43 protein-coding genes, 1 tRNA gene and 1 pseudogene (2 of these 45 running past the window's edge) are annotated in these 57,671 nt (G+C 69.8%); 14 read left to right on the forward strand and 31 right to left on the reverse strand.

Annotated features, from left to right (window positions below):
• The 3 genes from RNB18_RS21520 to RNB18_RS21530 form a co-directional block, all read right to left on the reverse strand.
• A protein-coding gene (locus RNB18_RS21520; RefSeq protein ID WP_311715726.1) for a condensation domain-containing protein crosses the window boundary here: on the reverse strand, positions 1-744 show its start. The gene continues 3,852 nt to the left of window position 1, outside the view; the window shows 744 of its 4,596 coding nt (coding positions 1-744); the start codon lies at positions 742-744; its stop codon lies beyond the left edge, outside the window.
• 98 nt (positions 745-842) lie between these two features.
• Positions 843-1,637 carry a thioesterase II family protein gene (locus tag RNB18_RS21525; RefSeq protein ID WP_311715727.1) on the reverse strand — a complete coding sequence of 265 codons (795 nt, stop codon included), beginning with the start codon at positions 1,635-1,637 and terminating at the stop codon, positions 843-845.
• A 200-nt stretch (positions 1,638-1,837) separates the two neighbouring features.
• Complete coding sequence (locus tag RNB18_RS21530; protein WP_311715728.1) at positions 1,838-2,557, reverse strand: hypothetical protein; 720 nt, start codon at positions 2,555-2,557, stop codon at positions 1,838-1,840.
• 203 nt (positions 2,558-2,760) lie between these two features.
• On the opposite strand from RNB18_RS21530, the gene RNB18_RS21535 reads away from it, so the two are divergent.
• Positions 2,761-3,489 (forward strand): hypothetical protein, encoded by a 729-nt coding sequence (locus RNB18_RS21535; protein ID WP_311715729.1) that lies wholly within the window; start codon positions 2,761-2,763, stop codon positions 3,487-3,489.
• Between the two features lie 58 nt (positions 3,490-3,547).
• Here RNB18_RS21535 and RNB18_RS21540 read toward each other — a convergent pair whose 3' ends face one another.
• The 8 genes from RNB18_RS21540 to RNB18_RS21575 form a co-directional block, all read right to left on the reverse strand.
• On the reverse strand, positions 3,548-5,893 hold the full coding sequence (locus tag RNB18_RS21540) for a M20/M25/M40 family metallo-hydrolase (RefSeq protein WP_311715730.1): 2,346 nt from the start codon (positions 5,891-5,893) through the stop codon (positions 3,548-3,550).
• A 570-nt stretch (positions 5,894-6,463) separates the two neighbouring features.
• A complete protein-coding gene (locus RNB18_RS21545) occupies positions 6,464-7,924 on the reverse strand; it encodes a cation:proton antiporter domain-containing protein (protein ID WP_311715731.1) in 1,461 nt (486 codons plus the stop codon).
• A gap of 50 nt (positions 7,925-7,974) precedes the next feature.
• Positions 7,975-9,144, reverse strand: coding sequence for an acyl-CoA dehydrogenase family protein (locus tag RNB18_RS21550; protein ID WP_311715732.1), 1,170 nt, complete (start codon positions 9,142-9,144; stop codon positions 7,975-7,977).
• The gene (locus RNB18_RS21555; protein ID WP_311715733.1) at positions 9,141-9,614 is read right to left on the reverse strand and encodes a YbaK/EbsC family protein; all 474 of its coding nucleotides are present in this window, start codon (positions 9,612-9,614) and stop codon (positions 9,141-9,143) included. The genes RNB18_RS21550 and RNB18_RS21555 overlap by 4 nt, the downstream gene beginning before the upstream one ends.
• On the reverse strand, positions 9,611-11,197 hold the full coding sequence (locus tag RNB18_RS21560) for an amino acid adenylation domain-containing protein (protein ID WP_311715734.1): 1,587 nt from the start codon (positions 11,195-11,197) through the stop codon (positions 9,611-9,613). Before RNB18_RS21560 ends, RNB18_RS21555 begins: the two co-directional genes overlap by 4 nt.
• The gene (locus tag RNB18_RS21565; protein WP_311715735.1) at positions 11,172-11,921 is read right to left on the reverse strand and encodes a thioesterase II family protein; all 750 of its coding nucleotides are present in this window, start codon (positions 11,919-11,921) and stop codon (positions 11,172-11,174) included. Before RNB18_RS21565 ends, RNB18_RS21560 begins: the two co-directional genes overlap by 26 nt.
• Positions 11,922-11,959: 38 nt before the next feature.
• Positions 11,960-12,229, reverse strand: coding sequence for an acyl carrier protein (locus RNB18_RS21570; protein ID WP_311715736.1), 270 nt, complete (start codon positions 12,227-12,229; stop codon positions 11,960-11,962).
• A gap of 62 nt (positions 12,230-12,291) precedes the next feature.
• A complete protein-coding gene (locus RNB18_RS21575) occupies positions 12,292-13,233 on the reverse strand; it encodes a chlorinating enzyme (protein ID WP_311715737.1) in 942 nt (313 codons plus the stop codon).
• Between the two features lie 315 nt (positions 13,234-13,548).
• Here RNB18_RS21575 and RNB18_RS21580 point away from each other — a divergent pair, with 315 nt between their 5' ends.
• From RNB18_RS21580 to RNB18_RS21590, 3 genes are all read left to right on the forward strand, one after another.
• A complete protein-coding gene (locus RNB18_RS21580; protein WP_311715739.1) occupies positions 13,549-14,313 on the forward strand; it encodes a thioesterase II family protein in 765 nt (254 codons plus the stop codon).
• 44 nt (positions 14,314-14,357) lie between these two features.
• Positions 14,358-17,798 (forward strand): non-ribosomal peptide synthetase, encoded by a 3,441-nt coding sequence (locus RNB18_RS21585; protein ID WP_311715741.1) that lies wholly within the window; start codon positions 14,358-14,360, stop codon positions 17,796-17,798.
• A 671-nt stretch (positions 17,799-18,469) separates the two neighbouring features.
• Positions 18,470-23,593, forward strand: a complete 5,124-nt coding sequence (locus tag RNB18_RS21590; protein WP_311715742.1) for a non-ribosomal peptide synthetase — start codon at positions 18,470-18,472, stop codon at positions 23,591-23,593.
• Between the two features lie 123 nt (positions 23,594-23,716).
• On the opposite strand, the gene RNB18_RS21595 is transcribed toward RNB18_RS21590, so the two are convergent.
• Positions 23,717-23,804 (reverse strand) — tRNA-Leu (locus RNB18_RS21595).
• A 183-nt stretch (positions 23,805-23,987) separates the two neighbouring features.
• Here RNB18_RS21595 and RNB18_RS21600 point away from each other — a divergent pair.
• A complete protein-coding gene (locus RNB18_RS21600) occupies positions 23,988-24,416 on the forward strand; it encodes a PAS domain S-box protein (RefSeq protein WP_311715743.1) in 429 nt (142 codons plus the stop codon).
• A gap of 66 nt (positions 24,417-24,482) precedes the next feature.
• On the opposite strand, the gene frc (RNB18_RS21605) is transcribed toward RNB18_RS21600, so the two are convergent.
• Both frc (RNB18_RS21605) and oxc read right to left on the reverse strand, forming a co-directional pair.
• Complete coding sequence (gene frc, locus RNB18_RS21605) at positions 24,483-25,739, reverse strand: formyl-CoA transferase (RefSeq protein ID WP_311715744.1); 1,257 nt, start codon at positions 25,737-25,739, stop codon at positions 24,483-24,485.
• Positions 25,740-25,768: 29 nt separating this feature from the next.
• Complete coding sequence (gene oxc / locus RNB18_RS21610; protein WP_311715745.1) at positions 25,769-27,517, reverse strand: oxalyl-CoA decarboxylase; 1,749 nt, start codon at positions 27,515-27,517, stop codon at positions 25,769-25,771.
• A gap of 254 nt (positions 27,518-27,771) precedes the next feature.
• Here oxc and RNB18_RS21615 point away from each other — a divergent pair, with 254 nt between their 5' ends.
• The gene (locus RNB18_RS21615) at positions 27,772-29,355 is read left to right on the forward strand and encodes a FadD7 family fatty acid--CoA ligase (protein WP_311715746.1); all 1,584 of its coding nucleotides are present in this window, start codon (positions 27,772-27,774) and stop codon (positions 29,353-29,355) included.
• A 742-nt stretch (positions 29,356-30,097) separates the two neighbouring features.
• Here the strand turns inward: RNB18_RS21615 and RNB18_RS21620 are convergent.
• From RNB18_RS21620 to RNB18_RS21640, 5 genes are all read right to left on the reverse strand, one after another.
• Entirely contained in the window at positions 30,098-31,030 is a 933-nt protein-coding gene (locus RNB18_RS21620) for a LysR family transcriptional regulator (protein ID WP_266514695.1), read from the reverse strand.
• Positions 31,031-31,113: 83 nt separating this feature from the next.
• A complete protein-coding gene (locus RNB18_RS21625) occupies positions 31,114-31,326 on the reverse strand; it encodes a formate dehydrogenase subunit delta (RefSeq protein WP_311715747.1) in 213 nt (70 codons plus the stop codon).
• A 1-nt stretch (position 31,327) separates the two neighbouring features.
• A complete protein-coding gene (gene fdhF, locus RNB18_RS21630) occupies positions 31,328-34,144 on the reverse strand; it encodes a formate dehydrogenase subunit alpha (protein ID WP_311715748.1) in 2,817 nt (938 codons plus the stop codon).
• Positions 34,141-35,754: a formate dehydrogenase beta subunit gene (locus tag RNB18_RS21635; RefSeq protein ID WP_311715749.1), complete on the reverse strand. Its 1,614-nt coding sequence runs from the start codon at positions 35,752-35,754 to the stop codon at positions 34,141-34,143. Before RNB18_RS21635 ends, fdhF begins: the two co-directional genes overlap by 4 nt.
• A complete protein-coding gene (locus RNB18_RS21640) occupies positions 35,751-36,230 on the reverse strand; it encodes a formate dehydrogenase subunit gamma (RefSeq protein WP_311715750.1) in 480 nt (159 codons plus the stop codon). Before RNB18_RS21640 ends, RNB18_RS21635 begins: the two co-directional genes overlap by 4 nt.
• A 287-nt stretch (positions 36,231-36,517) precedes the next feature.
• Here RNB18_RS21640 and RNB18_RS21645 point away from each other — a divergent pair, with 287 nt between their 5' ends.
• Complete coding sequence (locus tag RNB18_RS21645; RefSeq protein WP_266392071.1) at positions 36,518-37,207, forward strand: GntR family transcriptional regulator; 690 nt, start codon at positions 36,518-36,520, stop codon at positions 37,205-37,207.
• Between the two features lie 18 nt (positions 37,208-37,225).
• Here RNB18_RS21645 and RNB18_RS21650 read toward each other — a convergent pair whose 3' ends face one another.
• Positions 37,226-38,032 (reverse strand): acyl-CoA dehydrogenase family protein, encoded by an 807-nt coding sequence (locus RNB18_RS21650; RefSeq protein ID WP_311715751.1) that lies wholly within the window; start codon positions 38,030-38,032, stop codon positions 37,226-37,228.
• A 139-nt stretch (positions 38,033-38,171) separates the two neighbouring features.
• Between RNB18_RS21650 and RNB18_RS21655 the strand changes: the two genes are divergently transcribed.
• The gene (locus tag RNB18_RS21655; RefSeq protein ID WP_311715752.1) at positions 38,172-38,864 is read left to right on the forward strand and encodes a GntR family transcriptional regulator; all 693 of its coding nucleotides are present in this window, start codon (positions 38,172-38,174) and stop codon (positions 38,862-38,864) included.
• Positions 38,865-38,901: 37 nt separating this feature from the next.
• Here the strand turns inward: RNB18_RS21655 and RNB18_RS21660 are convergent, their stop codons facing one another.
• From RNB18_RS21660 to sucC, 5 genes are all read right to left on the reverse strand, one after another.
• Positions 38,902-39,423 carry a beta-class carbonic anhydrase gene (locus RNB18_RS21660; RefSeq protein WP_311715753.1) on the reverse strand — a complete coding sequence of 174 codons (522 nt, stop codon included), beginning with the start codon at positions 39,421-39,423 and terminating at the stop codon, positions 38,902-38,904.
• Between the two features lie 49 nt (positions 39,424-39,472).
• Entirely contained in the window at positions 39,473-40,702 is a 1,230-nt protein-coding gene (gene frc / locus RNB18_RS21665; RefSeq protein WP_311715754.1) for a formyl-CoA transferase, read from the reverse strand.
• An 83-nt stretch (positions 40,703-40,785) separates the two neighbouring features.
• A complete protein-coding gene (locus RNB18_RS21670) occupies positions 40,786-42,342 on the reverse strand; it encodes an aldehyde dehydrogenase family protein (RefSeq protein WP_311715755.1) in 1,557 nt (518 codons plus the stop codon).
• 95 nt (positions 42,343-42,437) lie between these two features.
• Complete coding sequence (gene sucD, locus RNB18_RS21675; protein WP_311715756.1) at positions 42,438-43,337, reverse strand: succinate--CoA ligase subunit alpha; 900 nt, start codon at positions 43,335-43,337, stop codon at positions 42,438-42,440.
• Between the two features lie 10 nt (positions 43,338-43,347).
• Entirely contained in the window at positions 43,348-44,478 is a 1,131-nt protein-coding gene (gene sucC / locus RNB18_RS21680; protein ID WP_311715758.1) for an ADP-forming succinate--CoA ligase subunit beta, read from the reverse strand.
• Between the two features lie 183 nt (positions 44,479-44,661).
• Between sucC and frc (RNB18_RS21685) the strand changes: the two genes are divergently transcribed.
• The 3 genes from frc (RNB18_RS21685) to RNB18_RS21695 all read left to right on the forward strand — a co-directional run bounded on the left by frc (RNB18_RS21685) (position 44,662) and on the right by RNB18_RS21695 (position 48,883).
• Positions 44,662-45,894, forward strand: coding sequence for a formyl-CoA transferase (frc, locus tag RNB18_RS21685; protein WP_311715759.1), 1,233 nt, complete (start codon positions 44,662-44,664; stop codon positions 45,892-45,894).
• A gap of 174 nt (positions 45,895-46,068) precedes the next feature.
• The gene (locus RNB18_RS21690; protein ID WP_057616230.1) at positions 46,069-47,460 is read left to right on the forward strand and encodes an OFA family MFS transporter; all 1,392 of its coding nucleotides are present in this window, start codon (positions 46,069-46,071) and stop codon (positions 47,458-47,460) included.
• A gap of 1 nt (position 47,461) precedes the next feature.
• On the forward strand, positions 47,462-48,883 hold the full coding sequence (locus RNB18_RS21695) for an OFA family MFS transporter (protein WP_311715760.1): 1,422 nt from the start codon (positions 47,462-47,464) through the stop codon (positions 48,881-48,883).
• Positions 48,884-49,456: 573 nt separating this feature from the next.
• Here RNB18_RS21695 and RNB18_RS21700 read toward each other — a convergent pair.
• Positions 49,457-50,131 (reverse strand): GntR family transcriptional regulator, encoded by a 675-nt coding sequence (locus tag RNB18_RS21700; RefSeq protein ID WP_311716021.1) that lies wholly within the window; start codon positions 50,129-50,131, stop codon positions 49,457-49,459.
• 241 nt (positions 50,132-50,372) lie between these two features.
• Here RNB18_RS21700 and RNB18_RS21705 point away from each other — a divergent pair, with 241 nt between their 5' ends.
• From RNB18_RS21705 to fdhD, 3 genes and pseudogenes are all read left to right on the forward strand, one after another.
• On the forward strand, positions 50,373-51,344 hold the full coding sequence (locus tag RNB18_RS21705) for a 2-dehydropantoate 2-reductase (protein WP_311715761.1): 972 nt from the start codon (positions 50,373-50,375) through the stop codon (positions 51,342-51,344).
• 347 nt (positions 51,345-51,691) lie between these two features.
• Positions 51,692-52,123, forward strand: a pseudogene (locus tag RNB18_RS54095) (molybdopterin dinucleotide binding domain-containing protein); the annotation flags it as partial.
• Between the two features lie 8 nt (positions 52,124-52,131).
• Positions 52,132-52,983, forward strand: coding sequence for a formate dehydrogenase accessory sulfurtransferase FdhD (gene fdhD / locus RNB18_RS21715; RefSeq protein WP_311715762.1), 852 nt, complete (start codon positions 52,132-52,134; stop codon positions 52,981-52,983).
• Between the two features lie 87 nt (positions 52,984-53,070).
• Here the strand turns inward: fdhD and RNB18_RS21720 are convergent, their stop codons facing one another.
• The 5 genes from RNB18_RS21720 to RNB18_RS21740 form a co-directional block, all read right to left on the reverse strand.
• A complete protein-coding gene (locus tag RNB18_RS21720; protein WP_311715763.1) occupies positions 53,071-54,111 on the reverse strand; it encodes a sugar phosphate isomerase/epimerase family protein in 1,041 nt (346 codons plus the stop codon).
• 101 nt (positions 54,112-54,212) lie between these two features.
• A complete protein-coding gene (locus RNB18_RS21725) occupies positions 54,213-55,610 on the reverse strand; it encodes a nucleotide pyrophosphatase/phosphodiesterase family protein (RefSeq protein WP_311715764.1) in 1,398 nt (465 codons plus the stop codon).
• Complete coding sequence (gene eboE, locus RNB18_RS21730; RefSeq protein ID WP_311715765.1) at positions 55,607-56,776, reverse strand: metabolite traffic protein EboE; 1,170 nt, start codon at positions 56,774-56,776, stop codon at positions 55,607-55,609. Before eboE ends, RNB18_RS21725 begins: the two co-directional genes overlap by 4 nt.
• Before the next feature lie 3 nt (positions 56,777-56,779).
• Positions 56,780-57,628: a TatD family hydrolase gene (locus tag RNB18_RS21735; protein ID WP_311715766.1), complete on the reverse strand. Its 849-nt coding sequence runs from the start codon at positions 57,626-57,628 to the stop codon at positions 56,780-56,782.
• Positions 57,628-57,671, reverse strand: the 3' end of a protein-coding gene (locus tag RNB18_RS21740; protein WP_311715767.1) for an EboA domain-containing protein. Its footprint extends 691 nt past the window's final position; the window shows 44 of its 735 coding nt (coding positions 692-735); its start codon lies off the right edge, out of view; the stop codon is at positions 57,628-57,630. The genes RNB18_RS21735 and RNB18_RS21740 overlap by 1 nt, the downstream gene beginning before the upstream one ends.

The raw sequence follows: 57,671 nt of genomic DNA on the forward strand, positions 1-57,671 counted from the left end.
GCCGGTGGCGATGTCCACCAGGCGGGTCTCGGCGAGTTGCTCACGCCAGTAGTCGAGCTGGCGCCCCACCGCCGACTCGTTCATCCACTCGTGTTGCCAGGCGGCGAAGTCACCGTACTGGATCGGGAGTTCCGGAAGGTTTGGGGTGTCGCCGCGCAGGTGGGCGCTGTACCGCTCCCCCAGTTCACGGATCAGGACGTTGAGCGACCAGCCGTCGGTGGCGATGTGGTGCTGGCAGATCAGCAGCAGATGCTCGTCCGCAGCCAGTCGCAGCAGGACCGGCCGCAACATCAGATCGCGTTCGAGATCGAAGGGCCGGTCCGTCTCCGCCTGACAGCGCCGCCGAGCCTCGGTCTCCCGCGTCCCGGCGGGCAGGTCCGTCAGGTCGACCAGGGGCAGTTCGATGGCGGCGAAGGGGCGAACGGCCTGTACGGGCACGCCGTTGACCTGCCCGTAGGTGGTGCGCAGCACCTCGTGCCGGTCGACGATCTCGCCCAGGCAGCGATGCAGCAGCTCCGCGTCGAGCCGGCCGCGCAGCCGGGCGGCACCCGCGACGTTGTAGAGGGTCGCCTCGGGCTGCAGCTGGTTGAAGAACCAGATGCGTTGCTGTGCGGAGGACAACGGCATGGCACCACGGTCGCCGCTGTACGGGCTGATGCGGCTGTGCGCGGCGGCCGGTAGCCGGCGGTCCAACAGACGGTCGAGCAGTTCCCTTTGTTCGGCTGTCAGCGTTGCCGGTCGCATGAGGGCCTCACTCTTCGGTGACGGTACGGAGGAGATGGCTGGTTCGATGGCCGGGACGGCCGTGGACACAGCCGCGGGAGGGACGTGCCCGCGCCCCCTCACCGCTGTCGCGGGCGGTACTCGGGACGGTGGGCCGGTGTGGGAGTCGCGACGGCACCGAGCAGGTCCGCCACATCGGCGCTCAGCCGCGCCAGCACCTCAGTCACGTTGTCCTGGACGAAGAAGTGCCCGGAGGCGAAGGTGTACGTGGCGAAATCGCCGTTGCTCTCCGCACGCCAGTGCGCGGCGCGGTCGGGGCGCACACCCGAGTCCGAGCGGCCCAGGTAGACCCGCACCGGGCAGCCCAGTGGCCTGTCCTCGGCAGGCGGCCGGGTCGCCAGGACCGTCAGGTCCGCGCGCAGCGCCGGCACCAGCATCCGCATGTAGTCCTCATCGGCGAGGAGTTCGGGCGGGGTGCCGCCCATGTACCGCAGGAAGTCACGGACCCCCTCCTCGGTGAGCCACCGGGCGTAGTCCTTGCGCGGGGTCAGACGCGGCGCCTCGCAGGCCGCGGCGATCATGAGGTCGGGGGTGAAGCCCCGCTCACGGCCGAGTGCGCGGCACAGTTCCGCACCGACAGTGGCCCCCATGCTGTGGCCGAAGATCACCAGCGGGCGGTCGGTCAGCGCGGCCACCTCCTCACTCAGCGGCCGCAGGATCTCCTCCATCGAGTGCACCGCGGGCTCGCCCATCCGGCTCCCGCGACCGGGCAGTTCCACTGCGAGCACTCCGATGTCGGCCGACAGCAGTTGAGACCACCGCCGGAACGTGTGGGCCGCGGTGCCGGCACCCGGGAGGCAGAGCACACGCACTGCGACGTGCTCACTGTGCGACCAGTCGCGCAGCCATGTCATCGGAAGTCCCCTTCACATCACAGCGGGTCCGGACGTGCCGGACACCGAATTCCAGCTTCGCGACGGCGGCCGGGAGTTGCAGTCAGGGGAGTTCCTGACAGGTGATCGCACGAGGGCGAGGATGCGGCTCCGGGGTGCCGCGATGTCCCCGGCCGATCGCCGCGATGCCTGGACCGACACCGCGGTCCGCTCGTCGGTCGTCACTCACCCAGGCACGGCAGGTCCGCCGTCCCGGCACCGGTCGCCCTGCCCACGGCCTCCAGGAGGGTCCGGATCCGGGTGCCGTCCAGGTCCGGCGGATTGAGCGCGGCACCGGGGCCGGACTGCACGGTGGGCCGCCGGATCCGGCGCGGACGCGTTCCGCTGCGACGGCCGGGCTCGGGTGGCCCCGTCGTCACGGGTGCGCCGCCGGTCGGATGGCGAGTGGTCCGCAGGCTCGGCTCCAGCGCTTCGGTGTCGAGCCGGCGGCGGACCGCAACCGCCGCCGGCACATGGGCGCGCCCGCCGGGGGCGATCGACCGGGCGCCTCCTTGCACGCGTCGGCGGTGAGTGAACGGCGTGTCCGGCACGGGATCCCCGGCTGCCCGGGCTCCCTCGATCGGGGCGTCGGCAGGCGCCGGCACCAACAGGGGCTCGGCGAGCCTCGCGAGGGCACCGTTCGCCGCGTCCAGGGCCGGAGCCGTTCCGATCCCCCGATCCTGGACCGCGCCGGTGATCCGGCCCGCCGAACGGGCCTGGCAGGTCGGCGAGCAGGTGGGGGCCGCCATGGCTCCCGCGTACGGGCGGCCGGAGAAGTCCGTCATACGGTCCGGGCACGTGCCGCAGAGCAGCCCTGCCTCGCGGGCCGAGCGGCAGACGACGACCAAGTCCGGGGATCGCTGCACGGTATCGGTGAGCAGGTCGGTCCGAGTGGCCGCCATGGGGCGAATCCGGGTCATCAGCACCCCTGTTGTCCGAGGGCGCGGCGAAGTCACACCCATTGCCTCCGGTAGAGACTGGCAACCTCACGGACTGTGCTGACAGTCGGGAACACTCCTGACATCCGGACGGCCGACGAGCCCACCGGCCATCGGTACGTTCTAGGGTCGCTGACACGATTCGCCGCCCCGCCGAAGGAGACTCCTTGACCGCGATATCCACCTTCTCCATCGCCAGTGCCTTCAACGGGCCCCCCGCCAGCGCCAACGGAGGCTACGCGTGCGGCAGGCTGGCCGAACTGGCCACGGCCGGAGGGCAGCTGACCGCCTCCGTCGCCGTGTCACTGCACCTTCCGGTCCCCATGGACACCCCGCTCACCTACCGTCCGGCCGGGAAACGCGGGCACGCCTGGCACGGTGAGGACGTGATCGCCTCGGTCACGGGCGGCAACGGCCCGCCTCCCGTGCTGGAGCTGGTGTCGGCAGCGGAGGCGAAGGCTGCCCAGGGCTCCTTCACGAGTGTCGGACACCCCTTCCCCACATGCTTCGTCTGCGGCCCGGAGCGGGCCGAGGGCGGTCTCGCCCTGCGCCCGGGAGGGGTCGAAGGCAAGCCGGGTACGGTCGCCTGCCTGTGGACCCCCACACCCGAACTCGCCGATGAACGGGGCGTGGTGCTCCCCGAGATCGTATGGAGCGCCCTGGACTGCCCCGGCGGCTGGACGACTGATCCAGTTCAGCGCCCCCAGCTCCTGGGCCGGATGTCCGCCCAGATCACCGAACTTCCGCTGTCAGGGGTCGAGTACGTGGTGGTCGGCAGGCTGGAGCACAGGGAGGAGCGCACGACAACCAATCTCACCGCGCTCTACGACGCGGCCGGGGGCAGGCTGCTCGCCCACGCCTCGGCGCAGTGGATCGCCATCGACACGAACGTATGACGGGAGCCGCGCAGAGTCGGTGAGGCCCTTCCCTCACCGGTCGGCGGGTGTTGAGCTGTCAGACGGTGAACGCCTTGGAGACCAGGGTGAATCCGGAATCCAAGGCGGCCCAGGTGACAGTCGCGGGGCGCTCCCCCTTCAGCGTTCCGCCCGGAAACCCGAGGGACTTCGCGAGCAGCCGCAGGTTCAGCGGTCCGTCACCCTTGACTTTCAGTTTCAGCTCAACGCCCTGGGCCGGTGGCGCGGCGTAGGTGAAGTCCCACCCCCAACGCCCCTTCGTGTCAGGCTTGTTGTTCTCTTCAGGCAGTTCGTCGCCGTCCACCGTCAGATCCTGCACGGAGGAGCCGCCCGCCGTGTCGGCGTACAGCATCAGCTGGCTGACCGTCCCGCCGACGGCGTTGATGCGCACCACGACTTCCCTCGATCCGGCGCCGCGCCGGGTGGACAGCACCCTCAGCTCCGGCGCCGGAGCGTCGACCAGCGGCGCAGGACCCGTACGCCAGTCCTCTGGTTCCTTCAGACAGGGGAACTGTCCGGTCACCGGCGCCGTACCGTCACCGACGTACTGTTCGAGCCAGGGGTGGTCGCCGAGTCCGGAGCTCACCCAGCGGGCCTTGTTCCGGTCACCGTCGACCACGTACAGCAGGCTGACTTGGGCAGGGTGTCGGCCGTCCACGCCGTCCCGCGCCACCCCGGCCACACACACGGCCACCCCCACCAGTGCCGCCACGGACGTCCATGCGACGAGGGGCCGGCCATGGAGGCGGCCGGCGAACGGGGCGACAAGGGGTGCCACGAAGACGGCCACCACGATGAGCGGCACCATGGCCAGGGCCAGTCCCAGCGCGTCGAAGAACAGCGCCGCGATGGGGACCAGCAGCCCGGCCCCGGGCACCGCTGCGAGCGCCGACAGAGGGTCCCGCCATGCCGAGTCACGCGGCAGCCGTGCCGCGAGCGCCAGGCCCACCGAGCCGGCCAGCGCGGGCCACACGAAAAGGTAGGAGGCGCCCGGCACCAGGACGGCGGTGACTACGGCCAGTGCGGTCAGCCAGCAGCTGACCGCCGCACTCAGTTCCAGGGCCCCGTGCCCGCGCCGCAGCACCGAGGCCCAGACCCAGACCGCCACCGCGACGAGCACCGCCAGGCCGAACGCGGTGAGCGCCGGCCGATACGGGTCGCCGAACACGAAGCCCCTGTAGTCCGGCCGGAAGAACGTCATGAGCTGCCAGCCCGTCCATCCGACCACAGCCGCTGTGAGCAGTGGCACGGGAACGGTCGCGGCCACGACCGCCACCGAGCGGCCCCGGATGGCCCGACGGCGCACCGCGAACCACGCTGCGGCCGCGAGCGCCGCCGCCGAGAGACCGGCCAGAGGCAGGACCAGGCCGCCCGGATAGCGCAGCAGCAGGCCGTCGAGCGAGAAGTAGGTGGCGTCCGTGCCCTCCGCGACCGCCGGGATGTCGGCGGCGGCAAGTTGCCGGGTCGCGGCCAGCACCGTGGAGCCCATGTCCTGCAGGGAGGCGCTGCTGGAATTGGCGAGGTTGTCGTGGGCGGTGTGGTAGTTCGCCGACGTGCCGATGTTGGCGAAGTTCATCCCGGTCAGGCCCGCCTCACGGAAGACCGTGAAGTCGGTGGCGTTGGGCAACCGCCGGTAGACCTCGTACGCGAGCGAGGTGGTGACCGGGACATGGTCACCGAGTGCCGGTACCAGTGCCCCGTTGTGCGCCCCGGTCTCGAACATCACCGTACGTCCGGACGTCCCTCTGGCGTCCAGATTGAGCACGACGGTCCGGTCCGCGGCGCCCAGGCCGCCGGAGGCGGCGAATGCGCGGGCGCCCATCAGACCGGCCTCCTCTCCGTCGGAGAACAGGAAGGTGATGTCGTTGCGCGGCGCGGGTCCCGCGCGCAGGGCCCGGACGGTCTCCAGCAGGGCCGCCACGCCGTGGGCGTCGTCGGTGGCGCCGGGGCCGTTCTCCGCGGAGTCGTAGTGCGCCACGACCAGAACTCGGCCGGTCGGGTCCGTACCGCGCATGGTGGCCTGGATGTTCTGAACCCGTGCGGCCGCGGCGTAGTCGGGAGCACGGTCGACACCGACCGACTCGCCGGTCTTGGGCGCGAGTCCCAGCCGGGTGAGTTCACGCACCAACCGATCGTGGACCTGGTCGTGCTCGACCGAGCCGATGGGGTGCGGCGCGGAGGCGATGTCCTCGACGTAGGCGTGCGCCCGGGCGGCAGAGAACTCCTTCGCCGGCGCGTCGGCGCGCAGGGGGTCGGGCGGTGTCGTCGTGCCGACCACGGTCGCCACGGCGATCAGGGCCACGACGGCGAGCAGGAGCAGCCCCGGAAGGCGCCGCCGCAGCGCGGGGGGCGCAGCCGATGGCCGGTGGGGCGTGTCGGGGGTCATGATCTCGCGAAGTGTCACTGGTCAGCCATTCCTGTGCTGGTGGGCGAGGTGCCGGCGCGCGTTCCGTGACGGGTCGTACCGCTCCGGCGGTTGCCCGATGCCGCGGTTCGTCAGCGGGGGCGGCGAGATGTGCGGGGCAATGGTGAGCAGGGGACGGCGAGGAGGACGGGCGGACTGAGGTGGTCGGCGATCGTGCCGACGGTGAGGCCGCCGGGTGACGCCGGGGCCGCCGGCCTGTCCGGTGGGATGAGCGACCCGCCGGAAAGAGAGCCGGAACAGCGCGCTTGGCTTCTTCGCCGGGGTGAGCCGGGGCATGAGGGCCCAGCCCAGCGGTCCGTATCCGAGGTCACCGGTCGCAGAGCACGGCGATGGCCATCACGGCGAGGCGCGCGAAGTTGAGTTCCTCCTTCCTGAGGTCATGGAGCGCACCCCGATGGTGGCAACGAACCAGACCCGGCAGGAGTCGGGGGAATCCCTCATGCCACCGACCAGGTGTCGGACCGGTCGGTGAGCACCTGGCGCCCGTGCGAGCTCACCGGCCTGAGGCAGGATCCCGCCGACGCCCGGAAGTCAGCCCCTCTCGGTGGAGCCGGTACCCACCAGCTCCGCCTCCTCGGAGGATTCCGCCGCGTCCGACGGAGCGGAATCCGGCTTCAGGCCGAACAGGCTGAGCATCGGACTCGTCATCGCCGTGGTGATCAGCGCTACGAGCGTCAGGATCGCCAGAAGTCTCCGGTCGATGATCCCCGCCTGGTATCCGATCTGAATGACCACGAGTTCGGTCAGCCCCCGGGCGTTGAGGAGCACCCCCAGAGTGAAGGCGGGGCGCCAGGGCATCCCCGTCATACGGGCCACCAGACCGGGTCCGATCACCTTGCCGACGACTGCCAGAGTGAGCAGTCCTGCCAGGGCGAGCAGTGACGGGACACCCCATTGCAGCGCTCCGAGATCGAGGGTGAGCCCGAAACCGAAGAAGAAGAACGGCAGCAGCACGGACGCGGCCGTACTCACCAGATGCTCGGCCGCCACCACGGCCTTGCGGTTGCCCTTGGGCCAGGCCACGCCGACGAGGAGCGCGCCGATGAGTTGATGCAGTCCGATGCTCGCGGTCAGCGCGGCCGTGCCGGTGACGAGCACGACCAGCAGCACCATCGTGGTGGTGCCGTCCTTGTCCTTCCCTGTCATCGACCACTTGACGAGGAATCGGCGCAGCGGGCCGAGGTAGAACAGCGTGATCGCCAACGCGGCCAGTCCGTTGACCAGCAGTCCGACCGGGCTCGAACCACGGGCGCCGGCCAGGATCGCCGCGAGGATCAACCAGCTGCCGCCGTCGCCCACCGCCGACGCAAAGAGACTGAGCCGCCCTACCGGGGTGCGGATGATCCCGAGGTCCGTGAGGATGCGAGCCAGCACGGGAAAGGCCGTGATGCTCAGAGCACAGCCCACGAAGAGCACGAAGGCGAGGGAGTGCACGCCGTCCTGAGCGTAGTCGAGCAGCAGGACCGCAGCCGCCGTACCCAGGGCGAAGGGCACCAGCATCGATGCCTGACTGATCAGCAAGGCCTGCGTCGCCGCCCCGCGAAGACGCATCCCGGACAGTTCCCGCCCCACTCCGAACATGAAGAGCACAAGCCCCAGTTGAGCCAGACCGTTCAGCAACTGCTGTACCGACTGAGGGAACAGCCAGTCGGCCGCGTCCGGAGCCAACCTGCCGAACAGTGAGGGCCCCAGGGCCAGGCCCGCACATATCTCACCCACGACCCGAGGCTGGCGCACCCACTCGGCCAGGACACCCCCCAGACGGGCTGCCGACAGAATGAGCGCCGTGGCAAGCAGGAAGTGTCCGGAAGTGTCCAGGCCGTGGCTGCTCGTCTTCCCCGTGGCGCCTTTCGACCAGTCTCCCGAGACCGTGGCGGCGATCACCGCGATCACCGCGAGAGGTAGGACACCCCCCACCGCCAGCGCCCCCCATGGGCGCCGCTTCTTCTCGTCGTCCGCACCGGGCAACCGCGTCATCACTCCCCCGCTCACCGTCACTTCACCTGTGCAGACTCCGCCAATCCGAAGGCTCGGGCGGCATCTCAGAGTTCGTACGACATGTCCTCGAAGATCATGTCGCGCATCAGCTCGCTGGCACCGGCGGCGATCGTTCCCGCCATGGCGTCGCGATAGTGGCGGGCCACCGCCGAGCCCTCGGCATAGCCCCGCGCACCGTGGTATTGGACACAGACCTGGGCCGCCTCGACTGCCAGTTCCGTAGCCTTCAGCTTGAGAATGGAGGCGGTCCGGCTGTTCAGATCGCCTCGGCTGTGGCGCCATGCCGCCCGGTGGGCGAAGTGCCGTACCAGCTCGAACTCCGCCACCAGATCTGCCAGTCGGTGCTTGACCGCCTGTTTCGTGGCGAGCGGCGCATCTCCCACCCGGTGCTCCCGGACGTGTGCGCCGAGCAGCGCAAGACAGGAGTGGACGCCGCCCACGGCAAGGAGTCCGGCGACCAGGCGCTCGAATTCCAGGGCCTTCATCAGGTACATCAGCGCGCGATCCTGACGGCCGATCAACTGGTCCGCGGCTATCCGGACCTGATCGAACTCGATGCGGCATACGTCCGCACTGCGCATGCCGAGCATGGGCTCGGGCCGACGGATCACGCCGGGGCTGTCGCCCTCCACGAGGACCAGGCTGGCGCCCGTCAGACCTCTGCCCGCAGTGGCCTGACGGGTCCTGACCAGCGTGACGAACAGGTCGGCCTGCGTGCCGTTCACCACCGGCCACTTACAGCCGTTGACGTAGCGGCCCGCCTCATCGGCCGACAGAGCCTCAGTTCGCATTCCGCTCAGGTCGGTGCCGGCGCCGTCCTCGCTGATCGCCAATGCGACAACGAGCTCCCCGCTGCGGATCCGCGGCAGATATCTCCTCTTCTGCTCAGGGGTGCCGAACAGCTCCAGATAGGACGGGGCCATATAGGCGTGCACCCCGACGGCCGCCCGGACACCGGCGTACCCGGTGCGGCCCAGCTCCTCCAGGAAGACAGCACTGCGCAGAAAGTCCTCCCCCCCGTGCCCGAGCGCCAACAGCCCCTGCTCGCCCAGCGTCCGCCACCCTTCTGCCGGGATGCACGCACCCTGTTCCCACTTCTCCGCGTGGAGCAGCACAGACTGCGCGAGAAGACGCCGGACCCGCTCCCTGAACTCGTCCTGCCCGGCGAAGGCGTACGGGTCGCCTATGACTGGTTCGCCAGCGGGTTCGCTCACTTGACGGAGACCACCGTGTGGTCGTCCAGGATGTCCGTGATCTTTCCTGGGATCTTGAAGACCGCGTTGGGTGTGCCGGCGGCGGCCCAGGTCTCCTCGAAGGTCAACAGGTCCTCGTCGACCAGCACAGTCAGACGCTCACGGTGGGCCAGCGGCGGCACACCGCCGATGGTGTACCCGGTGACCTGCTTGACGAACTCCGCGTCCGCCTTGCCGATCTTCCCGCCGACGTGGGCCGCGATGGCCTTCTCGTTCACCCGGTTCGGGCCACTGGCGAGTACCATCACCGGCTCGCCCGTCGACTCCTTGCGAAACACGAGCGACTTCACGATCTGCGATTTCTGGCAGCCCAGGGCGTTGGCCGCGTCGTCCGCGGTGCGGGTCGAGTCGGGAAGTTCGACAACGGTCAGATCCAGGCCGCGCTGGTGAAGGGCGTCCTGGAACTGCTGTGCCCGCTTGCTGATGGTCATACTGGTGTAACTCCCGTTGGCTGTACGTGAGATGAGAGCAGTGCAAGGCGGTCGACCTTACCGGTCGCCGTCAGCGGCAACGCACGGCACGGATGTATGCCGGAGGGGATCATGTACCCCGGCAACCGTGTCCCGAGGTGCGCCCTCAGTACCTCGGGCGAGAAGTCCTCGCTCTGCGGCACGACAAAGGCGACGAGCGCCTTCTCGCCCGTCGGGCGCACGGTGACGGTGACATAGCTCTGCTGCACCATGGGATGGGACCTGATGTGGTGGGCCACCTCGTCCAGTTCGATACGGAACCCGTTGATCTTCACCTGGTCGTCCTGACGCCCCTGGAAGATCAGATCTCCGTCTGCGCGCAGATAGGCGCGGTCACCGGTGCGGTAGAGGCGCTCGGGCACCCCGGACACCTCGCGGTCGACGAACCGTTCCTTGGTGACGTCCGGCATGCCCAGATACCCCGGGGAAAGGCCGGCACCCGCCAGCAGTACCTCGCCGGTCTCACCTGGTGCGCACAGCTTGTCGCCGTTCACCACGTACAGGCGGGTGTTCTGGACAGGACGGCCGATGGGCAGCGCGGGATCCTCCGGACGCACTTCCCTGACAGGGTGAAACGTGGCGAAGGTCGTGCACTCGGTGGGGCCGTACACACTGACCAACCGCTCCCGGCCGTAGTGCTGCAGCGCCTTCTCGATGTGCTTGACGGAGTGCGCCTCGCCGCCCGTGAGGATGGTCTCGAGACCACCGAGAATCTCGGGCGCCTCGTCCACCACCGTGTTGAACAGGGCCGTGGTCAGGAACAGTACGGTGACACGGTGCTCGTCCAGAACCCGCTTCAGCTCGGACAGACGCACATGCTTCCCGGGGTACAGGACACAGGTCCCCCCGTTGAGCAGCGCACCCCAAATCTCGAACGTGGCCGCGTCGAAGGACACGGGTGCCAGGTTCAGCAGCGTGGTGTCCGCGTCAAGGCGCGCATACACAGCGCCGAAGACCAGGCGCGCGATGGCACGGTGCTGGATCGGGACGCCTTTGGGCCTGCCGGTGGAGCCCGAGGTGAAGTTGATGTAAGCGATGTCCTGAGGGCCGACTGCCACGACCGGGCCCTTTCGGCTGCGCGGCGGTTCCGCGTACCTGGCCGGGACTACCTCGCACTCGGGAAAGCGCTCGGCGAGCTGCATGGCCGGATCGGCGAGCACCCTGCGACAGCGGGCATCGGCGAACAGGGCCCTCAGCCGTGCATCGGGCCATGAGACATCGAAGGGCATATAGGCAGCTCCGCACTTGAGCACCGCGAGCAGGCCGACGATCAGTTCCGGGGACCGCTCGATGCAGACACCGACGGCGTCTCCCGGACGCACTCCCCGCTTCCACAGCTCGTCCGCGAGACCGTTGGCGAGTTCGTTGATTTCGCCGTACGTCAGTGTTCGGTCGCGGTGAACGACGGCCACGGCGTCGACGTGCCGGGCCGCGCAGTTCTCGAAGAGTTGCTTGACGCCGACCTCGTCGGGATAGGGGACGGCGGTGCGATTGATCTCCCGGTGGATCGACAACGCCTCAGCTGTGCAGGTCAGGCTCTTCACGCGCGCCCTCCAATCGGGCGTTGACGACATCCAGCAAGGGCTCTCGGTGTGTCTCCAGGAAGAAGTGCCCGCCGGCCACGCCGAGCAGCTCGCAGTCGTCCTCGGTGTAGTGCTTCCAGTCCCGCATGGACTCGGGCCCGTCGATCGGGTCATCCCGGCCGTACAGGGCGGTGACGGCCACGTTCACACCCCTGCCGTGCCGGTCACCCCACAGTTCCGCGAGCCGGATCTCAGCGCGTACGGTCGGCAGGAAGAGCCTCATCAGCGCTCTGTCGTCCAGGACTTCGGCCGGAGTGCCACCCATGGCACGCAGGGCGTCCAGGAAACCGACCTCGGACAACTCATGCATGTACGGCCGGTGTTGAGGACTGCTGGGGCTTCGCGACCCGGACAGGAAGAGCCGACGGGTGAGCTCACCGTGCTCGGCCACGGACAAGTGGCCCAGCTCATAGGCCAGTCGGGCCCCGAAGCTGTGACCGTAAAAAGCATGGGGCTCATCCAGGTACGGCGCCAGCGCGGCATAGGTATCCGTGATCAACGGCTCCCATTCGGTGTACAGGTCCTCGCTCAGCCTCGGCCCTCTGCCGGGCAGCCTGACAGCGAACAACTCCACATGGGCGCTCAGACCGTCCGCCCAGGCCCTGAAGAGATCGGGGCTTCCGCCCGCATAGGGCAGGCAGATCAACCGGACGATCGGCGTGGCGGACGCCTCCCTGAGTTTCATCACCCATCTGCCGCTGCCAGGCCGCCGCACCAGCATGCCTAGCGCTCGCCGCCCGCACTCGCCAGTGAGCCATTGCGCCGGATCGCTGCCGCGATGTCACGCAGACTGCTCTCCGCATACAGGTCGTCGGGCGGAAGAGCGTCCTCACCGTATGTCTCTTCCGCCTTGCCGATCAGCCTCATCGCGGTCAACGAGGTACCGCCGGCTTCGAAGAAGTCACTGTCGGCGTCCGTGACCGGCAGGCCGAGACCCTTGCAGATCTCGACCACCCAGTCTTCGATCTCATCTTGGTTGTCGGAAGCACGCATGGCGCTGCTCGTCTCCTCTCGCTGGGGTTCTGCGGCCTCAGGACGTGCCGGGGCGTGGGTGCCTAGCGGACCGGGAAGCGGTACCCGTTGACCGTGGTCTCGACGAATCGGTTGTGCTGGAATTCATCCTTGCCGGAGACGAGCACATTGCCGAACCTGTCGAGACTCGCAGCACCGCCGAATTCCTCAAGAGCGTCCGAGTGCGGATAAACCTTCACGGACGTCGGCAGATAACGACCGGCAAAGCCGAGTCGCATCTGGTCGTTGAGACCGCTGTGCGGGTGTGACGCATGCATCAGAGTCGACCAGAAGATGATGAACTGGCCCTGCCGCATCACCTGCGATTCGGCCTTCGACTCGTCCGGGCTCCAGTGGGGATCCTTTTGCAGCTGACGATAATCGTAGCCGAAGAAACCTCGCCGCACACCGCCCTTCTCCTTCTTGTTGATGGAGTCGGCGTCGTACGTCATCGTTTTCGACTCGTCGTAGTTCATCGTCTTGTGCGAACCCGGAATGAACTGCAGGCAGCCGTTTTCGATCGACGCCTCGGTGAAGGCGGACCACACGGTGATGGTGCCACCGAACTCGGCGTCCTCCGGCCAGACGATCTGCGGGTGCTTGGAGCCGGCCACGTTCGAGAAGTTGTCGGCCTGATGCCAGTCCGTGCCCTCGTCACCGGGGTACTTGGGGAAGAACTCGCTCCGCCAGCACAGGACATCCGGGCCCAGCAGGCTGGCGACCCGATGGACGATCTCGGGCTTGGAGATGTGCTCCGCCAGGAAGTCGACATCAAGATGCCGATCATAGTTGGCCAGATTCGTCACACCAGAAACAGCCTTGTCCTGGCTGTAGATCGCTTTCTTGGTGTTCAGCAGTTTGGGGCGCAATGCGCGGAGATTCTTCTCCATCTCCTCGGGCTCATACAGGTCAAACGGACCTATGAACCCGTTGCGGTGAAACTGCTCGATCTCCTCGGCCGTGAGCGAGAAGTCCAGATCCTGCATTTCACACCTTTCTCCGAACATACACTGAAACAGAGCTGGAAAACAGAGGCCCAAAGAGGATGAACTCGACCCCGGCTTCCTTTACTACCGCATTGCGCCTCCAGGGCGCCTCGAGCCGTGCGGACAACGCAACGAAGGACAGGGTCCGTCACCGTTCCGCTTCACAATCACTGCCAGCGCACTCCGCAGTCTGGCACAGCTACCGCCCTGAGCCGGGTAAGGGAATTCCCCGACTGGTCGATCCGCGAGCGGCCTGCGAGCCTCGGACCGACTTTGCAGAGATCGTTTGACTCGACGGGAACAGTGTGGTGTCGCATGAACGCACTACGGGTGTGGTCGGAGGTGGACGAAGTCCGGATGTGGCTGCTGTGTCTGCCGCCCGGAGGGGGCAGTGCGCGGCTGTTCAAGGGCTGGGCCGACCTGCTGCCCACGGGCCTCGGAGTGGCCACACTCGAACTGCCCGGCCGTGGCGGCCGGCAGGCCGAGCCGCCGGCCACGAGTCTCGAGGGCGCCGTCACGGAATTCGCCGACGCCGCGGCACCACTGCTGGAGCGGCCGGTGATGCTCTTCGGACACAGCATGGGGGCGGTCCTGGCGCTCGACCTGGCCTACGAGCTGCGTGCCCGACGCGGTTGGAAGCCGGTGGCGCTGGTGGCCGCCGCGAGTGAGCCGCCCGAGCAACGGACGGTGTCGAAGTCCTCGTCCGATGCCTCGGACGAGGAACTGATGACCTGGCTTCGCGGCCTCGGCGGCACATCCGAAGAACTGCTCGCCAGCCGAGAGTTTCTCGACGAGATGCTGCCGGCACTGCGCGCCGATCTCCAGCTCGTCGAACGCAGGAGGCAGCGTGCGGAACCACCGCTCGACTGTCCGCTCCACGTCTACCTCGGCGCGCGGGACCCGACGGTCGACGGGCCCGCGGCGGAGCGCTTGTGGGCCACGCACACGACACGCGAACAGCCACCTCGCACCTTTCCCGGTGGCCACTTCTTCGTTCAGGAATCCGTCGAGCTGGTCCTGGCCGCGCTGGCCGAAGACGCGAACGCCGCCGTCGGCGGCCGGCTCATGCGATCCGGCTGAGCGATGCAGGCGCACGAGGGCGAGGCCGAACAGGAGGAACAGGCATGGTGAAGGCGGATACATCCGAAGCGCACGAAGGTGACGCGGACAGCGGCACGGTCGGAGAAGCGGCCGAACGGACCGGTCAGCTCCCGCTGGAGGGGCTCTCAGAGGAACGCAGGGCGCTGCTCACCCTGGAGCTCGCCCGGCGGAAGGCAGTAGCGCTGAAGCCGCGCAAGCTGCCGCGCGAGGGCGCTGAGCCGAGGTTCCCGCTGTCCTACGCCCAGGAGCGGCTCTGGTTCCTCGCGCAGGCGGACCCTGAATCGACGGCCTACGTGATGTCCGGAGCCCTGCGCCTTCGGGGCGCACTGGACCGGCGGGCCCTCAGCGGTGCCCTGGACGAGATCGTGCGTCGGCACGAGGTGCTCCGCACCACCTTCCCCGACGAGGGCGGTCGCCCTGAGCAGCGTGTCGGGCGACCCCGGCCTGTGGCGCTTCCAGTGGTGAACGCGGCCGCCGAGGACGAGATCGCCGCCGCGCTCCGGGCCGAGACCACCACGCCCTTCGACCTCACGTCCGATCTCATGGTGCGCGCTCGGCTGTTGCGGCTCTCCGACACCGATCATGTGCTGGTGCTGGGGCTCCACCACATCGCAGCCGACGGCTGGACGCTCGGCGTCCTGCTGCGTGAGCTCGGCGCACTCTACGACGCCTTCCAGCGCGGTCTGCCCTCGCCTCTGGCAGAGCTCGAGACGCAGTACGCCGACTACGCCGTCTGGCAGCGGGACTGGCTCGCCACCGGCCCCCTGGACAACCAGATCGACTACTGGCGGAAGCGGCTCGACGGCGCCCCCGTGCTGGAGCTCCCCGCAGACGTCGCGCCGACGGCGGCACGCACCTGGAGGGGTGCGTCGAAGCCGTTCGACCTCCCGACGGAACTGTGGAAAGGAGTGGCCTCCTTCGCCGAGGAGCACCGGACGACCCCGTACATGGTCCTGGTCGCGGCGTTCGCGGTCGTGTTGGCACGGTGGAGCGGCGAACGGGACGTCGTGATCGGTTCGCCTCTGGCCGGGCGGACACACCCCGAACTGGAGCCGCTGGCCGGGTTCTTCGTCAACACCCTGCCACTGCGCGTGGACGTGCCCGGCGCAGCGTCGTTCGCGACGCTGCTCGCCGAGGTCAAGCGGACCTGCACCGACGCCTACGCCCACCAGGACGTCCCTTTCGGCAAGCTCGTCCAAGCGCTGCGACCGGATCGCTCGCTCGGCCCCGTGCCGCTGGTGCAGGTGATGCTCGCACTGCGCGACGTGCCGGGACAGGCGCCCGCATTGGCCGGGCTCGACGTCGAGGAGCTGGACCTGGCGACCAACCAGGATGCGAGCAAGTTCGACCTCGTCCTCGATCTGGTGCCGGAGCCCGACGGTCGGCTGCGCTGCCGGGTCGAGTTCAGCACGGACCTCTTCGAAGCTGCCACCGCGGGGAGGATCGCCGACGCGTTCGTCAGGGTGCTCGAAGCCGCCCTGGCCGAACCCGACCAGCTCGTCGACCGGCTGCCACTGCTGTCGGCCAAGGAGCGGGAACATCTCGTCGGCGAGCTGTCCGGGGTCGGCGACGCGAGCGCCGCCGAGGGCCGCCTGGACGCCCTCGTCGAAGCACAGGCAATGGCCCGGCCGGACGCCCCGGCGGTCGAGTGCGGCGACACCGTACTCACCTACCGTGAGTTGACCGCGCGCGCCGACCGGCTCGCGCACCGACTGCGCTCACTCGGTGCAGGACCGGAACACGTCATCGGTGTCTGTCTGGCCCGCTCGGCCGACATGGTGGTGGCCCTGCTCGGCATCCTCAAGGCGGGCGCCGCGTACATGCCGCTCGACCCAGGCTATCCGCAGGCCAGGATCGATCTGATGATCCGCGACTCGGGCGTCTCACTCGTCGTCACCGACCGCGCCGTGGCCGCCGACGGCCGACTGAACGCGGTAGAGGGGAACACCGGGCCCACGCACGTGCTCCTGGACGACATCGGCGTGGAGGAGGAGGCGGAACCACTGCCCGGGCCGGCGCATCCGCGCACGCTGGCCTACGTGATCTACACCTCGGGCTCCACCGGCCGGCCGAAGGGCTCGGCCAACGAACACGGCGGCGTGGTGAACACCCTCACCGGGCTGAACCGGACCCTCGGTCTCGGGCCGACGGACCGGATGCTGGCGATTTCCAGCCTCAACTACGACATGTCTGTCTACGAGATCCTCGGCAGCCTTCTCGCGGGTGCGTGCGTGGTCGTCCCGCCGGATGATCTCGAGATAACCGATCCGGTACAGCTGCGTCGGCTCGTCATCGACACCCGGGTCACCGCATGGAGCTCGGCGCCGGCACTGCTCGAGCTGCTGGTCAACCACGCTCACGGCGGCCCCGGCCTGGACGGCGCCGCACTGCGCACGGCCGTCCTCGGTGGCGACCGGCTGCCGCCGGCGCTCGCCGAGCGACTCGGCGAACTGCTTCCGGATCTGCGGCTCTACAACCTCGCCGGCATGACCGAGGTCTCGTACTGCTCGACCTACCACCTCGTGCGGCGCCCCGAACCGGTCCCCGGCGTCATCCCGTGGGGCCGCCCGCTGCCCAACCAGCGCCTGTACGTCCTCGACGCGCACGGTGAACCCGTGCCCGTCGGTGTGCGCGGTGAGCTCTTCATCGGCGGTGCGGGCGTGCGGCGTGGTTACTGGCGCCGTCCGGCCCTGTCGGCGCAGCGGTTCACGCCCGACCCGTTCAGCAGCGACCCCTCCGGGCGGCTCTACCGCACCGGCGACGCCGCGCGCTGGCGTTCCTCGGGCGAGCTGGAGTTCCTGGGACGGCTCGACCACCAGGTGAAGCTGCGCGGCTTGCGGATCGAACCGGGCGAGATCGAGGCTGCCCTGACCTCCCATCAGGACGTAAAGCGCAGCATTGTGCTCCTGCGGGGCGTGGGCACCGAGCAACGCCTGGTGGCCTATCTCACCACCCAGGGCCCGTTGCCACCGAGCGTCGGTGAGCTGCGCCGGTACCTGCTCGACCGGCTGCCCGACCACATGGTGCCCTCGGCCTTCATGCTCATGCAGGAGTTCCCTCTGCAGCCGAGCGGCAAGCTCGATCGGGCTGCACTGCCCGACCCTGCCGCGGACCGGCCCGAACTGTCCGGTGCCTACGTCGAGCCCACCACGCCGCTGGAGAAGGTGCTCGCCGGGATCTGGGGCGAGGTTCTCGAGCTGGACCGGGTGGGGGTGGCCGACGACTTCTTCGACCTCGGAGGTCACTCGTTGCTCGTGACCCAGGCGGTCTCCCGGATTCGCGACCTGTTTCGGGTGGATTTCTCGATCCGCGGCTTCCTGGCCGCGGGCACGGTGCTCGCCCTGGCCGACGGGCTCCGGTCAGCGGCAGCCGAGGCCGGAACGGACGCCGACCGCACGGCGGAGTTGATCCTCCACGTGAGCGGCATGGAGGCGGACCAGGTGGCCAGGGAACTCGCCGAATGAGCCGCTCCGGCGCTGCGGCACCCCGCCCCGGAAGCACGACGTCCGGCCGGGGCCGCTTTCCGGAGCGCCCACCGGGCGGGTTCCCGGCTGCCGCGCCGGGCCCGGAAACAGGCTCGTGCGCCGCGGACCGGACTCGACTCGAAAGCACGGCACACCACCGTGCCGCGCACCGGGGCGGATGGCCGGACCGCGGTGGCATGTCACGATCGCATCGGTCGGCTCCCGGTGGCGACGCCTCGGCCGCTGACCCCGTGGGCAGCCGAAACGGCGTCGGTGCTGCCGTCACCCTCGCTCGCCGCGGACGGCCGTACCCTCCGGCGCCGATCGGATTGCGGCCGCCGCCGGGGAACGGGGGTACGTGACTGTCGGGTTCGTCGCGGCGCGCGTAGCGCCGGGACCGGTGCCGGGGATGCGCGCCCCGGGAAGGCGAGGCCGGGACACCTGGTGGCCTGCCGCCTCATGGGGGCGCCGTGGACGTCGACGGGCGCGATTCTGCCGCGGGCTCGAACTCCTGCTGGAGGCCGGTCGCCGGTGGCCTTTCGATGACCGCCACTTCTCTTGATCACCCCGGCTTCCATCGCCGCCCGGCTCAACCGGGTTTCGCCGACGCCGCCCCCTTCCACGACCGCCTGCTCCGCTGCCGCTGACCGACCTTCGTTCGAGGAGTTCCCATGGGCCCCACCTTCATCGAGACGCTCCGCCGGCGGGCCGAGACCACTCCTCGTCGCCTGGCACTGGAATTCGAGGTCTCGGAGACAGATGTCCGCAGCCTGGACTACGCCGAACTCGACCGCGGCGCCAGGGCGGTCGCCGCGCTGATCCAGAAGCACGCCCGACCGGGTGACCGCGTCCTGCTCCTCCACCAGCCCGGCCCCGACTACGTGACGGCGTTCTTCGGCTGCCTGTACTCCGGCGCTGTCGCCGTCCCGGTCTACCCACCACTCGGCACACACGGCCTTGAGCGGGTACGTGCCATCGCCTCCGACTCCGGTGCCGTGCTCGCCCTGGTCGACACCGTCACGCTCGCCGCGATCGATGACCGCGGCAGCCGGCTTGATCTGGGTTCCTCCCTCCAGTGGGCGACCACCGACGATGCGACGACAGCGCCGGAGGACTGGCAGGAGCCGGAAGTGTCCCAGGACGACCTGGCGTTCCTCCAGTACACGTCGGGCTCCACCGGGACGCCGAAAGGCGTCATGCTCAGCCATGCCAACCTCGTGCACAACTCGGCGACGATCGGGCGGTCACTCGGGCTGGACGAGAACAGCCGCGGCGTCAGCTGGCTTCCCCCGTACCACGACATGGGGCTGATCGGCGGCATCCTGCAGCCCGTGCACACGGGCTTCCCCTGCACACTTCTCTCACCGCTGACCTTTCTCCACCAGCCGATGCGCTGGCTGCGGGCACTCAGCCGCACCCGGGCGACCATTACCGCCGCCCCCGACTTCGCCTACGCCGAGGTGCTGCGCCGCACCGAACCGGGGGACCGTGACGAGCTCGACCTGTCGGCACTGCGGCACGCGCTCGTGGGCGCGGAGCCGGTGCGCCGTGCCACGATGGACGCGTTCGCCGAGAGCTTTCGGGCAGCGGGTTTCTCCCGCTCGGCGTTCTACCCGTGCTACGGCCTCGCCGAGGCCACCCTGTTCGTCGCCGGCAGGGTCGACCCGGGGGCCGAGCCCGCTGTCCTGCGTGTGCAGCGGTCGGCGCTGGACTCCGGCCAGGCGGTCGTCGCCGCTTCCGGTGAGTCCGCCGCCGAGCTGACCGGCTGCGGCTGGGCACACTACGAGGACCTGACGCTGATCGTCGATCCCGCCACGGGCGAGCCGCTGCCCGAGGGCGTCGTGGGTGAGGTCTGGGTCAGCGGCCCGACCGTCGCCCGCGGCTACTGGAAACGGCCCGAGCAGACCGCCATCGACTTCGAGGCCACGGCCCAGGGCCACCCGGGACGCACCTTTCTGCGCACCGGGGACCTGGGCTTCCGACACGACGCGGAACTGTACGTGACCGGCCGGATCAAGGATCTGATCATCGTCCGCGGCCGCAACCTGTACCCGCCGGATCTCGAGATGACGGCCGAGCGGGCCCACCCGCTCCTGCACCCGGGGCGGAGCGCGGCCATCGCCGTCGACGACGGAGCCTCGGAGCGGGTTGTGCTCGTCCACGAAGTGGTCCGGAAATTCCGCGAAGAGGACGAGCCCCTCGTCGTCAAGGCCGTGCGCGAGGCCGTGGCGGCAGAACACGGGATCTCGCTCGCGGACGTCGTCCTCGTCCGGGTCGGCAAGATCCCGCGCACCAGCAGCGGCAAGGTCCGGCGCGCGGAGTGCCGCGCGCGCTGGCTCGCCGGAACCCTGGAACCGGTGGCGACGGCCGGGCGGACGGAACCGGCGACGACGATCCCCGCTGAGCTGGCCGAGCTCCTCGCAACCGCGCTGGACACCGATCCCACCGCCCTCGTCGCGGACGCACCGCTGGTTGGCCAGGGGCTCGACTCGCTGCGCGCCGTCCGCCTCAAGGCGGCGCTCTTCGACGCGCGCGGGGTGAACGTCCCCCTCACCCGGTTTCTGGACGGCCTCACACCGCTGGACCTCGCCGCGTTCCCGGCTCGTGAACCCGCGCGGCCGTCCGGCGCCCCTCTCCCGGGGCCGACCGTCGTCACCCCCCAGCAGGAACGGATGTGGCTGCTCGACCAGATGGGCGCCGGCGGTGCCTATCACATCGCCGGCGGGCTGCATCTGCACGGCCCGCTCGACCGGGCGCTGCTGGAGCGGTGTCTCACCGGACTCTTCGAGGAAGTCCCGCTCCTGCGCTCGGTGTTCCTGCGCGGACCGGACGATTCACTGAGCCTGTCCGTCCGGTCCACCGCCGATGTGTTCCGGCTGCCGTTTCGCGACCTGACGGCGCCGGGCGAGGATCGCGTGAGAGAAGAACTGCGCGCACTGGCCGCCGAGCCGTTCGATCTCGGCACCGGCCCGCTCGTACGTCTGCTGCTGTTGCGACGGAGCGCACAGGAATGGGTGCTCGGCGTCGCCGCGCACCACTCGGTGCTCGACGGCTGGTCGATGGGCCTGCTGCTGCAGCGGCTCGGCGACGCCTACCGGGAGGGCGGAACGGTCGGTCCCGTACCGGCGGCAGTCGCTTCCCGCGTGTCGTGGACCGAGGAGACCCTCGCCGCATGGCGCGACCGGCTCGACGGGGCACAGGCGCTGGAGCTGCCCACCGATCGTCCCGTTCCGGCCGCGCCGGCCTGGGACGGCGGCTCCCTGCCCGTCCGGATCCCCGCGGATCTGGTCGGCAGGCTGCAGACGGTCGCCGTGGCCCGGGGAGCCACCCCCTTCATGGTTCTGGTGGCGGCCTTCGGCATCCTTCTTGGTCGATGGAGCGGCCAGGACGACCTGGTGGTCGGCACCGTGACAGCGGGCCGGGACCAGCCCGGCACCGATGCCGCCATCGGCATGCTCGCCGACACCCTGCCGCTGCGTGTACGGACCCGTTCGGCCGGTTTCGGCGCCGTCATCGACGACGTACGGGACCAGTGTCTCGCGGCCTACGACCACGGACGGCCACCGTTCGACGAGATCGTCCGTGCGGCCGCGGAGCGGCCCGCCGACGGTCGTGCTCCGCTGGTACGCGCTCTCCTCGTGCTCCAGAACCTCCCGATCGACGCCTGGGAGGCCAGGGGCATGCGCGCTGAGCCCTTCGAACTGCCCGCGCCCGGCGCACAGTTCGAGCTGTCCGTACACCTCCGTCCGGAACTGGACGGCTCACTGACAGGCCACGCCGTCTACGCGACGGACCTCTTCGAGGAGCAGACCGTCGCCGCACTGCTGGCCGGGCTCCCCACCCTGCTCGACGCGGCGCTGACCGAGCCGGCCACCCCTGCCGCCGACCTGCCGACGCTGGCTCCCGCCGAGGCGGAGCGGATCGCGCGAACCGTCGCGGACGGAGGCCCGGCGGCACTCGGCGACGTACTGGTCCACCAGCTCGTCGAGCGCGTCGCACGCTCGGCCCCGGAGGCGACGGCTGTTGCGTGGGACGGCGGTTCGCTCTCCTACGGCGACCTCGACTCGCGGGCACGGGGGCTGGCGACCCGGCTACGCGCACTCGGTGTGACCGCGGACCAGCCCGTGGCCGTATGTCTGCCCCGCTCGCCCGAGCTGGTCATCGCGGTGTACGCCGTGCTCCTCGCCGGAGGCGCCTACCTGCCCCTCGACATCGCTCACCCGTCGGCCCGCCTCAGGCGACAGATCGGCGACGCGCGGGCCAGGGTACTCATCGGAGCCACGCCAGGGTTCGCCCTTCCCGAGGGCACCGTGCTGGTCGATCCCGAGGAGAGCGGCACCGGCCTGTTCACACCATCGGAGACGCTGCCCGGCCACCTCGCCAACGTGCTGTTCACCTCAGGCTCGACGGGCGAGCCCAAGGCCGTGATGACGACCCACGCCGCCTTGGCGAACCAACTCGTGTGGTTCCAGCACTCCTACGGACTGGAAGCCGGGGAGGCGGTGCTGCTGAAAACCCCGGTGAGCTTCGATGTGGCGGGCCTGGAGCTGCTGGCGCCGCTGGTGGCCGGGGCCAAGGTGGTCCTCGCCCGGCCGGAAGGACACCGTGACCCCTATTACCTCGCCCATCTGATCGCCCAGCACGCCGTCACCACCTGCCACTTCGTCCCGTCGATGCTCCAGATCTTCCTGGAGGAGCCCGCCGCCGCGCACGCCTCTCAGACCCTGCGTCAGGTCATCTGCGCAGGCGAGGAGCTGACCCCTGCGTTGGCCGAACACTTCGCAGCGGTACTGCCAGGCGTACGGCTGCACAATCTGTACGGGCCGACGGAGGCGGCGATCGATGTCGCGGCCCAGCACGTCGATCCCGCGGAGGCGCTCCAGATCCGCGTCCCCATCGGCCGTCCGATCGCGGGCACTCGTCTGTACGTTCTCGACCCATCGGGCAGACTCGCCCCGCCGCTGGCCCCGGGGGAGCTCCACATCGGCGGGATCGCTCCGGCCCGCGGCTATCTCGGCCGCCCCGGCATGACCGCCGAGCGGTTCGTGCCCGACCCCTACCATCCCGGCGAACGCCTGTACCGGACCGGTGACCGCGCCCGGATGCGCCCTGACGGGACATTCGAGTACCTGGGTCGGCTCGATCGCCAACTCAAGATCCGCGGCCAGCGCGTGGAGCCCGGCGAGATCGAGACGGTACTGAACCGGCATGCGCTCGTACGCGCCTCGGTCGTGGAGGCACGGCCCGACACATCGGGTCGGCTGCGGCTGCTGGCCTGGGTCGTACCCGCGGGTGCGGAGTTCCCCTCCCCCGCCATGCTGCGCGCCCATCTCGAAAAGGCACTGCCGGCGGGCCTGGTCCCGGACGCGGTGACCGTGCTGTCGGAATTCCCGGTGAGCCCGCACGGCAAGCTGGATCGCGGGGCACTGCCGGACCCCATCCCCCGGGTGACCGCGCCCGAGGAGACAGTCCCACCGCGCAACCCCGTGGAACGCAGGATCGCCGCCATCTGGAGCGAGGTGCTGGGGATTCCGGAGCCGTCAGTCACCGCCGACTTCTTCCAGCTGGGTGGTCACTCCCTCATGGCCACCCGGGTCGCGATGCGTGTGCGTTATGCGTTCGGAGTCAGCCTTTCCGCCGGTGAGCTGCTCAGCGGCTCGCTGACCATCGAGCGGTTGGCAGCCCTGGTGCAGAGCAGGCAGCTTGCCGAGGCAGGCGACGGCGAGGTGGACGACGTACTCGGCTGGCTGTCCGGGCTGTCGGACGAGGAGGTCACCGAGTTGCTCGCCGAGTAGCCAGGTGATGAGCCGGGTGGTCCCTTCCGGGCAGTCACCCGGCTCTGCTCACAGCCGACATACGACGATGAAGCAGAAGAAGTGCCGACCAAGTATGGCCGGCACTTCCTGTGTCTGAAGAGTTGGTGTCCGAGGGGGGACTTGAACCCCCACGCCCGATAAAGGGCACTAGCACCTCAAGCTAGCGCGTCTGCCATTCCGCCACCCGGACCAGGTGTCTGCCGCCTTGACGGAGGTGTTCCGCGCGGCGACATGGACAACAATACCAAGCTTTCGGAGTGCCCTTCACCTGCATATCCGTCCTCCCCGAGAACCCCTGGGAGCCGCGCCGGGGCATGTGACGACAGTATTCTGTATACTGTTGGCCACCAAACGGCCCCTGCTCGGAGGCGACATGGCAGATCTGGATCCCGCGGTGGTGCTCGGCATGGCAGACCAGGCACCCGACGGCATAGTGATCATCGACAGCGAAGGGCTGATCCGCTACTGGAACCGGGGCGCGGAGCGCATCTTCGGATTTCCGGCTGCCGACGTGGCCGGTCGGAGCCTGGACGTCATCATTCCCGAGAGGCATCGCAAGCGGCACCAGGACGGGTTCGAGGCGGCCATGGAGCGGGGGTACAGCAAGTACGGGGACGCGGATCTGCTGAACGTCCCGGCGCTGGCCGCGGACGGCCGGAAGCTGTCCATCGAGTTCAGCGTGGTGCTGCTGACGGGACCCGACGGCAGCTCCTACTGCGGCGCGGTCGTCCGGGACGTCACCGCGCGACGCGAGCGGGAGCGGGATCTGATGCGGCGCCGGGCCGAGACGACGACGGTCTGAGCCCCACCGGACAGCACGAAAGCGGCCGTGGCCTTCGGGCCACGGCCGCTTCGCGTCGGCTCTACGTCAGACGATGACCCCGCTCTCCTTCAGCCGGCCGATGGTCTCCTCGTCGTAGCCCAGCTCCACCAGGACCTCGGAGCTGTGCTCGCCCAGCAGCGGGGCGCCGACGACCTCCGGCTTGAAGGAGGAGAACTTCACCGGGCTGCCGACGGTCAGATAGGTGCCGCGGCCCTTCTGCTCGACTTCGACGACCGTGCCGCTGTTGCGCAGGTCCTCGTCGTAGGCGATCTCCTTCATGCTCATCACCGGAGCGCAGGGCACCTCCCACTCCCGCAGGATGTCCACCGCCTCGTACTTGGTCTTGTCCGCGAGCCACTTCTCGATCTCCTCGAAGATCTCGAAGATGTGCGACTGGCGGGCTCGCGCGGTGGCGTACTCCGGGTCCTCGGCCCACTCGGGGTGGCCGATCACCTCGGCGGTGCGCTTCCAGTTCTGTTCCTGGACCGTGAAGTAGATGTACGCGTTCGGGTCGGTCTCCCAGCCCTGGCACTTGAGGACCCAGCCGGGCTGGCCGCCGCCGCCCGCGTTGCCGCCGCGCGGCACCACGTCGGTGAACTCGCCGTTCGGGTACTGCGGGTACTCCTCCAGGTAGCCGACCCGCTCCAGGCGCTGCTGGTCGCGCAGCTTGACGCGGCACAGGTTGAGCACGGCGTCCTGCATGGAGACGGAGACCTTCTGGCCGCGGCCGGTCCGCCCGCGGTCGATGATCGCGGTGAGGATGCCGATCGCCAGGTGCATACCGGTGTTGGTGTCGCCGATGGCGGCGCCGGAGATGGTGGGAGGGCCGTCCCAGAAGCCGGTGGTGGAGGCGGCGCCGCCCGCGCACTGGGCGACGTTCTCGTAGACCTTGAGGTCGTTCCAGGACGACTGGTCGTTGAAGCCCTTCACCGAACCGAAGATCAGCCGCGGGTTGAGCTCCTGGATGCGGTCCCAGGTGAAGCCCATGCGGTCCAGGGCGCCCGGGGCGAAGTTCTCCACCAGGACGTCGGCGTCCTTGATGAGCTTCTCCAGGACCTCCTTGCCCTCGGCGGTCTTGGTGTTGATGGCCAGGGAGCGCTTGTTGCTGTTGAGCATCGTGAAGTAGAGCGCGTCCAGGTCCTCGATGTCCCTGAGCTGACGGCGCGTCACGTCGCCGCCGTTGGGGCGCTCCACCTTCAGGACGTCGGCGCCGAACCAGGCGAGCATCTGTGTGCAGGCGGGACCGGCCTGGACCCCGGTGAAGTCGATCACCTTGATTCCGGCGAGCGGCTTTTCACTCATGTGTGCTTCCTTTTCGTGAAGTTACGTGGTCACTTCTTGGCCGGCGTGATGTTGCCGACGGTGATGCCCTTGGGGTTGAGGTGCGAGATGTGGCCGCTCTCGGTGCCGGCCGAGGGGTCGATCACGCAGTCGATGAGCGCCGGGCCGCCGGAGGCGAGGGCCTCGGTGAGGGCGGCGGTGACCTCGGCGGGGGTGGTGGCCCGGTAGCCCTTGCCGCCGAACGCCTCGATGAGCAGGTCGTGGCGGGCCGCCGACATGAGGGTCGTGGGCGAGGGGGCGTCGTCGTACGGGTTGGTGTCGTCGCCTCGGTAGACACCGCCGTTGTTCATGATCACAGTGACGACGGGCAGCTGGTATCGGCAGATGGTCTCGATCTCGATGCCGCTGAAGCCGAAGGCACTGTCGCCCTCGATGGCCACGACCGGGGCGCCGCTCTCGACGGCGGCGGCGATCGCGTAGCCCATGCCGATGCCCATGACGCCCCAGGTGCCGCTGTCGAGGCGGTGGCGCGGCACGTGCATGTCGATGACGTTGCGCGCGATGTCCAGTGCGTTGGCGCCCTCGTTGACGATGTACGTCTCCGGGTGCGCGTGCACGACGTCGCGTACGGCCTTCAGGGCGCCCATGAACTGCATCGGGTGCGGGTCGGCCTCCAGGCGCTTGGCCATCTTGGCGACGTTCTGCGCCGAGCGCGCCCCGAGCTCCTCGCGCCAGGCCGAAGGGGCCGTGATCTGGCCGGGCTTGGTGCGTTCGGCGAGGGCGTCGAGCACCGACTCGATGTCACCGACGAGGGGCGCGGAGATGGGCTGGTTGCTGTCCATCTCCTTGGGGTCGATGTCGATCTGGACGAACTTGGCGTCGGGATTCCACCCCGCCTGGCCGTGGCCAAGGAGCCAGTTGAGGCGGGCGCCGATCAGCATCACGACGTCGGCCTTCTTCAGCGCCAGGGAACGGGCGGTGGCCGCCGACTGGGGGTGGTCGTCGGGCAGCAGTCCCTTCGCCATCGACATCGGTACGTAGGGAATGCCGGTCGACTCGATGAACTGCCGTACCTTGGCGTCCGCTTGGGCGTACGCGGCCCCCTTGCCCAGCACCACCAGCGGGCGCTCGGCGGAGGCGAGGAGCTCGATCGCCCGGTCCACGGCCTCCGGCGCCGGCAGCTGGCGCGGCGCGGGGTCGACGAGACGGCTCAGCGTCCGGTCGCCCTCCTCCTTGGGCATGATGGCGCCGAGCACCGCGGCGGGGATGTCGAGATAGACACCGCCGGGGCGCCCGGAGATCGCGGTGCGCAGGGCGCGCGCGATGCCGCGGCCGATGTCCTCCACCCGGCTGACCCGGTAGGCGGCCTTCACGAAGGGCTGCGCGGCGGCGAGTTGGTCCATCTCCTCGTAGTCGCCCTGTTTGAGGTCGACGAGGTGGCGCTCGCTGGAGCCGGAGATCTGGACCATCGGGAAGCAGTTGGTGGTCGCGTTGGCCAGGGCGACCAGGCCGTTGAGGAAGCCCGGGGCCGAGACCGTGAGGGCCACGCCGGGTTTCTTGTTGAGGTAGCCGGCGATGGCGGCCGCGTGTCCGGCGTTGCTCTCGTGGCGGAAGCCGATGTAGCGGATGCCCTGCGCCTGGGCGAGTCGGGCCAGGTCGGTGATCGGGATGCCGACCACCCCGTAGATGGTGTCGACGTCGTTCATCCTGAGCGCGTCGACGACCAGGTGGTACCCGTCGGTGAGCTCGGTCGGAACGTCGGCTGCTGCCGCGGTCTCCAGTGTCGAGGGGGCGGTCATGGTCCGAGGTCCTCCTTGGGCAGGTCCTGCCGGAGCGGCTACTTCTCTCACCATCCGCAGCGCGCTCGTCCGCGTCCAAGACCCATCGGCGACCAGCCGATAAACGGCGTCTATCGAGGGCTGGTCAGGGGCTTTGCAACTCCCTTGATAGACAGCTGCTATCGGCCGTTCGCCAGCGGGTATTGGACGCGCACCGGGTGCCACCGCACGCTCGCAGTGGATGTTTCGTCGGACCTGTGCGAGGGGGTGGGGTCATGGCCGTTCCGGCCGCGGCATCCGTGCGTGACGCGAACCGGTACCGGCCTTCGGAGGTCACGGGCCTCGTCGACCTCCTCGACCGGCAGGTACGTGAACGCCCCGACGCCCGGGCCCTCGTGGTGACCGGCGAGCGTGTGCACCTGTCGTACCGGGGGCTCAGGTCCCTGGCCGACGACGTGGCCGCCCGGCTCGCTGGTGCTGGGCTGCGCCCCGGTGACGCGGTCGGCCTGATCGGTGCCAATACCGCGGAGTTCGTCGTCGGGTTGCTGGGCGCGGCGCGGGCCGGGCTGGTGGTGGCTCCGCTGGATCCCGCGCTGCCCGAGATCCAACTGTCCGCTCGGCTACTGGCGTTGGGGGCCCGGGCGGTTCTCCTCGATCCGGCGGTGGCCGGTGTCGTCGCGCTTCCGGTGCCGGCCTGGCCGCTGCGGGTGGACGTCTCCCGGGCGGGGACGGCTGCGGTGGTTCTCGAACCCGGCTTCTGCGAAGTGTCGCAAGGCGGGGGCGCGGCCGGTGAGTTGTCGGACCGGGACGCCCTCGTGCTGTTCACCGCCGGCACCACCGACCGGGCGAAGATGGTCCCGCTGACGCACGCCAATGTGGCCGCCTCGCTTCGGAACATCTGCGCCACCTACGAGTTGGGTCCCGGGGACGCGACGGTCGCGGTGATGCCGTTCTTCCACGGCCACGGGCTGTTCGCCGCGCTGCTGGCGTCCCTGGCGAGCGGGGGCTGTGTGCTGCTGCCCGAGCGGGGGCGGTTCTCGGCGGGCACCTTCTGGGACGACATGCGGGCCGTGGGCGCCACGTGGTTCACGGCGGTGCCGGCGATCCACGAGATCCTTCTGGACCGGTCGGAGCGGGAGTACCCGGGTCCGCAGGCGCCGCCGCTGAAGTTCGTCCGCAGTTGCAGCGCGCCCCTCAACACGGCGACGCAGCGGGCCCTGGAGCGCACGTTCGGCGCGCCGCTGCTGTCCGCGTACGGGATGACCGAGTCCTCGCACCAGGCGACCAGCGAACCGCTGCCGCAGCGGGGGGCGCTCAGGCAGGGGTCGGTGGGCCGGCCGACCGGGGTCGAGGTACGGGTCGTGGACCGGGGCGGGCGTTCCTGTCCGGCGGGCGTCGAGGGCGAGGTGTGGGTGCAGGGGCCCACGGTCGCCCGGGGTTATCTCGCCGACGGCGACGAGTCGGCGCGGACCTTCGTCGACGGGTGGCTGCGCACCGGTGATCTGGGCGCGCTGGACGAGGACGGGTACCTGTCGCTGACCGGGCGGATCAAGAACCTCATCAACCGGGGCGGGGAGAAGATCTCGCCCGAGCATGTCGAGGACATCCTGGCCGGCTGCCCGGGGGTCGCGGAGGCGGCCGTGTTCGCCGTCCCCGACGGGGTCTACGGGCAGCGGGTCGGTGCCGCCGTGGTGGTGCGCGAGGGTGACGGCGTCGGGCGCGAGGAAATCCTGAGGTACTGCCGTGACCGGCTGGCCGCGTTCGAAGTACCGGACCGTCTCGAGCTGGTCGCCGCGCTGCCATACACCGCGAAGGGAGGCCTGGACCGGAAGGCGGTGCAGGCCCGGTACGCACCCTGACAGGGGCTGACGGAGGCGGCGCCTGGGCGGGGCAGTCTTGAGGGCGGCGCCCCGACGGGGCAGTCGGGGCAGCGTCGGCCGCGCCCGGCGGGGAGCGGGTTGTCGGGCGGAGCGCCCCGACGGGCAGTCTTGGGGGCAGCGCCCCGACAGGGCAGTCGGGGCAGCGTCGGCCGCGCCCGGCGGGGAGCCGCCTGTCGGGGGGGGGAGCGCCCCGACCAGGCAGTCTTGGGGGCGGCGCCCCGACAGGGCAGTCACGACAAGGCCCGCCACGCCCGGCGGGGAGCCGCCTACCGGAGGCAGCACCCCGACCAGGCAGGCCTGAGGGCAGCACCCCGACAGGGCAGTCGCGACAAGGCCCGCCACGCCCGGCGGCGAGCGGCCTGCCGGAGGCAGTGTGTCTCCACGGGCAGTCTTGAGGGCCGCTCCGCGACAGGGCCCGGGGTGCTCGGCGGGAGCGGCCTGTCGGAGGCAACGCCCTGACCAGGCAGGCTTGGGGCAGCATCCCGACGGGGCAGCGGCAGCGCCCGCCATGCCCGCCAGGGAGCGGCCTGTCGAACGCAACGCCCCGGCTAGGCAGGCTTGGGCGCAGCGCCTCGTCAGGGCAGTCGCGGCAGCGCCCGGCAGGGGGCGGCCGGGCAAGGGAGTCGTCGCGGACGCGCCCGGCGCCGCACCGCCGTGCACCGCAAAACGACAACCGGACCGGAGAAAGCAGCGCCGGCCGGGCACCCGCCCCTGGCGGAGCTCAGCGCACCCGGTGTTCGGGGGGCAGGGGGCGGGCGAAGAAGTCGTCCAGGGAGAGGCCGGTCGCCGCGTTGACGAACGCGCGGGCGGCGACCGAGCCGGGGGTCGCCGCATGGATCGCCACAGAGACCTGGGCTCCGGCCTCCGGGTCGACCAGCGGCAGGGCTCTCGTCCGGCCGACCACCGGCATCGCGCGCAGCCAGGTGTGGGGCACGATGCTCGCCCAGCCACCGCCGCCCACGTGTGCGTAGAGGGAGGCGATCGAGTCCGTCTCGACCTGCGGGGTCACCACGTACCCCTTCTCCGCGAACACGGTGTCGACGATCTGGCGGATCCGCATGTCCGGCGTCAGCAGCGCGAGCGGCAACTGGGCCGCGTCCGCCCAGGACACGGTGGCGGACTGGGCCACCAACTGGTCGTCGGAGACCAGGAGCATGTACCTCTCCTGGTAGAGGGGGACGACCTGGAGGCCCTCCTGGTCGTCCGGGTCGAAGTGGGCGATGGCCACGTCGAGTTCGTAGTCGCGCAGCTGGCGATGGAGTTCCTTCGTCGACAGCCGGGAGCGGACCTGGACCTTGGCCAGCGGGTGCGCCGCGCAGAAGGCGGCCACAGGAAGGGCGAGGGTCGTGGACGCGGTGGGGTCTGTGCCGAGCCGCAGGGTCCCCGTGATGCCGGACTGCACGGCGGCCACCTCGGCCTTGAAGGCGTCCTGTTCGGCGAGGATCCGCTTGGCCCACACCACGAGCCGCTCGCCCTCCGGGGTCAGGCCCTGGTAGTTGTGGCCGCGGTTGATCAGCGTGACGTTCAGCTCCCGCTCCAGCTTGGCGATCGCCGCCGAGAGCGCGGGCTGGGAGACGTAGCAGGATTCCGCCGCCCGGGCGAAGTGCCGTTCCCTCGCCACCGCCACGAAGTACTCGAGCTGCCGGAACAGCATGAGCGGCTCCTCCCTGCCCATGGGATCACTGGCTCCATACTGTATGCAGTGTGGAGTGATGTACAGGGAGGAGACCGCACAGGTCAGCGCAGAAGCTTCACCGCGGCCACCACCAACGGGTCCAGGCCGTCCACCCCGGCATCGACGAACTCGTGGAGCCGGGTGCGCATGCGCGGGTCCCAGAACCTGCCGATGTGCCCCGCGATCGCCTCCGCGGCGTCCTCCCCCGGCAGATGTCCGAGGTTCCTGGCGATGTCGTTGGCCATCCTGCACTCCGACGGCACGGTCGCTGCCATCTCAGTCCACCACCGTCACGAGGTCGTTCCCGGCGGCTTCGGTGTCGCTCTGCCGGTCCGGGCGGGCGAGCGCCACCTGTACGGCGGTCACCTTGTACTCCGGGCAGTTGGTCGCCCAGTCGGAGTTCTCCGTGGTCACCACGTTGGCGCCGGTGACGGGGTGGTGGAACGTGGTGTACACGACCCCGGTCGGCATGCGGTCGGAGAGCTCCGCGCGCAGAGTCGTCTGCCCGACGCGGCTGGCCAGGGTGACCATGTCGCCGTCGTTGATGCCGCGGACCTCGGCGTCGTGCGGATGCAGCTCCAGTACGTCCTCGGGGTGCCAGGCGACATTGCCGGTACGGCGGGTCTGCGCGCCGACGTTGTACTGGCTGAGGATGCGGCCCGTGGTGAGGACCAGCGGGAAGCGCCGGGTGCTGCGTTCGTTGGTCGGCACGTAGGAGGTGACCACGAACTTGCCCTTGCCGCGGACGAATTCGTCCACGTGCATGACGGGCGTGCCCTCGGGTGCCTCCTCGTTGCACGGCCACTGGACGCTGCCGAGCTTGTCGAGGAGGTCGAAGGAGACTCCGGTGAACGTCGGCGTTACCGACGCGATCTCGTCCATGATCTGGCCAGGATGGTCGTAGGACATCTCGTAGCCCATGGCGGTGGCGATCTCGCTGACGATCTGCCACTCGTGCTTGCCCGTCTTCGGCTTCATCACCGCGCGTACCCGGTTGATGCGGCGTTCGGCGTTGGTGAAGGTGCCGTCCTTCTCCAGGAAGGACGCCCCGGGCAGGAAGACGTGCGCGAACTTGGCCGTCTCGTTGAGGAACAGGTCCTGGACGACGACGAGTTCCATCGCTTCGAGGGCCGCGGTGACGTGCCCCAGGTTGGGGTCGGACTGGGCGATGTCCTCGCCGTGGACGAACAGGCCGCGGAAGGTGCCGTCGATGGCCGCGTCGAACATGTTGGGGATGCGAAGTCCCGGCTCGGCGAGGAGGGTTCCGCCCCAGAGGTTCTCGAAGACGGTCCGGACGGCGTCGTCGGAGACGTGCCGGTAGCCGGGGAGTTCATGGGGGAAGGAGCCCATGTCGCAGGAGCCCTGCACGTTGTTCTGGCCGCGCAGCGGGTTCACTCCGACGCCGTCGCGGCCGATGTTCCCGCACGCCATCGCGAGGTTGGCCATTCCCATGACCATGGTCGAGCCCTGGCTGTGCTCGGTGACGCCGAGGCCGTAGTAGATGGCCCCGTTGGGCGCTTCGGCGTACAGCCGTGCGGCGGCCCGGAGTTCGGCGGCCGGTACGCCGGTGATCTCCTCGACGGCCTCCGGGCTGTTCTCCGGGCGGGCGATGAACTCGGTCCATTCGTCGAAGCCTTCGCACCGCGCGTCGACGAAGGAGCGGTCGACCAGGCCCTCGGTGACGACGACGTGGGCCATGGCGTTGACGACGGCCACGTTGGTGCTGGGCCGGAGCTGGAGGTGGTGCCGCGCCTCGATGTGCGGGGAGCGCACGAGGTCGATGCGGCGCGGGTCCACGACGATCAACTCGGCGCCCTCGCGCAGCCTTCGCTTCATCCGGGAGGCGAACACCGGGTGGCCGTCGGTGGGGTTGGCGCCGATCACCATGATGACGTCGGCCTCGGCGACCGAGCGGAAGTCCTGGGTGCCGGCCGACTCGCCGAAGGTCTGCTTGAGGCCGTATCCCGTCGGGGAGTGGCAGACGCGGGCGCAGGTGTCGACGTTGTTGTTGCCGAAGGCCGCGCGGACCATCTTCTGTACGACGTAGACCTCTTCGTTGGTGCACCGCGAGGAGGTGATCCCGCCGATCGCGCTCGATCCGTGCCGGTCCTGGATCTCGCGCATCCGCCGGGCGACCGTGCCGATCGCCTCGTCCCACTCGACCTCGCGCCAGGGGTCGGTGATCCGGTCCCGGACCATGGGCTTGAGCCGGCGGTCGGGGTGGGTGGCGTAGCCGAAGGCGAAGCGGCCCTTCACGCAGGAGTGGCCCTCGTTGGCGCCGCCGTCCTTGTACGGCACCATGCGCACGAGTTCGTCGCCGCGCAGCTCGGCCTTGAAGGAGCAGCCGACCCCGCAGTACGCGCAGGTGGTGACCACCGACCTGGTGGGCATGCCCAGTTCGACGACCGAACGCTCCTGGAGCGTGGACGTCGGGCAGGCCTGGACGCAGGCCCCGCAGGAGACGCACTCGGAGTCCATGAAGGTCTCGCCGGCGCCCGGCGAGACCTTGGAGTCGAAGCCGCGTCCCTCGATGGTGAGGGCGAAGGTGCCCTGGACCTCGCCGCAGGCGCGGACGCAGCGGGAGCAGGCGATGCACTTGGCGGGGTCGAAGTCGAAGTACGGGTTGGAGGTGTCCTTCTCGGCGTCGAGGTGGTTCTCGCCCTCGTAGCCGTAGCGGACCTGCCTGAGGCCCACCACCCCTGCCATGTCCTGGAGTTCGCAGTCCCCGTTGGCCGGGCAGGTGAGGCAGTCGAGGGGGTGGTCGGAGATGTAGAGCTCCATGACGCCCTGGCGGAGCTTCTCCACCTTCGGCGTCTGGGTGCTCACCTTCATGCCGTCGGCGCACGGGGTGGTGCAGGACGCCGGGGTGCCGCGCCGGCCGTCGATCTCCACCACGCACAGCCGGCAGGAGCCGAACGCCTCCAGGCTGTCGGTGGCGCAGAGTTTGGGTATCTCGACGCCGGCCTGCGCGGCGGCGCGCATGACCGAGGTGCCCTCGGGGACGGTCACCGCCAGGCCGTCCACCTCCACGGACACCGTCGCCGGGCCGGGCCTCTCGGGGGTTCCGAAATCGGGTTCCTTGAGGAGTGTCATGCCGTGCCCTCCGTCCTCGGGCCCGTCGCCTGTACGGGCTGGATGTCCAGGAGTCGACGGCCGCCGAGGAAGTCGTCGGGGAAGTGGGTGAGGGCGCTGCGCACGGGAAGCGGCGTGAGCCCGCCCATCGCGCACAGCGAGCCCTCGGTCATGAGGTCGCAGAGGTCTTCGAGCAGGGCGAGGTTCTCGTCCCGGTGGGTGCCGGCGACGATCTTGTCGATCACCTCGACGCCGCGCACCGCGCCGACCCGGCACGGTGTGCACTTGCCGCAGGACTCCTCGGCGCAGAACTCCATCGCGAAGCGGGCCTGCGCGGCCATGTCGACGCTGTCGTCGAAGACGACCACTCCGCCGTGGCCGACCATCGCCCCGGCCGCCGCGAACGCCTCGTAGTCCATGGGCAGATCGAACATCGACTCCGGCAGGTACGCCCCCAGCGGGCCGCCGACCTGCGCGGTGCGCACCGGGCGTCCGGAGTGGGTCCCGCCGCCGTACTCCTCGATGAGCTCGCGCAGGGTGATGCCGAAGGCGGTCTCCACGATGCCGCCGTGGGCGATGTTGCCGCCGAGCTGGAACACCTGGGTGCCGCGGGAGCGTTCGACGCCGAGTCGCTCGTACGCCTTCGCGCCCTCGGCCATGACCACGGGCACGGTGGCGAGGGTGAGGACGTTGTTCACCACGGTCGGTTTGCCGAACAGGCCCTCGATCGCCGGGATCGGCGGTTTCGCGCGGACCATTCCGCGCTTGCCCTCCAGGCTCTCCAGCATGGAGGTCTCCTCGCCGCAGATGTACGCGCCGGCGCCGACCCGGACGTGCAGGTCGAAGTCGAGGGCGGAGCCCAGGATGTTCCTGCCGAGCCAGCCGTGCTCGCGGGCGATCCCGATCGCCCGGCGCATCGTGGCCACCGCGTCCGGGTATTCCGAGCGGATGTACAGGTAGCCCTCGCTCGCTCCGACCGCGTGTGCGGCGATCGTCATGCCCTCGATGAGCATGAACGGGTCGCCCTCCATGACCATCCGGTCGGCGAAGGTCCCGCTGTCGCCCTCGTCGGCGTTGCAGCAGACGAACTTCAGCTCGTCGGCGCAGTCCAGCACGGTCTTCCACTTGATGCCGGCCGGGAATCCGGCGCCTCCGCGGCCCCGCAGTCCGGACGCGGTGACCTCGGCGACCACGTCCGCGGGGGCCAGCTCCAGGGCGGCGCGCAGTCCCGCGAGGCCGCCGTGGGCTTCGTAGTCCTCGGTCGACAGCGGGTCGGTCACTCCGACTCTGGCGAAGGTGACGCGGTTCTGGCGTGCCAGCCAGGGCAGTTCGTCGACGAGACCGAGCCGCAGGGGGTGATCGGCGCCGTCGAGCATGCCCGCGGCCAGGAGATCCTCGACGTCCTCCGAGGTCACCGGGCCGTAGCCGACACGCCCTCGGGGAGTCACCACTTCGACCAGGGGCTCCAGCCACAGCATGCCGCGCGATCCATTGCGTACGACGTCCAGGGCGAAGTCCCCGCGGTCGGCAGCGTGTTGAAGTGCCTGCGCGACCTCGTCCGCGCCGACCGACCTGGCCGCGGAGTCGCGGGGGACGTACACGGTGGCCGTGGAGTGCGAGGGGTTGTTCATGAGGAGACCGTCCCGTTGAGGATCGAGCCCAGCTTGGCCGGGCCAACTCGTCCGTAGAGCCGTCCGTCGGCTTCCACCGACGGCCCGAGCGCGCAGTTGCCGAGGCAGAAGACCTGCTCGACGGTGACCGAGCCGTCCGCCGTCGTCTCCCCCAGGGGAAGTCCGGACTGGCGTGTGTAGCTCACCAGTTGGTCGGCGCCCAGCGCCTGGCAGGCCTCGGCGCGGCAGATGCGCACGGTGGTGCGGCCCGCGGGCTCGCGACGGAAGTCGTGGTAGAAGGTCACCACTCCGTGGACGTCCGCCCTGGAGAGGTTGAGCTCCTCGGCGAGCACCGGCACGGCCTCCTGCGGCACATGGCCCAACTCGGCCTGGACGGCGTGCAGTACGGGCAGCAGCGCCCCGCGCTCACCCCGGTGACGGGCCACCACCCTCCGGACCACGCTCTCGACCGTCACGTCACTCCCGCTGGTCGTCATGATCGCTTCGCCTTCCGTCACGCGGGTCCCCGGCGAGGGATGCAGGAGACTCCGACCATACTCCATACAGATTTCTGTATACACAACCCTGCCGACACGGCAGGTAAACGGAGAAGTGCGCACACCGGACTGCGCGTCAGGTGCGCCCACCAGGGCGGATCCCGCGGCGACACCCGCCATGTTGCATACCAAAACCTGTATGCTGACGCGGCTGTTCGGCGACCCTCCGGACGGCCCCACTCGGCAAGGCCGCCATTCCGCGACACCGGCGGCAGAACGGGACAACCATGCGCGAGGCACTCACGGCCGCAGCGTCCCGGCGCGTCACCCGCCCGGCACCGCTGCGTCAGGCCGTGTACGACGCCCTGACCGAGCTGATCGTCAACGGCTCCCTCAAGCCGGGCCAGCATCTGGTCGAGGCCGAGCTCGCCGAACACCTCGGTGTCAGCCGCCAGCCGGTCCGCGAGGCTCTCCAGCGGCTCCAGACCGCCGGCTGGGTCGATCTGCGGCCCGCCCAGGGTGCCTTCGTGCACTCCCCCACGGAGGAGGAGGCCGCCCAGCTCCTCGGCGTCCGCTCGGTCCTGGAGACCTACTCGGCCCAGCTCGCCGCGAAGAACGCGAAGCCCGAGGACATCGCACGTCTCGACGAACTCCAGCTGGACGGGGTCGCCGCTCTCGCCGACGGCGACGTCGAGCGCCTGGTCGCGGCCAACACCGCGCTGCACGACTTCATCACCGCCGTCGCCGACAACGCCGTGCTGGCCGAACTGATCGCCCAGGTCGGCCAGAAGGTCCGCTGGTACTACACGCCCATCGCCAAACCCCGCGGCAAGGAGGCCTGGAACGAGCACACCCAGCTCATCAGGGCCATCGCCAAGGGCGACGCGGACCAGGCGGGCGAGGTCATGCGCAAGCACACCGAGCGGACGACCGACTTCTACCGCAGGCAGATCGCGGCCAGGGCGAACCAGGACTGACGTTTGACCGGGCACGGCTCAGGACGCGGCGAGGGAGCCGGCGGGGCGGCGAACGTCCCCGAGGTCGAGGGCCGGCGGGCGGCGGGTTTCGGCGGCGGCCCGTAGTTCGAGCAGCCACGGCAGGACGGTGCGCAGCACGATGTCGAGTCCGCCGCCGTCCGCTCCGAGCATCGCCTCCGCGGGCACCCGCACCGGGTCGGCGAACACCGTGGAGGTCGCGCTGCCGCGGGGTCCCGCGGCGCCGGGCCGCGCCGGGACGAAAAGGTCCGGGGCGTGTGCCGGGACCGCCCAGAGCGTCAGCCCGTCGGGGGCGGCGAGGGGCCGGGAGGACCAGACGTACAGATCGGCCTCCCCCGCCGCGACCACCCGCTGCTTGCGGGCCCGCAGGGCTACCACCTCACCGGAACGGGCGGCCGCGGAGCGCGGCACGAGGAGCTGGGTCTCGGCCGTCGGTCCGTCACCCCCGGCCTCCGGCTCCCCCTCCGACTCGGCGAGCGCAAGACTGGCGAGATGGCGTCCGGCGGCGATCTCGCCCCGAGTCCAGGGGCCGCCGTATGCCTCGATGACGGCGACCGCCGTGTAGTGGGACCGGAGGACGGCCGCCGTCGCCGGGCAGACGCGTGCGGTCCGCGCGACCACGTCGACGGCCTCCGGCAACCCCCCTCCCCCGCCGCCGAATCCGGTGGAGACGGTGAGTCCCAGCAGTCCGGCGCGGCCGAGGGCCGTCACGGCGCCGCGCGGGAACCGGCCCTGGACGGCGGTTGCTTCGGCGACGGGTCCGACGACACTGGTCAGGACTTCGGAGAGAGCGGTGCGGTACGACACGGGGCGACCCCCTCGGGCGTGGCTGCTGGTCCACTGTCGAATGATGATTGCATACAGTATTCTGCATGGGAAGGTCACCGCGCCAGGGTCCAGCCGGCAATTTCCGGGACCCATCAGCCGAACGAGGGAGACAGGGCCCATGCCCGACACACCCACCGTGAGCGCCCATGGCCCGATCAGCAGGCCCACCCCGCTCCGCCAGGCCGTCTACGAGGCCCTCACCGAACTGATCATCAACGGCTCGCTCACACCCGGCCGGCACCTCGTCGAGGCCGAGCTGGCGGAGAGCCTCGGGGTGAGCCGGCAGCCGATCCGTGAGGCGTTGCAGCGGCTCCAGACCGCCGGCTGGGTCGACCTGCGCCCTTCGCAGGGGGCGTTCGTCCACTCCCCCACCGCGCAGGAGTGCGCCCAGCTCCTCAGCGTCCGGGCCCTACTGGAGACCCACTCCGCGCGCGGCGCGGCCCGGCACGCCACTGCCCGTGATGTCGCCCGGCTGTGGGAACTCCAGCAGACCGGTCTGACCGCCCTCGCGACGGGGGACGCCCGGGCCATCGTGGAGGCGAACGCCGCCCTCCACGGCCACATCACCCTGCTGTCCCGCAACGCGGTCCTCGCCGAACTCATCCCCCAGGTCGACCGGCGGGTGCGCTGGTACTACATGCCCATCGCCAAGCCCCGCGGCAGGGACGCCTGGAACGAGCACGCGAGGATCATCGAGGCCATCGGCGAGGGTGCCGCCGACCGCGCCGAGGAGCTCATGCGCCGGCACACCCGGAACACCACCGACTTCTACTGCGAGCAGATCGCCGCGGTGGTCGGCCGGGACGACTGACCCCGGCCGACCACCACCGCCAACGGTCAAGTTCGGCTCAGGAGTTCGGGGCGATCTCCCGCAGCAGCCCCGTCGTCACGTCGAAGACGAACCCCCGCACATCGTCGGTGTGCGGGAGGAACGGCGAGGTGCGCACGCGTTGCATGGACTGCCGTACGTCCTGGTCGACGTCCCGGAAGGCCTCCACCGCCCACGCGGGACGCTGGCCGACCTCCAGTTCCAGTTCGTGCCGGAAGTCCTCGGTCAGGGTCTGGAGACCGCAGCCGGTGTGGTGGATGAGCGCCACACTGCAAGTGCCGAGGGCACGCTGACTGATCGTCAGAGAACGGATCGTGTCGTCGGTGACGACTCCTCCGGCGTTGCGGATGGTGTGGCAGTCGCCGAGCTCCAGTCCGAGCGCGGCGTGCAGGTCGAGGCGGGCGTCCATGCACGCCACGACGGCCACACCCAGCACGGGGCGGGCGCCCATGCCGGGGTCGGTGAATCGGGCGGCGTAGGTGCGGTTGGCTTCCACGAGCCGGTCGGTGACCGTCGCGGTTCGGGGTGCTGAAGTCGACATGTGGGGCTACCTCACTCCGGTCGGGTCGGGTCGGGTCGGGTCGGGTCGGTCAGATGACGCCCTGCTCCTTGAGCTGCGGCAACTCGGCCCGTGAGAGTCCGAGTTCGCCGATGTAGATCTCTTCGTTGTGCTGGCCGAGGAGGGGTGGGGTGGTGATGGTGGTGGGGGAGTCGGAGAGTTTGAGGGGGTTGCCGACGGTGGTGAAGGTGCCGCGTTCGGGATGCCCGACCTCGACGATCATGTCGTTCGCGGCGAGTGAAGCGTCCTCGATGATCTCCTTCGGGGACAGGATCGGACCGCACGGGATGTTGTGGCTGTTGAGCTGTTGAAGGACCTGCCACTTGGGCAGCGTCGAGGTCCATTCCTCGATCAGCTGGAACATCTTCGCCAGCTTCGGCAGCCGGGCCTCGGGGGTGGCCCACTCGGGGTCGGCGGCCAGTTCCGGCCGGCCGATCAGAGCCGCCAGAGGTGTCCAGCCGACGGGCTGGACGATGACGTAGACGTAGTCGTTGGGGCCGCCGGGCGCGCACCTGACCGCCCAGCCGGGCTGCCCCCCGCCGGAGGCGTTGCCCGAACGCGGCACCTCCTCGCCGAAGGTGTCGTTGGGGTACTCGGCGAGCGGGCCGTGTGCCAGGCGCTGCTGGTCACGGAGCTTGACCCGGCACAGGTTCAGCACCGCGTGCTGCATGGCCACGTTCACCCGCTGCCCGCGCCCGGTCCTCTCCCGCTGCAGCAGCGCGGCCAGGATCGCGGCCACCGCGTGGATCCCGGTCCCGGAGTCACCGATCTGCGCACCCGTCGCCAGCGGCGGCCCGTCCTCGAAACCGGTGGTGGCCATCGACCCGCCCATCGCCTGCGCGACCACCTCATAGGCTTTGAAAGCGGTATACGGGCCGTCACCGAAACCCTTGATCGAGGCATACACGATCCGCGGGTTGATCTCCCGGATCCGCTCCCAGGTGAACCCCATCCGCTCCACCGCACCCGGCGCGAAGTTCTCCACCATCACATCCGCACCCCGGACCAGCGCGGCCAGGATCTCCTGCCCCCGCTCGGTCTTGGTGTTCAGCGTGATGCTGCGCTTGTTGCAGTTGAGCATCGTGAAATACAGCGAGTCCGCATCCGGGACATCCCGCAGCTGCCGGCGCGTGATGTCCCCGCCCGGCGCCTCCACCTTCACCACATCCGCCCCCAGCCACGCCAGCAACTGCGTCGCCGACGGACCCGACTGCACATGCGTCATATCCAGCACCCGCACACCCTCAAGAGCCAACGTCATGCTCGCCACCCCATCTCTGCGTCGTCGTGTGTTCGCCGGTGGCCGGGCGGCCGCCCCTTCACGGAGCGCCGCCCGGACTCGCCTCACGGCATCAGCTGGTACTCGGGGAAGTTCCCGGGCAGCCGCTCGCCGGCCGGGCCCCGGGTGACCGCGCGCACCAGCAGCTCGCCGCCGACGAAGGCGCCGCGCCAGGAGGCGCCGAACCCGCCGAACAGCTCGTCCCGGTCACCGCGGGAACGCGGCTTGCCGTGACCGACCTTGAACGCGCGGATCTGCGGGGCGAGCCGGTCGAAGGTGGCCCTGTCGTCGGTGGACAGGGTGGCCACCAGGGCGCCGTTGGAGGCGTTCATCGCGGCGAGCAGTTCCGCCTCGGTGTCGACCAGGACGATGGTGTCGACCGGGCCGAAGGGTTCCGCGTGGTGCAGGGGCGAGGAGGGGGGCGGGTTGAGAAGGGTGACGGGCTGGACGTACGCGGAGGTGTCCTGGCCGGCCAGGAAGCGGGCGTCCGCCTCGCTGCCGCGGTGGACCGGGACGGCTCCGCGGTCGATGGCCTCGGCGACCTGGTCGCGCAGTTCCTTCGCCTTGGCCGCGTTGATGACCGGTCCGAAGTCCAGTGCCGGGTAGGGGTCGTCCGGGTGCTCGACGGCGAGCGGGTGCCCCAGGCGCAGGGTGCGGACCGCGGGAAGGTAGGCCGCCAGGAACTCGTCGAACAGCTCGCGCTGGACGACGAACCGCGGGTAGGCGGTGCAGCGCTGTTTGCCGTAGTCGAAGAGCTTGGGGATGACGGCGGTCAGCGCGTCCCAGTCGGTGTGGTTCCAGATGCCCCAGGTGTTGAGTCCCTCCTGTTCGAGTACATGACGCTTGCCGAGGTCGGCGACGGCCGTGGCGACGGCGGCGCCGGTGTCGCGGCCGCCGACGAAGGAGACACAGCCGATCTCGGGCGCCCGCACCAGCGCCTCCGACAGCTCTCCCCCGCTGCCGCTGACGAGGGTGACGGGGATGCCCTCGCGGGCGGCCAGCGCGCAGGCCAGGGTGAGACAGGCGACGCCGCCGTCGGTCGGGGTCTTGGCGATGACCGCGTTGCCCGCCAGGGCCTGCACCAGCATGGCGTGAACGAGCACGCTCATCGGGTAGTTCCAGCTCGCGATGTTGGACACCGGGCCGTCCAGCGGGACCCGGCCCTCGACCATCGGCTCGATGCCGTCGACGTACCAGCGCACGCCGTCGATGGCCCGGTCGACGTCCGCCTGCGCGAGGCGCCAGGGCTTGCCGATCTCCCAGACCAGCAGGAGTGCGAGGAGTTCGCGGTGCTGGGTGAGGGCGTCGAGGGTGGCCGCGACGCGGGCCCGGCGCTCTTCGAGCCGTATGTGCCGCCAGGCACGGTGCTGGTCGAGGGAGGCGCGGACGGCCTGGTGGGCGGCTTCCCGGTCCAGGCGCGGCGGGCCGGCGATCGGGCTGCCGTCGACGGGGCTGGTGGCGGGCAGGGCCCGGCCGTCGGCCCGCCAGGCGGAGGCCCAGAGGTTGAGGACGCGGTCGTCCCGGAAGGCCTCGGGGGCGACGGCCAGGCAGCGCTGCCAGGCGTCGTTCCAGGAGGTACCGGACTTCACCACGAGGTGGGTGGAGTTGAGGGTGGTTGTCATGCGATGTCTCCGCTCTCGGTGCACAGTCGGGGGCGGGGTATGGGGGTACGCGGCGGGGCCGGAGGAGACTCCGTCCGCCGGTGTGTGGTTCCGGGTCAGGCCTGAGGGGCCTCGCGGACCGTGTCCAGTTGGGTGAGCACGAGGCGGGCCGTCTCGGTGGGGGTGTTCCCGACCTTGACGCCGACCGCCTCCAGCGCCGCTTTCTTGGCCTGCGCGGTGCCCGCCGACCCGGACACGATGGCGCCCGCGTGGCCCATGGTCCTGCCCTCGGGCGCGGTGAATCCGGCGATGTAGCCGACGACGGGTTTGGTGACGTGCTCACGGATGTACGCGGCCGCCCGCTCCTCGGCGTCCCCGCCGATCTCCCCGATGAGGACGATCAGTTCGGTGTCGGGGTCGTCCTGGAAGGCCGCGAGGCAGTCGATGTGGGTGGTGCCGACGACGGGGTCTCCGCCGATGCCGACACAGGTGGAGAAGCCGATGTCGCGCAGCTCGTACATGAGTTGGTAGGTGAGCGTGCCCGACTTGGACACCAGTCCGACCCGGCCGGAGCGGGTGATGTCCGCGGGGATGATGCCCGCGTTGGACTGGCCGGGGGTGATCAGGCCGGGGCAGTTGGGGCCGACGATCCGTGTCCCCTTCTTCTTCGCGTACGACGTGAAGGCGACGGAGTCGTGGACGGGGATGCCTTCCGTGATGACGACAGCCAGTCCGATGCCCGCGTCGGCGGCCTCGACAACCGCCGCTTTGGCGAAGGCCGGTGGCACGAAGACGACGGTGACGTCGGCTCCGGTCGCCCGCATGCCGTCGGCGACCGAGCCGAAGACGGGGACGACACGGTCGTCGAAGTCGACCGTCTGCCCGGCCTTGCGCGGATTGACACCGCCGACCACGTTGGTGCCCGCGGCGAGCATGCGCCGGGTGTGTTTCATGCCCTCGCCGCCGGTCATGCCCTGGACGAGGACCCTGGACTCCTTGGTCAGGAAGATGGCCATGTCCCGCTCCTCAACTGGCTTTGGCGAGTTCGGCGGCACGGCGGGCGGCGCCGTCCATGGTGGTGGCCTGCTGGACCAGGGGGTGGGCGTGCTCGTCGAGGACGGCCCGGCCGCGGGCGGCGTTGTTGCCGTCGAGGCGCACGACGAGCGGCTTGGTGAGCCGGACCTCGTCCAGGGCCCGGACGATGCCGGCGGCGACCGCGTCGCAGGCGGTGATGCCGCCGAAGACGTTGACGAACACGGACTTCACCGCCGGGTCCGACAGGATGACCCCCAGTCCGTCGGCCATGACCTGGGCCGAGGCACCGCCGCCGATGTCGAGGAAGTTGGCGGGCCGGGCTCCGCAGCCGGCGACCACGTCGAGGGTCGACATGACCAGGCCGGCGCCGTTGCCGATGACGCCGACCTCGCCGTCGAGCTTGACGTAGTTGAGGCCCTTCGCGGCGGCGGCCGACTCCAGCGGATCGTCGTACGCGATGCTCTCGGTACTCCAACGGGCCTGCCGGAAGCGGGCGTTGTCGTCGAGGGTGACCTTGCCGTCGAGGGCGAGGATGTGCCCCTGCCGGGTGCGGACGAGCGGGTTGACCTCGACGAGGACCGCGTCCTGGCGGACCAGTACCTCCCACAGCCGTACGAGAAGGTCGACGGTCCGCGGCGGCAGTCCGGCGGCCTCGGCGATCTCGCCCGCCTTCGCCGAGGTGACACCTTCGGCGGGGTCGATGTGTATACGGGCGACCGCCTCCGGGCGGGCCGCGGCGACCTCCTCTATGTCCATGCCGCCCTCCGCCGAGGCGATGGCCAGGAACCGGCCCGCGGCCCGGTCGAGAACATAGGCGACGTAGAACTCGGTCTCGATGTCGACGGGTTGGGCCAGCATGACCTTGCCGACCGTGTGCCCCTTGATGTCCATGCCGAGGATCCGGCGGGCGGCCCGCTCGGCCTCGGCCGGGTCGGCGGCGAGCCGGACACCGCCTGCCTTGCCCCGGCCTCCGGTCTTGACCTGCGCCTTGACGACGACGCTGCCGCCGAGCCTGCGGGCGATCGCACGGGCCTCCTGGGGGGAGTCGGTGACCTCCGCCCTCGGCACCGGGATTCCGTGTTCCTCGAAGAGGGCCCGGGCCTGATGCTCGTACAGGTCCATGATGAGGCTCCCGTCTGAAAGTGATGCACGACTGAAAAGTGCTGCACGCCCCCTGGACATCACCCACCGGATGCGGGATAACAATCTTCATACAGTATTCGTCGACTGTATGCAATGTGCCGAACAGGGGTCAGCCCAGCGCATCGCCAGGACGCTCAAGGCAACGGACAAGTGAGGTGGCTTGTGTCGAGGACGGCTCTTGAGGGTGTGCGGGTGCTGGATATGACGCATGTGCAGTCGGGTCCGTCGGCGACGCAGTTGCTGGCGTGGCTGGGGGCGGATGTGGTGAAGGTGGAGGCGCCGGGCGGGGACATCACGCGCCGGCAGCTGCGGGATGTCCCGGATGCGGACTCGCTGTATTTCACGATGCTCAACTGCAACAAGCGCAGCATCACGCTGAACACCAAGACCGAGCGGGGGCAGGAGATCCTGGCCGCGCTGGTCCGGGGTGCGGATGTGATGGTGGAGAACTTCGCGCCGGGTGCGGTGGAGCGGATGGGGTTCACCTGGGAGCGGATCCGGGAGATCAACCCGCGGATCGTGTATGCCTCGATCAAGGGTTTCGGTGACGGCCCGTACACCGCTTTCAAAGCCTATGAGGTGGTCGCGCAGGCGATGGGCGGGTCGATGGCCACCACCGGTTTCGAGGACGGGCCGCCGCTGGCGACCGGTGCGCAGATCGGTGACTCCGGGACCGGGATCCACGCGGTGGCCGCGATCCTGGCCGCGCTGCTGCAGCGGGAGAGGACCGGGCGCGGACAGCGGGTGAACGTGGCCATGCAGCACGCGGTGCTCAACCTGTGCCGGGTCAAGCTCCGTGACCAGCAGCGCCTGGCACACGGCCCGCTCGCCGAGTACCCCAACGACACCTTCGGCGAGGAGGTGCCGCGTTCGGGCAACGCCTCCGGCGGGGGGCAGCCCGGCTGGGCGGTCAGGTGCGCGCCCGGCGGCCCCAACGACTACGTCTACGTCATCGTCCAGCCCGTCGGCTGGCAGCCGCTGTCCGCATTGATCGGCCGGCCGGAACTGGCCGCCGACCCCGAGTGGGCCACCCCCGAGGCCCGGCTGCCGAAGCTGGCGAAGATGTTCCAGCTGATCGAGGAATGGACCTCGACGCTGCCCAAGTGGCAGGTCCTTCAACAGCTCAACAGCCACAACATCCCGTGCGGGCCGATCCTGTCCCCGAAGGAGATCATCGAGGACGCTTCACTCGCCGCGAACGACATGATCGTCGAGGTCGGGCATCCCGAACGCGGCACCTTCACCACCGTCGGCAACCCCCTCAAACTCTCCGACTCCCCCACCACCATCACCACCCCACCCCTCCTCGGCCAGCACAACGAAGAGATCTACATCGGCGAACTCGGACTCGGTGACGAGGAGTTGCGTCTGCTCAGGTCGGGCGGGGTGATCTGACGTGGTGAACCGGAGCCATATCCCGGGGCCCTTGGGCGGTGGTCCATGACGTGAATGAGCACGGGGTCCGGCGGCGGTGCGCGTCGTCGGACCCCGGGGATCCGTGCGCGCACGAAAGGAATTTGGACAGGGGGCGCTGGCCAGATCTTTCGACGCAAGGAGTGCTTGAAGACTATGACAACCATCGACTATTCGTCGTCCGCCACCTTCAGGGAGGTGACGGACCGCAACGGCCGCGTGTACCGGATCGGCGAGACCGACCGGCACATCATGGGACGGCCACGATGGACCATGGTGCTCTTCCCGTGGATGGGCATGCTGGGCATCAGTTCCTCGGAGTACGCCTTCACGTCGGCCGAGGACACACTGCACGAGGCGCATCTGTGGAGCAGTGGGCACATCTTCTGGCTGATGGGCGTCTGGGTGTTCTTCCAGGCGGCCGTGGCCTTCCCGGCCGGGCAGTTGCGGGAGAGCGGAAAGCTCCCGGCCCGCTACGCGATGATGGTCGGCGCGCTGGGCACGATCCTGGGCTATCTCTCGCTCGCGTTCGCACCGAACGTGATCGTCGCCTATCTCGGATTCGGTGTGTGCAGCGGCATCGGCGCCGGCTTCGTCTACGCGACCTGCGTGAACATGGTCGGCAAGTGGTACCCGGAGCGCAAGGGCGGCAAGACCGGCATGGTCAACGGCGGTTTCGCCTACGGCTCGGTGCCCTTCGTCTTCCTGTTCACCTCGTACATGGACCTGAGCAACTACCGGGGTGTCCTGGTGGCGGTGGGCCTCGTCTGCTGCTCGGTGGTGGCGTTCGCGGGCTGGTTCTTCAAGGACCCGCCGAAGAACTGGTGGCCCCCGCACGTCGACCCGCTGAAGATGACCGACGACCCGAAGATCCGGCGGGCGCTGGAGAAGAACCCGCCGGCGGTCAAGCAGTACACCCCGAAGGAAGCGGCGCGTACGCCCGTCCTGTGGATGATGTGGTTCTGCCTGCTGTGCACGGCCGGGATCAACATCTTCGGCATCGCCTTCCAGGTGCCGTTCGGCAAGGACATGGGCTTCGCGGGCGGGATCGTGGCCACGGCGATGTCGCTGAAGGCGATCGTCAACGGCACCGGGCGCGGTGTGATCGGCTGGATCTCCGACAAGTTCGGCCGTCGCAACACGCTGATCATCGTGTGTCTGGTGCTGGGCACCGCGCAGTTCGGTGTGCTGGTCTCCGGCCAGATGGGCAGCATGCCGTTCTTCCTCTTCTGCTCCATGGTCTCCGGCTTCGGCGGCGGCGCGATCTTCCCGCTGTTCGCCGCGATGACGGCCGACTACTTCGGTGAGAACAACAACGCCTCCAACTACGGCATGGTCTACAGCTCGAAGCTCATCTCGGGCCTCGTGGGCTCCGGTGTCGGCTCGATCGTGGTCGGCGTGTGGGACTACGAGGGCGCGTTCGTCCTGGCCGGCTGTATCGGCCTGGGCTCCGCGGTGCTGGCGCTGTTCCTGAAGGCGCCCGGCCGGCCCAAGACCAGTCGCAGGACCGTACCCAACCCGCAACCGCTCGGCGAGGAAATGGCCTGACATGACGGCAGATCCGTACGCAGCACGCAGCGACACCGACACCGACAAGACCGCACACTCCACCGCCGCACCACGTCCCTACCGCGAACTGACCGACGCCAACGGCCGCGTCTACCGCATCGGCGAGACCGACCGGGACATCCTCGGCCACTCGCGCAAACTCATGGTGTACCTGCCCTGGATCACCATGATGGCCATCAGCGTCTTCGAGTACGCGTACGGCTCGGCCGAGGACACCCTGTCCCACGCCCACGGCTGGACGCAGAGCAACACCTTCTGGATCCTCAGCGTCTGGGTCTTCTTCCAGGCCGGCATCGCCTTCCCGGCGGGCTGGCTGCGGGAGAAGGGCGTCCTGACCGCCCGCAAGGCCATGTACATCGGCTCGGGCATGTGTCTGGTCGGATTCCTCGCCCTGTCGCACCTCGACAACGTGCTGCTGGCGATCCTGGGATTCGGCGTCATCGGAGGTATCGGCGCCGGACTGGTCTACGCGACCTGCATCAACATGGTCGGCAAATGGTTCCCCGAACGCCGGGGAGCGAAGACCGGGTTCGTCAACGGCGGCTTCGCGTACGGATCACTGCCCTTCATCTTCATCTTCAACTACGGCTTCGACACCGCGAACTACCACCGCGTGCTGGACCTCATCGGCTGCTACATCCTGGTCGTGGTCGTCGGGTGCGCGTTCTTCTTCAAGGACCCGCCGAAGAACTGGTGGCCCGCGGACATCGACCCGCTCACCCACGGCGGCGGCGAGAAGGGGACCGGTGCTCTCGCCAAGAACCCTCCGGCGGTACGGCAGTACACGCCGAAGGAAGCCATCAGGACCGGCATGCTTCCCCTCATGTGGGTCGCCCTCGTCATGACCGCGGGGGTGTCGATCTTCGGGATCTCCTTCCAGGTCGACTATGCCAAGGAGGTGGGTTTCGGCCCGCTGGTGGCGGCCTCCTCGATGGGGGTCATGGCGGTCATCAACGGCGTCGGACGCGGGGTGGTGGGCTGGCTGTCCGACAAGTGGGGCCGTAAGTCCACGCTGGTGTTCGTGATCGTCGTGCTGGGTCTCGCCCAGTTCGGGGTGATCTGGGCGGGCGACATCAGGAGCGAGTCGCTGTTCCTGGTCTTCGCCTTCCTCTCCGGGTTCGGCGGCGGCGCGTTCTACCCGCTGTTCGCGGCGCTGACGCCCGACTACTTCGGGGAGAACTTCAACGCCTCCAACTACGGGCTGGTGTACAGCGGCAAGCTGATCAGCGGCCTGTTCGGCGGCGGCCTCGGCTCCATGGTCGTCGCGGCCTGGGGCTACGACGGGGCGTACGCCCTGGCCGGCGCCACCTCGATGGTCGCGGCGGCGATCGCCCTGCTGCTACGGCAGCCGGGACGCCCCCGGGGCGGCACCTCGGCACCGCAGCCACAAGCCGCGGCCTGAGCGGGGCACTTCGCACGGATGAGGCGGCCCTCCGCCTCGGCGCTCGCCGGGGTAGGGGCCGCCTCATCCGATGGTTCGGTGCCCGTGGCCGACCTGCGGCCCAGAGGCTCAGGGGTCCGGAGGCGAGGCAGTGACCGCAACCGTGAATACAGCGGGCCGGGGCCGAGGTCGGCTGCCTGGCTGCTCGGCGGCCCGGCTGCCCGGGGCCTGGCGGCTCGGCGGCTCGGTGCCCGACGGCTCGGCTACCCGGGGCCCGGCAGCTCGACTGCCTGGATGCTCGGTGCCCGGCGGCTCGGCTGCTCCGGCTCGGCTGCTCGGTGGCTCGGCTACCCAGGTACTCGGCGCTCGGCGGCTCGGAGCTCGGCGCTCGCCGGGCTAGGGCCGCCTGATCCGATGGCTCGGTGCCCGTGGCCCGCCCGCGGCCCAGAGGTTCAGGGGTCCGGACGCGAGGCGGCGACAGCAACCGCGAAAACAGCCGACCGGGTTGAGCTCGGCTGTCTGGATGCTCGGCGGTCGGGCGGCCCGGCGGCCCGGCAGCAGCCTCGCGGCCGCGGCCACTGACAGGATCGGAGGCTACTTCTCGCGGTCGTGGTACATCTTCCGCGTCTGTTCCGTGTGTTGGCGCATGACCGCGGTGGCCCGCTGCTCGTCGCGGTCGGCGATCGCCGCGATCAGCTCACGGTGCTCGATCCAGGACTGGCGGCCGCGCCGGCGGGCGATCGGCGTGTAATACCAGCGCACCCGGCGATCCACCTGCCCCGCCAACTCCGCCAGAACCGCATTGCCCGCCAACTCCATGATCGTGGCGTGCAGTCGGGCATTCAGAGCCACCGCAGCGTCCACATCGTCCGCGGCCACCGCACTCTCCCCCTGCGCACACAACTCCTCCAGCACCGCGATACCCGCACTGCCCGCATTCGCCGCGGCCAGCCGCGCCGCCTCCGCCTCCAACAACGTCCGCACCGTCAGAAGCTGATCGGCCTCCTCATCCGTCGGCTCATGCACAAACGCACCCTGAGCAGGCCGCAGATCCACCCAACCCTCGGTGTTCAACCGCTGCAAAGCCTCACGCACCGGCTGCCGCGACACACCCAGATGCCCGGCCAGCTCACTCTCCACCAGATGCTGACCCGGCTGCAGCGCACGCGTCGTGATCAGTTCGAGAAGCGCTCCGTAGACACGGTCGCGCAGCGGACCGGGACGCTCGAGCCTGGGCACCGTCCCGTACGGCAGTCCTGTCGTCGGCAACATCGCGGTCCCTCCTGTACAGCGTCGTCGCTGCAGCTGAGAGCCAAGTATGAATTGGTTTTCGCCTACAGTCTACGGCGCACAACCGCCGTGAGCTCAGGCCGTACCAGGTCGTAGCAGCAGCTCAACGGGCTTGGTGACGTCACGACCCTTGCTGAGCACTCCTTCCATCCTGTAGACAATATCCAGTCGACAAAGTCGGCAGTTCCTCGGTCACCCTCACCGAACGGAGCTTCCACCCATGAAAGTCGCCATCCTCGGCGCCGGAGCCATCGGTGCCTACGTCGGCGCGGCACTCCACCGCGCCGGCGCCGACGTCCACCTCATCGCCCGCGGTCCGCATCTGGCGGCCATGCGGCAGCACGGTGTCCAAGTCCTCAGCCCCCGCGGTGACTTCACCGCTCACGCCCATGCCACCGACGACCCGGCCGAGATCGGCCCGGTCGACTACGTCTTCCTCGGTCTGAAGGCCAATTCGTACGCGGCGTGCGGGCCGCTCATCGAGCCCCTTCTCACCGACACCACCGCGGTCATCGCGGCTCAGAACGGCATCCCCTGGTGGTACTTCCACCGGCACGGCGGCCCGCATGACGGCCACCGCATCGAGAGTGTCGACCCGGGCGGTGCGGTCAGTGCGGTGCTCGCGCCCTCCCGGGCCATCGGGTGTGTCGTCTACGCGGCGACCGAACTCGAAGGGCCGGGTGTCGTACGGCACTTGGAAGGCACCCGGTTCTCCATCGGAGAGCCCGACCGCAGCCTCTCACCCCGGTGTCGGGCCTTCAGCGAGGCCATGCAGGCGGGCGGGCTGAAGTGCCCGGTCGAGCCGAACCTGCGGGACGACATCTGGCTCAAGCTGCTGGGCAACATCTCCTTCAACCCCATCAGCGCGCTGGCCCGTGCCACCATGCGCCAGATGTGCCTGCACGGCGGTACCCGCAAGGTCATCGAGACCATGATGGCCGAGACTCTCGCGGTCGCCGAGGCCCTCGGCTGTACCGTCGGTGTCTCCATCGAACGCCGCCTCGCCGGCGCCGAACGGGTCGGTGACCATCGCACCTCCACGCTCCAGGACCTGGAGCGCGGCAAGCCCCTGGAACTCGACGTCCTCCTCACCGCCGTCATCGAGCTGGCGGAGATCACCGGAGTGGACGTGCCCACGCTCCGTACCGTCCACGCGCTCTCCGACCTCCTCGCGATCCGGTCCGCCGCATGACGGAACTGGGCACCCACGCCATCGGGTCGGGACCTCGGATCCGGCCGAACGCCGGATCCGAGGTCCCGATGGCCCATGCGATCGGCCGGGAGATCATCCGGGCGGGTCTGGCCGACCGGGAGTTCATCGATCGTGCGACCCAGGGCTTCGAGGAGTACAGAACACTCGTCGAGCCGTGGACGGTGTCGCTCGCGGTGAAGGTGACGGGCGTACCGGCCGCTGTCCTAAGGGAGTTGGCGCAGGCTTACGCGCGGGGCGAGCCGTTCCTGGAGTTCGACGGCACCGAGCACGAGGAGGACCGCGCGCTGATCAACCTGTCACTGCTCACCGGCCGGGGTTGCACCGATCGAGAGCGGCGTACACCTTTCCACCTGATCCGGCACCTCCCTCCCGTCGACCTTACGGACGAGGAGTATCCGGTCAGGCTCACCAAGGGCCGCCGTCTTGACTCGTACAACACCAGCCTGCAGAAGGGTGGTTCGGCTTCGTCGGTGCGGCGTGCCGAGTGTGTCGAGCTGAGTCCGGAGGACGCCGAGCGCTACGGCGTGGTCGTCGGCGAGCAGGTGCGGGTCGCCACCCGGCGGGGTTCGGCGTCGGCACCGGTGTGGGTGGATCCGGCACTGCGGCCCGGTGTGGCGTTCATGACCGGCCGCCCACCGGACGGGGCGGACGCCAACCGGTGTTCTCCCAGGGCCAGTTGTCCGATCACAGGGGCTGTGGAGTTCGAGGCTGCCGCGATTCGGATCGAGAAGATGCCCGTCAAGGCGATACGGAACTGAGGCCGGACATGGGACGAGTCACGGAACGACGCAAGGTGATCCGCATCCGCGACGGGGCGATCTCCTCCCGCCCCGACACCCTGGTCACCGAGGAACCGCTGGAGATCCGCCTCAACGGCAAACCCCTCGCCATCACCATGCGCACCCCCGGCGACGACTTCGCCCTCGCCGCCGGCTTCCTCGTCAGCGAAGGCGTCCTCGCCCAACACCACGACCTGCAGAACATCGTCTACTGCGCCGGAGCCACCGCCGACGGCACCAACACCTACAACGTCGTCGACGTCACCACCACCCCCGGCCTGCCCATCCCCGACATCACCCTCGAACGCAACGTCTACACCACCTCCTCCTGCGGCCTGTGCGGCAAAGCCAGCCTCGACGCCGTCCGCACCACCACCCGCTGGCCCCTCTCCGACACACCCCCGCTCCGAATCGAACCCGACCTCCTCGCGAGCCTCCCCGACCGGCTCCGCGCCGCCCAACGCGTCTTCGACCGCACCGGCGGCCTGCACGCCGCCGCCCTCTTCACCGAACACGGCGAACTCCTCGACATACGCGAAGACGTCGGCCGCCACAACGCCGTCGACAAACTCATCGGCCGCGCCCTGCAACACCACAACCTCCCCCTGACCCGCGTCATCCTCCTCGTCTCCGGCCGCGCCTCCTTCGAACTCGCCCAAAAAGCCGTCATGGCCGGCATCCCGATCCTCGCCGCCGTCTCCGCACCCTCCTCCCTGGCCGTCGACCTCGCCACCGAAACCGGCCTCACCCTCGTCGGCTTCCTCCGCGGCCACTCCATGAACGTGTACGCGGGCGAGGACCGCATCACCCTGCAGGCCGTCGCGGCCGCCCAGGGCTGACGGTCCTCCCCGCTGCACGAACGGCGGGACCCCGACCGGCGGGGAGCGCCCCCTGCGCCCTCGGGGTCCCGCCTCACTCGTGTGCTGTCAGCACTTCTCCCGCAGCGAGTGCAGGTACGCGCTGGAGCGGCGGGCGAACGTGAAGGACTCGGTGGGCTGGTCGTGCTCGGCCTGCCAGTGGTGGGCCTGGCGCTCGCCCCGTAGCCGGGTCACGGCGGAGATGAACTTCTGGTAGTCGATGTCTCCGTCGCCGACGTCGGTCATCCGGTAGCCGTAGGTGTTGGCGGGGTCGCTCACCCCGTCCTTGACGTGGAAGAGCGGGTAGCGGTGGGGCTGCCTGAGGACGTAGTTCAGGGGCTCGAAGGGGGCGGGGGTGCCGTCGGGCCGCTTGGAGAAGCGGAACTGTCCCGAGTACGCCCAGTAGATGTCCATCTCCAGGAACACCAGGTCGGGGTCGGTCTCCCTGAGCAGCACGTCGTAGAGACGGACCTTGGGGTTGTCGGTGGCGAAGGAGAACTCCTCGGAATGGTTGTGCTGGTAGAACTTCATGCCGCGTGCCTTCGCCGCGGCTCCGTAGGTGTTGAACTCCTCGGCGGCGCGCTTCCACGCGTCGACGGTCGAGCCGTAGCGGAACGGCCCCGAGGCGGTGCCGATGTGCTTGAGGCCGAGCGCTTGGGCGTCGTCGAGGACCTTGGTGAGGTTCTGGGCGAAGGTGTAGGCGTTCGGGTCGTCCGAGTAGTAGCCGACATGGCTGCCGATCGGGTTCAGGCCGTGGTCGCGTGCCAGCCGCTTGAGCTGGGCAAGCGTGATGGGCCCGGCGGAGCCCTGGGTGTAGCCGGCGAACTCGACCTCGTCGTAGCCGTACTTCTCCAGTTCGGCGAAGACGGGGGCGAAGCCGAGCGTGGAGACCTTGTCGCGGAGGCTGTAGAGCTGGATGCCGAGGCGCCCGGGAGGCAGGACGGGGCGGCCTCGGCCGGACGTCTTGTCGGCCGTCTCGGTGGCGGCGGTCGCCGGGGTCGCTGCGGCGCCGAGCAACGCGGCCGCGGTGGCACCCGCGGCCACGCCGAGCATGCCTCGTCTGCTGAGGCGGTGGGTGAGTTCGGGGTCGGGCTGGGAGATGCGGCTCATGCCAGGAGCTCCTCGGTGTCGGAGGGCGTTGTCAGTGGTGGGTGCTTCACTGGGGACCAGTCGGAAAGGACCGGTCGTCGGGTGCCGTTCTTTCGGGCCGGTCAGCCAAGACCGGCGAGGTGGAGCAGGAGTGACTTCACGTCGGTGGCCGCGATGCGGTCGCCGAGGGTGTGGGGGGTGGAGCAGATGAGGAGCGGACCGTCGTCGTCGCTCTCGGGGAGGCGGCCGTGGCTGCCGCGAATAGGTGACGGGTCGAGGGGCACGACGGCCATGCGATAGCGCAGGCCGAGCTTCTTGCGGGCCAGCGCGGTGGCCGCCTTGACCTTGACGTAGGGGTCGAGCGGGTCCATGAAGAGTTCGACCGGGTCGTAGCCGGGTTTGCGGTGGATCTCGACCAGCTGCGCGAAGTCGGGCGCGCGGTCTTCGTCGAGCCAGTAGTAGTACGTGAACCAGGCGTCCGGCTCCGCCACGGCGACGAGTTCGCCGGAGCGCGGATGGTCGAGGTGGTGGGCCTTCTTGCCCTCGTCGTCGAGGAGTTGCTCGATGCCGGGCAAGCCGTCGAGGGCGGCGCGGGTGGCGTCCAGGTCCTCGGGGCGGCGCACATAGACATGGGCGATCTGGTGGTCGGCGACCGCGAAGGCACGGGACGCCATCGGGTCGAGGTACTCCATGCCGTCCTGTGTGTGCACCTCGAGGAGTCCGGCGCGGCGCAGGGCGCGGTTGATGTCGACGGGGCGGTCCGCGCGGGTGATGCCGTACTCGGACAGCGCGACGACGGTACGGCCTTCCGCGCGGGCGTCGTCCAGGAGCGGGGCCAGTGCCCTGTCCAGGTCGGCGGCGGCTTTCAGGGAGCGCGGGTCGTCGGGGCCGAAGCGCTGGAGGTCGTAGTCGAGGTGAGGGAGGTAGCAGAGCGTCAGGTCGGGATGGCGGGTGCCCATGAGGTGGCGGGTCGCGTCGATGATCCACTGACTGGAGACCAGGTCCGCGCCGGGGCCCCAGAAGTGGAAGAGGGGGAAGGTGCCGAGTTTCCGGGTGAGTTCGTCGTGCAGGTCCGGGGGCCGGGTGTAGCAGTCGGGCTCCTTGCGGCCGTCGGCGTAGTAGACGGGGCGGGGGGTGACGGTGAAGTCGGTGTCGGCGCCCATGGCGTACCACCAGCAGACGTTGGCGACCGTGTAGCCGGGGTGGGCGCGGCGGGCGGCGTCCCAGAGCTTGTCGCCGGCGACCAGACCGTTGTGCTGGCGCCACAGGAGTACGTCGCCGAGCTCGCGGAAGTACCAGCCGTTGCCGACGATGCCGTGCTCCGACGGGTGGGTGCCGGTGAGGAAGGTGGACTGGGCGGCGCAGGTCACGGCGGGCAGCACGGTGCCGAGCGGGGCCTGGGATCCGGACTGGGCGAGGGACTTGAGGTGGGGCATGTGGTGGAGGAGACGGGGAGTGAGGCCTACCACGTCGAGGACGAGGAGAGGGGTGGGTCCCGCCTCGTGGGGCTGGTGGCTCATGGCAGCTCCTTCAGGCCGAGGTCCGTCAGCAGGTCGCGCGCGAGGGTGAGTTCGGCGGCGATGCCGTCGGCGAGCTGGGTGCGGCCGCGCGGGCGCAGTTCGGGTGGGAGGGCCTGCCAGGTGTAGGTCTCGACCTCCAGGTGGCGGGTGAGCGGGTGCGGGCCGCCGACGAGCCGGGTCAGGGCGGACGTGAGGACGGGGAGCGTGGAGGTGAGGGGTGCGGCGGGGGCCGCGTGCAGCGGGACGTGGAAGTGGGCGCGCCAGGGTGCCCCGTCGGGCAGGGCGTCGCCTGCGAGGGCCTCGCCGAGGTCGTCGGTGCCGCGGAGGCCGGCGGAAGTGCCGGTGCGGGTCTGGTGCAGGAACCGGGGTTCGTCGAAGGCGGCGAGCGCCTCGCGGACCTCGGGGAGATGGGGGTGTTCGGCGTGCAGGGCGGCGGAGAGCTGGGACTTGACGACGGGGACACGGGCCGCGGTGAGCGCGTCCAGGGCGGTGTCCGGGTTTTCGAAGGAGGTGGCGAGGTGGCAGGTGTCGACGCAGATACCGATGCGTTCGTGGGCGATCGCGGTCAGCGGTGCGATGGCGTCGCCGGTGGTCTCGACGACGCAGCCGGGTTCGGGTTCGAGGCCGACGCGGATGGAGCGGCCGGTCAGCTCCTGGAGGGCGTCGAGGCGTTCGGCGAGGGTGAGCAGCGCGGTGCGGGCCTTGTCGGCGCTCCCGTCGTCGTAGGCGGTGCGCCAGGCGAGCGGCAGGGTGGAGATGCTTCCCTCGGTGACGTCGTCCGGCAGGAGTCCGGTGAGGACGCGGGCCAGGGCGGTGGTGTGGTCGAGGCGTTCGGGGTCGGACCAGTCCGGCTTGTAGACGCGGTACTTGACCTCTTCGGCGCCGAAGCCCTCGTAGGGAAAGCCGTTGAGGGTGACGACTTCGAGGCCGCGGCGGTCGAGTTCGGTGCGCAGGTCGCGCAGCGCGGAGGGGTCGCTGACCAGGGCGTGGGCGGCGTCGCGGGCGAGCCACAGGCCGATGCCGAGGCGGTCGCGGCCGAGACGGCGGCGGACCGGTTCACAGTGGTCGCGGAGCTGGGCGAGGACGCCGTCGAGCGTCTCGGCGGGGTGGACGTTGGTGCAGTAGGCGAGGTGGACGGTGGTGCCGTCGGGGTGGCGGAAGCGCATGGCTCACGCCCCGCCGCGGAGGATGGAGTTGCCCTCGTGGGTGGCTTCGGTGGGCGCGATGTCGAGGTTGAGCCGGCCGCTGAGTCCGTAGAAGGCGACGGGGTTGCGCCACAGGACGCGGTCGACGTCGTCCTCGGTGAAGCCCTCGGCGAGCATGAGGTCCGCGACCTTGCGGGTCTTGAGGGGATCGCTGCGGCCCCAGTCGGCGGCGGAGTTCACCAGGACCTGTTCGGGGCCGTAGGAGCGCAGGATCGCGACCATCCGCTCCTCGTCCATCTTGGTGTCGGGGTAGACGGAGAAGCCGAGCCAGCAGCCGCTGTCCTTGGCCTCCTTGACGGTGGTCTCGTTGAGGTGGTCGACCAGCACCCGGTCCGGCGCCAGGGCGGACTCCCGGATGACGTCGAGGGTGCGGCGCAGACCGGCGAGCTTGTCGCGGTGCGGGGTGTGGACCAGCGCGGGCAGGTCGTGGTCGGCGGCGAGCTGGAGCTGGGCGGCGAAGGCGGTGTCCTCGGCCGGGGTCATCGAGTCGTAGCCGATCTCGCCGACGGCGACGACCTGGTCCTTGACGAGATACCGGGGCAGTTCGTCGAGGACGGGTGCGCAGCGCGGATCGTTGGCCTCCTTGGGGTTCAGGGCGAGGGTGCAGTGGTGGGCGATGCCGTACTGGGCGGCGCGGAAGGGCTCCCAGCCCAGCAGGGAGTCGAAGTAGTCGAGGAAGGAGGCGGGAGAGGTGCGGGGCTGGCCGAGCCAGAAGGACGGCTCGACGACGGCGCGGACGCCGGCGGTGTGCATGGCCTGGTAGTCGTCGGTGGTCCGTGACGTCATGTGGATGTGGGGGTCGAAGATGCGCATCAGGACTCCTTGCCGTGGGTGCCTTCCGCGCCGTTCGGGCCGT

This window comes from Streptomyces doebereineriae (assembly GCF_031845645.1).
Taxonomy (GTDB): Bacteria; Actinomycetota; Actinomycetes; order Streptomycetales; family Streptomycetaceae; genus Streptomyces; species Streptomyces canus.

Coding starts and splice junctions, on each gene's coding strand:
- RNB18_RS21525 (WP_311715727.1), bottom strand. CDS start 1,637: ATGACATGGCTGCGCGACTGGTCGCACAGTGAGCACGTCGCAGTGCGT.
- RNB18_RS21530 (WP_311715728.1), bottom strand. CDS start 2,557: ATGGCGGCCACTCGGACCGACCTGCTCACCGATACCGTGCAGCGATCC.
- RNB18_RS21540 (WP_311715730.1), bottom strand. CDS start 5,893: ATGACCCCCGACACGCCCCACCGGCCATCGGCTGCGCCCCCCGCGCTG.
- RNB18_RS21555 (WP_311715733.1), bottom strand. CDS start 9,614: ATGACCATCAGCAAGCGGGCACAGCAGTTCCAGGACGCCCTTCACCAG.
- RNB18_RS21565 (WP_311715735.1), bottom strand. CDS start 11,921: ATGAAACTCAGGGAGGCGTCCGCCACGCCGATCGTCCGGTTGATCTGC.
- RNB18_RS21570 (WP_311715736.1), bottom strand. CDS start 12,229: ATGCGTGCTTCCGACAACCAAGATGAGATCGAAGACTGGGTGGTCGAG.
- RNB18_RS21575 (WP_311715737.1), bottom strand. CDS start 13,233: ATGCAGGATCTGGACTTCTCGCTCACGGCCGAGGAGATCGAGCAGTTT.
- RNB18_RS21580 (WP_311715739.1), top strand. CDS start 13,549: ATGAACGCACTACGGGTGTGGTCGGAGGTGGACGAAGTCCGGATGTGG.
- RNB18_RS21585 (WP_311715741.1), top strand. CDS start 14,358: ATGGTGAAGGCGGATACATCCGAAGCGCACGAAGGTGACGCGGACAGC.
- RNB18_RS21590 (WP_311715742.1), top strand. CDS start 18,470: ATGGGCCCCACCTTCATCGAGACGCTCCGCCGGCGGGCCGAGACCACT.
- RNB18_RS21600 (WP_311715743.1), top strand. CDS start 23,988: ATGGCAGATCTGGATCCCGCGGTGGTGCTCGGCATGGCAGACCAGGCA.
- frc (WP_311715744.1), bottom strand. CDS start 25,739: ATGAGTGAAAAGCCGCTCGCCGGAATCAAGGTGATCGACTTCACCGGG.
- oxc (WP_311715745.1), bottom strand. CDS start 27,517: ATGACCGCCCCCTCGACACTGGAGACCGCGGCAGCAGCCGACGTTCCG.
- RNB18_RS21615 (WP_311715746.1), top strand. CDS start 27,772: ATGGCCGTTCCGGCCGCGGCATCCGTGCGTGACGCGAACCGGTACCGG.
- RNB18_RS21620 (WP_266514695.1), bottom strand. CDS start 31,030: ATGCTGTTCCGGCAGCTCGAGTACTTCGTGGCGGTGGCGAGGGAACGG.
- RNB18_RS21625 (WP_311715747.1), bottom strand. CDS start 31,326: ATGGCAGCGACCGTGCCGTCGGAGTGCAGGATGGCCAACGACATCGCC.
- fdhF (WP_311715748.1), bottom strand. CDS start 34,144: ATGACACTCCTCAAGGAACCCGATTTCGGAACCCCCGAGAGGCCCGGC.
- RNB18_RS21635 (WP_311715749.1), bottom strand. CDS start 35,754: ATGAACAACCCCTCGCACTCCACGGCCACCGTGTACGTCCCCCGCGAC.
- RNB18_RS21640 (WP_311715750.1), bottom strand. CDS start 36,230: ATGACGACCAGCGGGAGTGACGTGACGGTCGAGAGCGTGGTCCGGAGG.
- RNB18_RS21645 (WP_266392071.1), top strand. CDS start 36,518: ATGCGCGAGGCACTCACGGCCGCAGCGTCCCGGCGCGTCACCCGCCCG.
- RNB18_RS21655 (WP_311715752.1), top strand. CDS start 38,172: ATGCCCGACACACCCACCGTGAGCGCCCATGGCCCGATCAGCAGGCCC.
- RNB18_RS21660 (WP_311715753.1), bottom strand. CDS start 39,423: ATGTCGACTTCAGCACCCCGAACCGCGACGGTCACCGACCGGCTCGTG.
- frc (WP_311715754.1), bottom strand. CDS start 40,702: ATGACGTTGGCTCTTGAGGGTGTGCGGGTGCTGGATATGACGCATGTG.
- RNB18_RS21670 (WP_311715755.1), bottom strand. CDS start 42,342: ATGACAACCACCCTCAACTCCACCCACCTCGTGGTGAAGTCCGGTACC.
- sucD (WP_311715756.1), bottom strand. CDS start 43,337: ATGGCCATCTTCCTGACCAAGGAGTCCAGGGTCCTCGTCCAGGGCATG.
- sucC (WP_311715758.1), bottom strand. CDS start 44,478: ATGGACCTGTACGAGCATCAGGCCCGGGCCCTCTTCGAGGAACACGGA.
- RNB18_RS21690 (WP_057616230.1), top strand. CDS start 46,069: ATGACAACCATCGACTATTCGTCGTCCGCCACCTTCAGGGAGGTGACG.
- RNB18_RS21695 (WP_311715760.1), top strand. CDS start 47,462: ATGACGGCAGATCCGTACGCAGCACGCAGCGACACCGACACCGACAAG.
- RNB18_RS21705 (WP_311715761.1), top strand. CDS start 50,373: ATGAAAGTCGCCATCCTCGGCGCCGGAGCCATCGGTGCCTACGTCGGC.
- fdhD (WP_311715762.1), top strand. CDS start 52,132: ATGGGACGAGTCACGGAACGACGCAAGGTGATCCGCATCCGCGACGGG.
- RNB18_RS21720 (WP_311715763.1), bottom strand. CDS start 54,111: ATGAGCCGCATCTCCCAGCCCGACCCCGAACTCACCCACCGCCTCAGC.
- RNB18_RS21725 (WP_311715764.1), bottom strand. CDS start 55,610: ATGAGCCACCAGCCCCACGAGGCGGGACCCACCCCTCTCCTCGTCCTC.
- eboE (WP_311715765.1), bottom strand. CDS start 56,776: ATGCGCTTCCGCCACCCCGACGGCACCACCGTCCACCTCGCCTACTGC.
- RNB18_RS21735 (WP_311715766.1), bottom strand. CDS start 57,628: ATGCGCATCTTCGACCCCCACATCCACATGACGTCACGGACCACCGAC.